The 55273-nt window shown below is 41.6% G+C and carries 56 protein-coding genes; 29 read left to right on the top strand and 27 right to left on the bottom strand.

The features are described 5' to 3' along the window. The first annotated feature begins 87 nt into the window (after nt 1–87). Both QWZ17_RS14265 and QWZ17_RS14260 read left to right on the top strand, forming a co-directional pair. Complete coding sequence (locus QWZ17_RS14265) at nt 88–666, top strand: sensor histidine kinase (RefSeq protein ID WP_290305919.1); 579 nt, start codon at nt 88–90, stop codon at nt 664–666. Continuing rightward, a complete protein-coding gene (locus tag QWZ17_RS14260; protein WP_290305918.1) occupies nt 641–1372 on the top strand; it encodes a LytR/AlgR family response regulator transcription factor in 732 nt (243 codons plus the stop codon). Before QWZ17_RS14265 ends, QWZ17_RS14260 begins: the two co-directional genes overlap by 26 nt. Before the next feature lie 111 nt (nt 1373–1483). Here the strand turns inward: QWZ17_RS14260 and QWZ17_RS14255 are convergent, their stop codons facing one another. Together QWZ17_RS14255 and QWZ17_RS14250 are read right to left on the bottom strand one after the other, a co-directional pair. After that, on the bottom strand, nt 1484–1879 hold the full coding sequence (locus tag QWZ17_RS14255; RefSeq protein ID WP_290305917.1) for an energy transducer TonB: 396 nt from the start codon (nt 1877–1879) through the stop codon (nt 1484–1486). 32 nt (nt 1880–1911) lie between these two features. After that, nucleotides 1912–2232: an NIPSNAP family protein gene (locus QWZ17_RS14250; protein WP_290305916.1), complete on the bottom strand. Its 321-nt coding sequence runs from the start codon at nt 2230–2232 to the stop codon at nt 1912–1914. A 90-nt stretch (nt 2233–2322) separates the two neighbouring features. On the opposite strand from QWZ17_RS14250, the gene QWZ17_RS14245 reads away from it, so the two are divergent. Further along, nucleotides 2323–4059: a thiamine pyrophosphate-dependent enzyme gene (locus QWZ17_RS14245; RefSeq protein ID WP_290305915.1), complete on the top strand. Its 1737-nt coding sequence runs from the start codon at nt 2323–2325 to the stop codon at nt 4057–4059. Between the two features lie 269 nt (nt 4060–4328). Here the strand turns inward: QWZ17_RS14245 and QWZ17_RS14240 are convergent, their stop codons facing one another. Beyond that, a complete protein-coding gene (locus QWZ17_RS14240) occupies nt 4329–6788 on the bottom strand; it encodes a PIG-L family deacetylase (RefSeq protein ID WP_290305914.1) in 2460 nt (819 codons plus the stop codon). A 577-nt stretch (nt 6789–7365) separates the two neighbouring features. Between QWZ17_RS14240 and QWZ17_RS14235 the strand changes: the two genes are divergently transcribed. The 4 genes from QWZ17_RS14235 to QWZ17_RS14220 are packed head-to-tail and all read left to right on the top strand — an operon-like array spanning nt 7366 to nt 12001. After that, the gene (locus tag QWZ17_RS14235) at nt 7366–8013 is read left to right on the top strand and encodes a TetR/AcrR family transcriptional regulator (RefSeq protein WP_290305913.1); all 648 of its coding nucleotides are present in this window, start codon (nt 7366–7368) and stop codon (nt 8011–8013) included. Next, nucleotides 7997–9370: a TolC family protein gene (locus tag QWZ17_RS14230; protein ID WP_290305912.1), complete on the top strand. Its 1374-nt coding sequence runs from the start codon at nt 7997–7999 to the stop codon at nt 9368–9370. The genes QWZ17_RS14235 and QWZ17_RS14230 overlap by 17 nt, the downstream gene beginning before the upstream one ends. A 20-nt stretch (nt 9371–9390) precedes the next feature. Next, on the top strand, nt 9391–10452 hold the full coding sequence (locus QWZ17_RS14225) for an HlyD family secretion protein (protein WP_290305911.1): 1062 nt from the start codon (nt 9391–9393) through the stop codon (nt 10450–10452). A gap of 4 nt (nt 10453–10456) precedes the next feature. Then, nucleotides 10457–12001 (top strand): DHA2 family efflux MFS transporter permease subunit, encoded by a 1545-nt coding sequence (locus QWZ17_RS14220; protein ID WP_290305910.1) that lies wholly within the window; start codon nt 10457–10459, stop codon nt 11999–12001. A 261-nt stretch (nt 12002–12262) separates the two neighbouring features. Here the strand turns inward: QWZ17_RS14220 and QWZ17_RS14215 are convergent, their stop codons facing one another. Together QWZ17_RS14215 and QWZ17_RS14210 are read right to left on the bottom strand one after the other, a co-directional pair. After that, a complete protein-coding gene (locus tag QWZ17_RS14215) occupies nt 12263–12847 on the bottom strand; it encodes a carboxymuconolactone decarboxylase family protein (protein WP_290305909.1) in 585 nt (194 codons plus the stop codon). A 234-nt stretch (nt 12848–13081) separates the two neighbouring features. After that, complete coding sequence (locus tag QWZ17_RS14210; protein ID WP_290305908.1) at nt 13082–13627, bottom strand: peroxiredoxin; 546 nt, start codon at nt 13625–13627, stop codon at nt 13082–13084. Nucleotides 13628–13807: 180 nt separating this feature from the next. On the opposite strand from QWZ17_RS14210, the gene QWZ17_RS14205 reads away from it, so the two are divergent. Together QWZ17_RS14205 and QWZ17_RS14200 are read left to right on the top strand one after the other, a co-directional pair. Beyond that, nucleotides 13808–15730, top strand: a complete 1923-nt coding sequence (locus QWZ17_RS14205) for a WG repeat-containing protein (RefSeq protein WP_290305907.1) — start codon at nt 13808–13810, stop codon at nt 15728–15730. Then, the gene (locus tag QWZ17_RS14200; protein ID WP_290305906.1) at nt 15727–16347 is read left to right on the top strand and encodes a DUF2306 domain-containing protein; all 621 of its coding nucleotides are present in this window, start codon (nt 15727–15729) and stop codon (nt 16345–16347) included. The genes QWZ17_RS14205 and QWZ17_RS14200 overlap by 4 nt, the downstream gene beginning before the upstream one ends. A gap of 156 nt (nt 16348–16503) precedes the next feature. Here the strand turns inward: QWZ17_RS14200 and QWZ17_RS14195 are convergent, their stop codons facing one another. The 10 genes from QWZ17_RS14195 to QWZ17_RS14150 form a co-directional block, all read right to left on the bottom strand. Continuing rightward, nucleotides 16504–18126 carry an NADP-dependent glyceraldehyde-3-phosphate dehydrogenase gene (locus tag QWZ17_RS14195; protein ID WP_290305905.1) on the bottom strand — a complete coding sequence of 541 codons (1623 nt, stop codon included), beginning with the start codon at nt 18124–18126 and terminating at the stop codon, nt 16504–16506. 95 nt (nt 18127–18221) lie between these two features. Beyond that, nucleotides 18222–18503, bottom strand: coding sequence for an Atu4866 domain-containing protein (locus QWZ17_RS14190; RefSeq protein WP_290305904.1), 282 nt, complete (start codon nt 18501–18503; stop codon nt 18222–18224). Then, on the bottom strand, nt 18470–19309 hold the full coding sequence (locus QWZ17_RS14185) for an SDR family oxidoreductase (protein WP_290305903.1): 840 nt from the start codon (nt 19307–19309) through the stop codon (nt 18470–18472). The genes QWZ17_RS14190 and QWZ17_RS14185 overlap by 34 nt, the downstream gene beginning before the upstream one ends. Before the next feature lie 62 nt (nt 19310–19371). Next, complete coding sequence (locus QWZ17_RS14180; RefSeq protein WP_290305902.1) at nt 19372–20103, bottom strand: SDR family oxidoreductase; 732 nt, start codon at nt 20101–20103, stop codon at nt 19372–19374. Between the two features lie 31 nt (nt 20104–20134). After that, nucleotides 20135–20971 carry an SDR family NAD(P)-dependent oxidoreductase gene (locus QWZ17_RS14175; RefSeq protein ID WP_290305901.1) on the bottom strand — a complete coding sequence of 279 codons (837 nt, stop codon included), beginning with the start codon at nt 20969–20971 and terminating at the stop codon, nt 20135–20137. Nucleotides 20972–21050: 79 nt separating this feature from the next. Next, nucleotides 21051–21950, bottom strand: coding sequence for a helix-turn-helix domain-containing protein (locus tag QWZ17_RS14170; RefSeq protein WP_290305900.1), 900 nt, complete (start codon nt 21948–21950; stop codon nt 21051–21053). A gap of 273 nt (nt 21951–22223) precedes the next feature. Beyond that, nucleotides 22224–22973, bottom strand: a complete 750-nt coding sequence (locus tag QWZ17_RS14165; RefSeq protein WP_290305899.1) for a carboxypeptidase-like regulatory domain-containing protein — start codon at nt 22971–22973, stop codon at nt 22224–22226. A gap of 294 nt (nt 22974–23267) precedes the next feature. Next, nucleotides 23268–23858, bottom strand: coding sequence for a hypothetical protein (locus tag QWZ17_RS14160; protein ID WP_290305898.1), 591 nt, complete (start codon nt 23856–23858; stop codon nt 23268–23270). 1019 nt (nt 23859–24877) lie between these two features. After that, on the bottom strand, nt 24878–27154 hold the full coding sequence (locus tag QWZ17_RS14155) for a DGQHR domain-containing protein (RefSeq protein WP_290305897.1): 2277 nt from the start codon (nt 27152–27154) through the stop codon (nt 24878–24880). Then, the gene (locus QWZ17_RS14150; RefSeq protein WP_290305896.1) at nt 27151–27984 is read right to left on the bottom strand and encodes a DNA adenine methylase; all 834 of its coding nucleotides are present in this window, start codon (nt 27982–27984) and stop codon (nt 27151–27153) included. Before QWZ17_RS14150 ends, QWZ17_RS14155 begins: the two co-directional genes overlap by 4 nt. 626 nt (nt 27985–28610) lie before the next feature. On the opposite strand from QWZ17_RS14150, the gene QWZ17_RS14145 reads away from it, so the two are divergent. Together QWZ17_RS14145 and QWZ17_RS14140 are read left to right on the top strand one after the other, a co-directional pair. After that, nucleotides 28611–28820: a hypothetical protein gene (locus QWZ17_RS14145; protein ID WP_290305895.1), complete on the top strand. Its 210-nt coding sequence runs from the start codon at nt 28611–28613 to the stop codon at nt 28818–28820. Between the two features lie 285 nt (nt 28821–29105). Then, entirely contained in the window at nt 29106–29300 is a 195-nt protein-coding gene (locus QWZ17_RS14140; protein ID WP_290305894.1) for a hypothetical protein, read from the top strand. Nucleotides 29301–29452: 152 nt separating this feature from the next. On the opposite strand, the gene rsmA is transcribed toward QWZ17_RS14140, so the two are convergent. After that, nucleotides 29453–30232, bottom strand: coding sequence for a 16S rRNA (adenine(1518)-N(6)/adenine(1519)-N(6))-dimethyltransferase RsmA (gene rsmA / locus QWZ17_RS14135; protein WP_290305893.1), 780 nt, complete (start codon nt 30230–30232; stop codon nt 29453–29455). A gap of 367 nt (nt 30233–30599) precedes the next feature. Here rsmA and pdxA point away from each other — a divergent pair, with 367 nt between their 5' ends. Next, a complete protein-coding gene (gene pdxA, locus QWZ17_RS14130; protein WP_290305892.1) occupies nt 30600–31655 on the top strand; it encodes a 4-hydroxythreonine-4-phosphate dehydrogenase PdxA in 1056 nt (351 codons plus the stop codon). 81 nt (nt 31656–31736) lie between these two features. Next, complete coding sequence (locus tag QWZ17_RS14125; protein WP_290305891.1) at nt 31737–32921, top strand: DUF5009 domain-containing protein; 1185 nt, start codon at nt 31737–31739, stop codon at nt 32919–32921. A 59-nt stretch (nt 32922–32980) separates the two neighbouring features. Here QWZ17_RS14125 and QWZ17_RS14120 read toward each other — a convergent pair whose 3' ends face one another. From QWZ17_RS14120 to QWZ17_RS14110, 3 genes are read right to left on the bottom strand one after another with little or no spacing between them, the layout of a single operon-like run. Beyond that, nucleotides 32981–33283, bottom strand: coding sequence for a nucleotidyl transferase AbiEii/AbiGii toxin family protein (locus QWZ17_RS14120; protein WP_290305890.1), 303 nt, complete (start codon nt 33281–33283; stop codon nt 32981–32983). Then, a complete protein-coding gene (locus tag QWZ17_RS14115) occupies nt 33267–33572 on the bottom strand; it encodes a nucleotidyl transferase AbiEii/AbiGii toxin family protein (RefSeq protein ID WP_290305889.1) in 306 nt (101 codons plus the stop codon). Before QWZ17_RS14115 ends, QWZ17_RS14120 begins: the two co-directional genes overlap by 17 nt. A 55-nt stretch (nt 33573–33627) precedes the next feature. Then, nucleotides 33628–34167 (bottom strand): helix-turn-helix transcriptional regulator, encoded by a 540-nt coding sequence (locus QWZ17_RS14110; protein WP_290305888.1) that lies wholly within the window; start codon nt 34165–34167, stop codon nt 33628–33630. A 276-nt stretch (nt 34168–34443) separates the two neighbouring features. Between QWZ17_RS14110 and QWZ17_RS14105 the strand changes: the two genes are divergently transcribed. The 10 genes from QWZ17_RS14105 to QWZ17_RS14060 all read left to right on the top strand — a co-directional run bounded on the left by QWZ17_RS14105 (nt 34444) and on the right by QWZ17_RS14060 (nt 44401). After that, on the top strand, nt 34444–34974 hold the full coding sequence (locus QWZ17_RS14105) for a YceD family protein (RefSeq protein WP_290305887.1): 531 nt from the start codon (nt 34444–34446) through the stop codon (nt 34972–34974). Between the two features lie 15 nt (nt 34975–34989). After that, the gene (gene rpmF / locus QWZ17_RS14100; protein ID WP_290305886.1) at nt 34990–35181 is read left to right on the top strand and encodes a 50S ribosomal protein L32; all 192 of its coding nucleotides are present in this window, start codon (nt 34990–34992) and stop codon (nt 35179–35181) included. Between the two features lie 16 nt (nt 35182–35197). Then, nucleotides 35198–36136: a phosphate acyltransferase PlsX gene (gene plsX / locus QWZ17_RS14095; RefSeq protein ID WP_290305885.1), complete on the top strand. Its 939-nt coding sequence runs from the start codon at nt 35198–35200 to the stop codon at nt 36134–36136. A gap of 10 nt (nt 36137–36146) precedes the next feature. After that, on the top strand, nt 36147–37136 hold the full coding sequence (locus QWZ17_RS14090) for a beta-ketoacyl-ACP synthase III (protein WP_290305884.1): 990 nt from the start codon (nt 36147–36149) through the stop codon (nt 37134–37136). A gap of 303 nt (nt 37137–37439) precedes the next feature. Continuing rightward, the gene (gene accB, locus QWZ17_RS14085) at nt 37440–37916 is read left to right on the top strand and encodes an acetyl-CoA carboxylase biotin carboxyl carrier protein (RefSeq protein WP_290305883.1); all 477 of its coding nucleotides are present in this window, start codon (nt 37440–37442) and stop codon (nt 37914–37916) included. 140 nt (nt 37917–38056) lie between these two features. Next, nucleotides 38057–39391, top strand: coding sequence for an acetyl-CoA carboxylase biotin carboxylase subunit (gene accC, locus QWZ17_RS14080; RefSeq protein ID WP_290305882.1), 1335 nt, complete (start codon nt 38057–38059; stop codon nt 39389–39391). Between the two features lie 76 nt (nt 39392–39467). Further along, the gene (gene tatC, locus QWZ17_RS14075) at nt 39468–40334 is read left to right on the top strand and encodes a twin-arginine translocase subunit TatC (RefSeq protein ID WP_290305881.1); all 867 of its coding nucleotides are present in this window, start codon (nt 39468–39470) and stop codon (nt 40332–40334) included. 319 nt (nt 40335–40653) lie between these two features. Beyond that, on the top strand, nt 40654–41934 hold the full coding sequence (locus QWZ17_RS14070; RefSeq protein ID WP_290305880.1) for a replication-associated recombination protein A: 1281 nt from the start codon (nt 40654–40656) through the stop codon (nt 41932–41934). 234 nt (nt 41935–42168) lie between these two features. Beyond that, nucleotides 42169–43644, top strand: coding sequence for a DUF5687 family protein (locus QWZ17_RS14065; protein WP_290305879.1), 1476 nt, complete (start codon nt 42169–42171; stop codon nt 43642–43644). Between the two features lies 1 nt (nt 43645). Next, nucleotides 43646–44401, top strand: a complete 756-nt coding sequence (locus QWZ17_RS14060) for an ABC transporter ATP-binding protein (RefSeq protein ID WP_290305878.1) — start codon at nt 43646–43648, stop codon at nt 44399–44401. Nucleotides 44402–44775: 374 nt separating this feature from the next. Here the strand turns inward: QWZ17_RS14060 and QWZ17_RS14055 are convergent, their stop codons facing one another. Next, nucleotides 44776–44970, bottom strand: coding sequence for a DUF433 domain-containing protein (locus QWZ17_RS14055; RefSeq protein ID WP_290305877.1), 195 nt, complete (start codon nt 44968–44970; stop codon nt 44776–44778). Between the two features lie 95 nt (nt 44971–45065). On the opposite strand from QWZ17_RS14055, the gene QWZ17_RS14050 reads away from it, so the two are divergent. Beyond that, nucleotides 45066–45524, top strand: coding sequence for a nuclear transport factor 2 family protein (locus tag QWZ17_RS14050; RefSeq protein ID WP_290305876.1), 459 nt, complete (start codon nt 45066–45068; stop codon nt 45522–45524). Here QWZ17_RS14050 and QWZ17_RS14045 read toward each other — a convergent pair whose 3' ends face one another. The 6 genes from QWZ17_RS14045 to QWZ17_RS14020 form a co-directional block, all read right to left on the bottom strand. Further along, complete coding sequence (locus tag QWZ17_RS14045) at nt 45525–46076, bottom strand: NUDIX hydrolase (protein WP_290305875.1); 552 nt, start codon at nt 46074–46076, stop codon at nt 45525–45527. Beyond that, the gene (locus tag QWZ17_RS14040) at nt 46069–46473 is read right to left on the bottom strand and encodes a hypothetical protein (protein ID WP_290305874.1); all 405 of its coding nucleotides are present in this window, start codon (nt 46471–46473) and stop codon (nt 46069–46071) included. The genes QWZ17_RS14045 and QWZ17_RS14040 overlap by 8 nt, the downstream gene beginning before the upstream one ends. Before the next feature lie 106 nt (nt 46474–46579). Next, a complete protein-coding gene (locus tag QWZ17_RS14035) occupies nt 46580–47398 on the bottom strand; it encodes a TPM domain-containing protein (RefSeq protein WP_353959493.1) in 819 nt (272 codons plus the stop codon). A gap of 4 nt (nt 47399–47402) precedes the next feature. After that, complete coding sequence (locus tag QWZ17_RS14030) at nt 47403–47837, bottom strand: TPM domain-containing protein (RefSeq protein ID WP_290305873.1); 435 nt, start codon at nt 47835–47837, stop codon at nt 47403–47405. 119 nt (nt 47838–47956) lie between these two features. After that, on the bottom strand, nt 47957–48535 hold the full coding sequence (locus tag QWZ17_RS14025; protein WP_290305872.1) for a LemA family protein: 579 nt from the start codon (nt 48533–48535) through the stop codon (nt 47957–47959). A 458-nt stretch (nt 48536–48993) separates the two neighbouring features. Beyond that, the gene (locus tag QWZ17_RS14020) at nt 48994–49560 is read right to left on the bottom strand and encodes an RNA polymerase sigma factor (protein WP_290305871.1); all 567 of its coding nucleotides are present in this window, start codon (nt 49558–49560) and stop codon (nt 48994–48996) included. A 303-nt stretch (nt 49561–49863) separates the two neighbouring features. On the opposite strand from QWZ17_RS14020, the gene QWZ17_RS14015 reads away from it, so the two are divergent. From QWZ17_RS14015 to QWZ17_RS13995, 5 genes are all read left to right on the top strand, one after another. After that, on the top strand, nt 49864–51414 hold the full coding sequence (locus QWZ17_RS14015) for an NAD(P)/FAD-dependent oxidoreductase (RefSeq protein ID WP_290305870.1): 1551 nt from the start codon (nt 49864–49866) through the stop codon (nt 51412–51414). Next, a complete protein-coding gene (locus QWZ17_RS14010; RefSeq protein WP_290305869.1) occupies nt 51411–51896 on the top strand; it encodes a DinB family protein in 486 nt (161 codons plus the stop codon). Before QWZ17_RS14015 ends, QWZ17_RS14010 begins: the two co-directional genes overlap by 4 nt. Continuing rightward, nucleotides 51889–52254 carry a CoA-binding protein gene (locus tag QWZ17_RS14005; protein ID WP_290305868.1) on the top strand — a complete coding sequence of 122 codons (366 nt, stop codon included), beginning with the start codon at nt 51889–51891 and terminating at the stop codon, nt 52252–52254. Before QWZ17_RS14010 ends, QWZ17_RS14005 begins: the two co-directional genes overlap by 8 nt. Before the next feature lies 1 nt (nt 52255). Continuing rightward, nucleotides 52256–52756: a PH domain-containing protein gene (locus QWZ17_RS14000; protein ID WP_290305867.1), complete on the top strand. Its 501-nt coding sequence runs from the start codon at nt 52256–52258 to the stop codon at nt 52754–52756. A gap of 114 nt (nt 52757–52870) precedes the next feature. After that, nucleotides 52871–53464 (top strand): hypothetical protein, encoded by a 594-nt coding sequence (locus QWZ17_RS13995; RefSeq protein WP_290305866.1) that lies wholly within the window; start codon nt 52871–52873, stop codon nt 53462–53464. A gap of 23 nt (nt 53465–53487) precedes the next feature. Here the strand turns inward: QWZ17_RS13995 and QWZ17_RS13990 are convergent, their stop codons facing one another. Further along, nucleotides 53488–54873 (bottom strand): methyltransferase RsmF C-terminal domain-like protein, encoded by a 1386-nt coding sequence (locus QWZ17_RS13990; protein ID WP_290305865.1) that lies wholly within the window; start codon nt 54871–54873, stop codon nt 53488–53490. Nucleotides 54874–55273 lie beyond the last annotated feature (400 nt).

Here is a 55273-nt window from a genome sequence, read left to right as displayed (position 1 = left end):
AATGACTCTGGAAGAAATTGTTAGATTGGCAAAATAAAATCAAACTGAGACACTACCATAAAATCAAACTGAGACACTACCAATACGTTGAATAACCTTTACGCGTTGAGTCTCAATCAATCGCAAAAATCGCCGCAACTGATCCTTAACCTCAGTAACATCCTGCGCTATATGCTTTATGAATGCGATAGCAGCGAGGTACCCCTGAGCAAGGAAGTAGTAATGCTGCAGCAATATATAAGCCTGGAAAAATTAAGGTATGACAACCGGTTGGATGTTACCTTTAACATTTATGGCGACACCGAAGGCAAACTCATTGCACCCTTACTGATGCTGCCCCTTATTGAAAACGCGTTTAAACACGGTGTAAGCGGGCAAACCGATGATGCCTGGGTTAACATTAGCCTGTATATGATGCGCGATGAGCTTAAACTAAAAATATCAAACAGTAAACCGGGATATAAGATCAACAAAACAGATAAGGCCGGAAATATTGGATTACAAAACCTAAAAAAGCGACTGGAGTTAATTTATCCCTTAACACATCAACTTAAAGTAACCGATGATAAAGAGATTTTTTTGGCCGTACTTGATCTGAAACTAAATTTTGAACCGCAACCTGCCTCTCAATTATCCCAACATGAAGCTACGTACAGTTATAGTTGATGATGAGCCCTATGCTATTGAGGTAATTGAAAATTACCTTGGCTACTTTCCTGATCTGGAACTGGTAGGTAAATGCAGCAACGCTATTCAGGCTTTCCAGTTACTGCAGCAAAAACCGGTCGACCTGATGTTTCTTGATATTCAGATGCCGGGAATTAATGGGATTGATTTTTTAAAAACACTAAAAAATCCACCCAAAACTATTTTTACTACCGCTTACGGCCAATATGCGGTTGATGGTTTCGATCTTAACGCGGTTGACTACCTGTTAAAACCCATAGCACTTGATAGATTTATGCGGGCTATTGATAAGGTTTATCAAGGCAATGCCGGTAAAACAAATATTGCTCAAATTGCAGACAAACCGGTTGGCGATACCGAAGCTTTCCTGTATCTGAAAGTTGAACGTAAAACCATTAAAATAAATGTAAAGGATATTTTATGGATTGAAAGCCTGCGCGATTATGTTAAGGTAATTACCACGGATAACGCTTACATCAGCAAACAAAAGATAAGCCTCTTAGAAGAAATGCTGCCCGAAAACAAGTTTGTACGTGCACACCGTTCCTTCATTATCGCGATAGGCCATATTAAATCATTTTACGCATACAGTGTAGAAGTTAACGGTCACGAATTGCCTATTGGCCGTAACTACAAACAGGAAATGCAACGACGACTAAAAGCCGAAAACTTTCATTTTAGTTAGGCGATAGCCGGCAATCATGCCAGTTCTGAAAAGTTGTAGATCCCAGACTTACGAAGTTTTTAAAACTTCATAAGTCTTTCCCTCTGTCATTCTCCTTTCAAAAACCTCTAACTAAAAAACAACCGCAGTGGTATAGGCAACCCGGCGAATAACACCGTTTTGCGAACCCGGTTTCCATTTAGGCGAAAGTTTTAGCACCCGGATGGCTTCATTATTAATAGCAGGAGTAGCACCTTTTATAACTTTAATGTGGTTTAGCTTTCCCGTTTTTTCAACCACAAAATATAGAATGATGCGTTTACCGGCAGCGCCTGGAATAGGGCGTAGGTTTGATTTGATAAAAGTTGTTAGCTTTTCCTGCCCGCCAGGGAACTCCGGTAATACTTCTTTAGGTTCGGCAAATACGGCGCTTTTCTTTGTGGAATCTTTTGGTGCGGATGCAAAGGAGTTTTGCGGTAGGCAGCCAAAAGCAAAAATTGCAAGGATTGGTAAAAGTTTTATTTTCATATGCACTATAAGGTTAAGAGATTGAAAAGGTTTTAATCTATCGCGTTAAATTCTGCGAACATATTCGCTGCTTCTGTCAGGCTGTTTAAGTTTACATAATCACAAACTTCAGCGTATTCGGCCCAAAGCTGATGTACTACCGGATTAGCATGTGCCTGCCGGATAGCCTCTGCCGATTGCCATTCAAAAACTTCAATGATGATCCCGTCGGCAGCTTCCATAATGGTAGGTTCTCTATCAGTCACCAAAAAACCTTCTGCTTTAAGCCTTGGGTGATGGCTTTTGGTAAGCTCTTTTAAAGCCGCGGCTTTGCCGGGTTTGGGTTTGTAGGCTACAATAACTATGCGTCCCATAAAATTGTGAGTTTGAAATGATGAAGCAATTTACAATTTTAAAAACTCTTACAGTGCTCGTGGGTTGTGATTTGACATAAGGTTAATAATATGGCAAAAAAAGTTGCAGACCAACTTGTTGAAATGCTGGTAAACGCCGGTATCAAAAGAATTTACGCCGTAACCGGCGACAGCCTTAACGAGGTAAATGATGCTGTTAGGCGTGAGGGCAGCATTCAGTGGGTGCACGTACGCCATGAAGAAGCCGGTGCCTATGCAGCCGGCGCCGAAGCTCAGCTAAACGGTTTAGCATGTTGCGCAGGTAGCAGTGGTCCGGGCCATGTACATCTTATTAATGGTTTGTATGATGCGCACCGTTCGGGCGATTCGGTTATTGCCATAGCATCAACCGTAGCCAGCTTTGAATTTGGTACCAGTTATTTTCAGGAAACCAATACCATTAAATTATTTGATGATTGCAGTTATTACAACCAGGTAGCCACCACGCCTAAACAACTGCCACGTATGTTGCAGGCCGGTATACAAAGTGCCCTGCATCAAAAAGGTGTGGCTGTAATTGGCCTCCCTGGCGATTTAAGCTCCATGGACGCTGTGGAAATAGAAACATCAACCCAAAGTTTCAATCCCGCCCCGGTTATCCGCCCTAATGATGATGAGCTAAACAGTTTAGCTGAGATGATAAACCGGTTTAGCAAGGTGACTGTTTTTTGCGGCATCGGTGCGTCAGAAGCTCATGATGAGGTAGTCGCGTTTTCGCAAAAGCTAAATGCGCCGGTCGCTTACTCGTTCAGAGCAAAAATGGATATCCAGTATAACAATCCCAATGAAATAGGCATGACGGGTTTATTAGGTCTGCCATCGGCCTATCATAGCATGCATGAAAGCGATCTGTTGATTTTGCTGGGTACCGATTTCCCTTACACGCCATTTATGCCAACCAACTGCAAAATTGTACAGGTAGATACCAAGCCTGAGCGCATTGGCCGCCGTGCCAAAATTGATGTTGGTTTATGCGGAACCATAAAAGATACCCTTACCGCCCTGCTGCCACTCATCGCCCAAAAGCCAGATGACAGCTTTTTAAAAGCACAGCTTAAAGTTTATGCAGATGTAAAAGACAAAATGCAAACTTATGTTGATGACAGTGGTACCACCGAAAAAATACATCCCGAATTTGTAGCCCATGTGCTGGATAAACTTGCCGATGATGATACCATTTTTACGGTAGATACGGGCATGTCATGTGTGTGGGGTTCGCGCTACATCAACGCTACCGGTAAACGTAAAATGATAGGTTCATTTAATCATGGTTCTATGGCCAATGCTATGCCTCAAGCCATTGGTGCTGCGTTGGCCCGTCCCGGTCAGCAAGTGATCGCGCTTTGTGGCGATGGTGGTCTGTCGATGCTACTGGGCGATCTCGCCACTATAGTACAATATAAATTGCCGGTTAAAATTATCGTTTTTAATAACCGCTCCTTAGGCATGGTAAAGCTGGAGATGGAAGTTGCCGGCCTGCCCGATTGGCAAACCGATATGTATAACCCCGATTTCGCGCTGGTTGCCCAGGCCATGGGGATGAAGGGAATAAGCGTTACCGAACCCGACCAGGTAAAGCAAGCCATAAGCGATGCCCTCACCTTTGACGGCCCCGCATTGGTCAATGTTTTCACCGATCCCAACGCCCTGGCAATGCCTCCAAAAATTGAATTAAAACAGGTAGCAGGCATGGCTGTATCCATGACCAAGCTAATGCTTAACGGCCATATGGACGAGGTGCTGGATACTGTTAAAGCTAATTATAAACACTTGAAGGATCTTTTATAGTATCAAGTAGTTAGTATCAAGTATCAAGACAGCTGCCGCGAGTGTAGCGTAGCGTAACTCGTGGCTAACATAATTTAAGTTTTCAACTTAAATTATCGAATTTGAATTTCAAGAATGTATAGTTTAAGTTGAAAACTTAAACTATACTAAACCACGAGTTACGCTGCGCTAAACTCGCGGCAGCGAAAGAGAGTAGTTAGTATCAAGTAGTAAGATCGAATACTTTAGATTTGCGAAGTTTTTAAAACTTCGCAAATCTTTAACTTTTACTAATTTCCTTTCGGCTTGCTCAATAAATTTACAAATAACCGGTATGCTCCAGGTACACCCGCAGGCAGCTCCCTGAAGAAAGCCAGTGAAGTATACACAAACCGGCCTTTGCCGTAATCGCCAACTATTAATGACCCGTTAAGCGGCGATTCGCCTTTATCGTTCATTTGGAAGATGGTTTTATATTGCGGATCAATGTTGCTTACAAAATATAGACCGCGCTCCTGAATCCAGCCTTTGAAATCTTCCTGGGTTATTTTGTTGGGATAGTTTAACGCGGGGTTTTGCTGATCCAATACCGTAACTGCAGCATCTTCATCGGTAACCCTCAGGTTCATCACTGTAAAAGGGTATGGGCCAATTTGTTTTACCACCAGGCCCGAGTTATTGTTATACTGTACTACCAGGTTGCCGCCATTTTTAACGTATTCCATCAATTTAGGTTGCTCATATACCAGGCGCTCATTTACGTTGTATGCACGTACACCGGTGATGATGGCATCATAGCCGGATAGATCGCTATTCATGATTTCGTTTTCGCTTAGCATATGCACATCATAGCCAACCTGGCGCAGGGCTTCGGGCATTAAATCGCCAGCACCGGCTATGTAGCCTAACTTTTTACCGCCGGTTTTCAGATCGAGGTTTACCAGGGTAGCTTCGGCAGGAGGGAACAGGGTAATGGCTGGTACGTGATCATAACGAATGCGTTTTAACGACATGGAATGGGGCTTGCCATTTGCTGTCGCGATGATTTGCAGCGTGCTTGTTTTGGGTTTATTATCCGATGGTGTTACGGTAAAGGCAACTGTCCATTCATCATTTTTAGCCTTGCCGGTAAAATCAATTTTATCCGGACTAATCTTCCAGCCATCAATAGGTTTTATGCTGATACTGCCGCTGCCACTGGTAAAGCTCTTCAATTTCACCTGAATAGTTTGGGACTGGTTTGAGCTGAAAATATAATCCTTGCCATCAATATTAGCGGTAACCGGCGGCGTGATCTCCAAAGGCTGATAAACCTCACCACGTACCGGATCGGTATATTTATACAATAACCTGCGTTCAAAATTTACCGGTTTGCCTTCAATAATAAATTGAAAATTAGCTTTTAGTAGATCAGGGTTTTCCGGGTTGCCGGCAAGGGTATTGTCAGGTAAATTATAAGTGCCTTGTTTATGCGGGGTTTCCAACCAATAAGGTTGGCTTATTTTATCGGCCACCGTTGCTGATTCAAAGCTTTGCAGCTGATTGGCCGGGATAATTTTAGATGCAAGATCTAACACATCGGTACCAATACTTATCTTATTGATCTTAACCTTGTCATTATAACGGTTCACCACTTGCGATCGTACCTGTATTTTATCGCCCAAGGCATAAGTTGCTTCTGTGGCATAGCTTTCAAACCATAATCCGGCGCAGGCTGCAATCAAATTGCTTAGCTCTTTTGTTTTTTGTTCGCGCCAGTAGGTATCAGATACTTTTTCAATCTTGCCTAATAAAGCCACCATGGCTGGCACCGATTTTTCCGGGCTTTCGGGAATAAAATTACGGGTGATCACACCAACAGACGCAGCTATATCGCCGCCATCTTTAACTCTTTTCCAGGATGTTTCCACGCCGTCCATCAGGTCGGTTTGCGGGGCATCGCCTAAAATGGTTTTAAAATACTCATAGGATTCACCGCGTTGTTTGGCCGCGCCAAAGCCCTGGGTTTTGTGGTTGCTGCGGCTTTCGGCGGCAATTTCGCCATAGCTTTTGCCCAAAGTTGGGTTATAAACACCCACATCTATTTTAAACTGATCGGCAGCGGTGGTATTGGTAGTGCCAAAGTTAAAGGTGTTCCACAACAACCTTTTAGCTTGCCATGGTTTCACATATTGTAACTGCTCCGGGTATTTGGTAGGGTCGGCTGCCAGCGAAAAAGCCTCCTGCGCTAAAATAGCCGACGAAGTATGATGCCCGTGGCCTCCTTCGCCAGTGGTAGGAAAACGGCATATGATCACATCGGGTCTGAATTTACGGATCACCCAAACTACATCGCCCAATACTTTTTCCCGGTCCCAAATTTTCAGGGTTTCTTCGGGTCCTTTGCTAAAGCCAAAATCATTAGCGCGGGTAAAAAACTGCTCGGCACCATCCATTCTACGGGCAGCCAAAAGCTCCTGTGTGCGGATTAAACCTAACAGTTCACTTTGCTCATTCCCTATCAAATTTTGACCACCATCGCCGCGTGTAAGGGCCAGGTAGCCGGTGCGGTAATGTTTTTCCTGGGCCAGGTAGGCCAACAGGCGGGTATTTTCATCATCGGGGTGGGCTGCTACGTATAGCACGCTACCCAAAGTGTTTAACTTTTTTAGGTTTTGCTGTATGGTACCCATGTCCGTAGGCGGCGATGTTTGGGCAATTACACAGGTATTAAATATTAAAAAGGCTATAAGGAGGTTGATCCGCTTCATAGCGACAAATATATTGAAAGATACCTATTTACAATTTTGTGTATCACAAAAGTAGCAGATGTTACAAGGAGGTGACGGGGAGGCGAGGCAAGCATGATGTAAATTAACCGAGGGACGACTCACCCCGAACATCGCTACGCTCGTTCTTCCCCTCTCTCCGGCTGCGCCGCATAGAGGGGAAGGGGAACTCCGTTTTTTTTGCCCTCTTTGCCGCTTGCGGGAGAGAGGGCAGGTCGGGCGTAGCCTCGACCGGGTGAGTCGTCTCCGCCAGACATTGCTCCAGGCAACTTACGTCCCCTCAGGGTTTCTCGATCAGAGGCCTCTGAGGATTTGTACAATGATATCGTGATGAGAGTACTTAGCAGGCGGGCTCAGGGGACCTATTTAAGGAGATCCTGAGCAAACATTATTTATCAAAACGATAACTGTTTAAACATCTAATTGCCAAAATCAAAAAAAATAAAGCGAACAAAAACAATTTTGTCATTCGATAGTAATCAATTAATCAAATGATTAACTTTTAGGGTTTATTGTTTTGACTAATCAATCGTTTGATTAATTTTGTGCCGTTAAAACAATGGACAAAGATAAAATAGATAAAAAAGACCACATCCTTGACGTAGCCGAGCGGGTATTTGCCGACTATGGATTTGATGGCGCTTCTACCCGTACAATCTCGGGCGAGGCTGGGGTTAATATGGCCATGCTAAACTATTATTTCGGTTCAAAAGAAGGGCTTTTCCTGGCAGTTTTTGAGCGTAAGATTGCTTCATTCCGCACATTATTACAAAATATTGGTAATGATGACACAATTACCACCTGGGGCAAGCTCGAAAAATGTATCGATAACTATGTAGAGCGCATAATTGTAAATAACTGTTTTCAAAAATTAATTAACCGCGAGGTTTCCATGAATAAACGCTGGACCCTTACTGACAAGATCACCGAAATATTAATGGTGAACGTGTACGAGATTAAGAAGATTATTGAAGAGGGTTTAACCAATGGCAGCTTTTACAGCGATATTGATATCCCCATGGTTATTGCCACCATTTTTGGAACCAAAAATTATATTATTAACATGCCGCAGCTATCATCCTTAATAGTAGGACATGATATTCGTGACGAGAAATTTATGGAAGAAGAGCTGAAACCCCGTGTTAAAGCATACATGAAAAGACTTTTAAAAGCTTATTTAGTTAATGAAAATGACAACTCAAAATAACAAAACCAACCACCTTAAGCTGTTGAAAAATACAGTACACGGGTTTTGGAGATATGGAGCATCACTTGCCATATCTGGTTTGCTGTTTGCAGGAACAGCCGCCGCCCAGGACCGTACCATTACTTTAGATGAGGCCGTTAAGCTGGGTCTTGATAACAGCAAAACGCTGAAGCTATCGCAATCAAAAATTGATCAGGCTGTGTCACAGTATGAGCAGGCTAAGGATGCTGCTTTGCCTACGGGTAAAGTGAGCTATGGCTACAACCATGCCGAAATTCCGGCAAATAAGCTTGCGCTTGGGCCAAGCAGTTTTGATTTACCTGCCCGTGCCGATGCTTACCTTGGTATTTTATCCTTAAATGAAGTGCTTTACGCAGGCGGTAAATACAAATTCGCTAAAGAATCAACCCAATTGCTTACACAAGTTGCCCGTTTGGATATCAATAACAATAAAGACGAGATCGCCTATGATGTAATCAGTTCTTACTACGGTCTTTACAAAGTATTGCAAAGCAAAAAAGTAGTAGCGCAAAATTTAGCTACGATTGATGGTCAGATTAAACAGGCACAACGCTTTTTTGACCAGGGCCTGGTTACCAAAAATGATGTGTTGCGTTTTCAATTGCAACGCTCAAATGTTGAGCTTAACGGCATCGACCTGGAAACTAACCGCCGCATCATCAACTATAACTTAAACGTGTTATTGGGCTTGCCAGAAGGTACCCAGTTAAACATTGAGCAGATTACTGAAGCCGACAGGCCGGTGGCTCCGCTAAGTACTTATATTGATTCGGCCTATGCAAGTCGTGTTGAATTACAACAGGCAGATTTGCGTGGTAAGGTTGCAGAAACCAGCATCAAAAACATTAAAGCCAATACCCTGCCTACATTAGCGGCATCGGGCAGTGCTTATTATGTTGATGTGAGCGCCAACCCAATTCCAAAAAGCGGTCAGTTCATTACGCCACTATCGGTAGGTTTAACCCTGTCATGGAACTTTGGTAACCTATGGACTAACAAAAACAAGATCACCGAAGCAAAAATTCAGCGTGAGCAGGTAGATATCAACAAGAACATCACTATCGATCGTATTAAAGACGAAGTGAACCAAAGCTACCAGAACTGGACCATGGCTTTAGATAAGATCAAGCTTTTGCAAACCTCTATTGATCAGGCCGGCGAAAACAACAAGATCCTCGAATCTAAATACAAAAGCAACGTAGCATCTGCAACAGATAGGGCCGATGCCGAAACTTTACTTTACCAGGCCCAGATAAACCTGGAGTTAGCCAAAGCCGATGCAGGTCTTGCTTACTATACTTTACTAAAATCAACAGGAAAAATTAACAACAAATAATACTTAAACCAGATAATACAATGGCAAAGTCACAAGAAACTCAGGAACAAGAACCAAAAAAGAAACCAAATAAAGTTATCCCTATCATATTAGGTGTATTACTTATTGGTGGCGCTATTTTCGGTATCAAAGAATATATATACTACGGCAAACACATCGATACGGATGATGCCCAGATTGATGGCGACATCAGCCCGGTAGTAGCCCGCGTTGGAGGTTATGTTGATTCTATCTTTTTTGAAGATAACATCCACGTTACAGCAGGTCAAACTTTAGTTAAAATAGATGACCGTGATTACAAAGTTAGAGTTGAGCAGGCACAAGCGGCACAGGTTGGTGCAAGTGCAGGTATCAATGTTAACCAATCACAAATTTTTGCTAACGAGGCAAATTCATCAAGCGCCCGTGCACAGGTAACATCAAACGCGGCCCGTTTAGATAAAGTACAAAAAGATTACGCGCGTTATGCCAACCTGGTAAAAGATGGATCTGTAACCCAGCAACAATTTGACCAGGCTAAAGCAGATTTGGAAGTAGCTAAAGCAAACTTAAAAGCATCACAGGATCAGTACAAAGCTGCCGTTGAGCAAATTGGTACTACCCGTAGCCAGTTAAAGGTTACCAACACTGGTGTAAGCCAAAAGCAGGTTGATATTGACTACGCTAAATTGCAATTAAGCTATACTACTATTAAAGCGCCATCAAGCGGTTTAGCGGCTAAAAAAAGCGTTCAGTTAGGTCAGTTGGTACAGGCAGGCCAAACATTGTTTAGCATTGTTAATGATAACAGCTTATACATTACCGCCAACTTTAAAGAAACCCAGCTTACCGATATGAAAAACGGTCAGAAAGTGGAGATTGAAGTTGATGCTTACCCTGATTTGAAATTAGAAGGCGAAGTATATAATTTTTCGCCGGCAACAGGTGCTAAATTCTCTTTATTGCCACCGGATAACGCTACAGGTAACTTTGTAAAAGTGGTACAACGTGTACCGGTAAAAATTAAAATAACTGCTGATAAAGCAACTATGGATAAGCTGCGCCCAGGTATGAGCGTGAACGTATCTGTAATTAAAGGATAAAACCATGGCTGAAACAGGCTTTAGAAAATGGATCATCACCATCACGGTTATCACAGCTTCGTTACTGGAGTTGATTGATACCACGATTGTGAACGTGTCCTTGCCCAAAATACAAGGTAACCTTGGCGCAACCCTTGAGGATGTGGCCTGGGTGGTTACCGGGTACGCGGTAGCAAACGTAATCATACTTCCCATGTCGGGTTGGCTGGGAAGCAGGTTCGGACGCAAAAATTATTTTATTACATCGATCATTGTCTTCACCATCGCCTCTTTTTTATGCGGTAACGCTACAAGTTTAAATGAACTGGTGATGTTCCGTATTTTACAGGGTATAGCGGGTGGTGGTTTGATATCAACATCGCAGGCCATATTGATTGAAACCTGGCCGCGTGAACAAATTGGTACCGCTACAGCGCTATTTGGTTTAGGAGCGGTAGTAGGCCCAACGGTAGGCCCTACCATTGGTGGTTATATTACAGATCACCTGAACTGGAGCTGGATATTTTATGTAAATATCCCTGTAGGTGCCCTGGCTGCTTTCTTTGCCTACACTTATGTGCGGGAGACGCCGAAGGATGCAAAAGGCAGGCCGATAGATTGGTGGGGTATTGCCCTGCTTGCAATAGCGGTAGGTAGCTTGCAAACTATCCTTGAAAAAGGCGAAACTGAAGATTGGTTTGCTACACCGTACATTACTGTACTAACCATCACCGCCATATTAGGTTTGGTGTTGTTTATATGGCGCGAAATGAGTATTGATTACCCTATTGTAAATTTTGCCATATTGCGGCACCGCAGCTTCGCGGTGGGGATGTTCACATCGTTCATCCTGGGCTTTGGTTTGTACGGATCGGTATTTGTGTTCCCGGTATTTTGTCAGAATTTATTAGGCTTTACAGCGCAGCAAACAGGCGAAATCCTGTTCCCCGGCGGTTTGTGTACCATTATGATGATGCCTTTTATTGGTAAGGCGCTTAATAAAGGTATCCCTGCCCAATTTATGGCAACCGCTGGTATGTTCCTGTTTTTTGTGTTTACTACTATGCTAAGCAATTCAACCTTAGCGGTAGGTACCAGCAATTTCTTTTTACCGCTGGTAATACGTGGTGTGGGTATGGCTTTGTTATTTGTGCCGTTAACCACGCTGGCTATTGCCGACTTAAAAGGACCGGAAGTAGGGCAGGGTACTGGCTTAAACAACATGATGCGTCAGTTGGGCGGTTCATTTGGTATAGCCACCTTAACCACTATTATTCACATACGTCAGGGTGTACACCGCAATAATTTGTTAACCAATATTACGGCTACAAACCCGGCATTGGTTGATAGGCTAAACGGCGCCATGCACAGCTTTATGGCCAAAGGTTATTCTTTATTAGATGCCACCCGCATGGCTTATGGCTCAATTGAAGGTGCCCTTACCAAACAGGTATTGTTATTAACTTATGATGATGCTTACTGGATTTCGGGCCTGGTAATGTTGTTTTCTATCCCATTGCTTTATTTGCAGCCGTTTAAGAAACTCAAGGCTGCTGCTGATGCTCATTAATACGATAAAAGCCGTTCCACTATTACCTGGAACGGCTTTCCCCAAAAAAAATTAACAATTAAAATTTAATAACTCCCCTCAGAGATACAATTGTTTTAAATAAAATAAATGTAGGATTGAGGTTTGTTTAATCTTAGGTATAAATTTAGAAGTTTTTAATTAACAATCACAAATTAATTCGCTAATAAACTCCTAATTGTGAAAAAGACATGAAATGTTAATATCTCATGTCTTTTTTTATGCAAAAAAATCAAAAAAGGGTTAAAAAATAACCTTGCCGGTGGCCGTAACCAGGGATGCAATGCGCACCGCATCAAAAATGCGCTCTTCGGTTGTGGCTAATTTAATCAATGAATCCTCGTGGGCGTTTACGCACATTTCGCAACCGTTAACGGCCGATACGGCAAGGCTCATCAATTCAAAAAACTCTTTACCGGTTACCGGTTTCATCATTAATTGCATACGGATACGGGCCGGAATTTGCGTGTATTTTTCCTTTTGGGTAAAATGCCTGAACCTATAAAATATGTTGTTTGAAGCCAGTAAAGAAGCGCAGCCTACGGCTTCGCCAATTTCGGCGGCGGTAGCTTCCTGCTCTTCTGCATATTTGGTGAAGAAGGTGGTAAGCGGTGTATTGTTGTTATTAACAGCAATGCTTAAACCCAATAGCGCGCATTCCTTAGCTGTTAAATGAGCCGAGGTAAGGGTACTGGTAAAATTCAGTTTCAGATCGCGTAAATAGCGCGATTCGCCTTTTTCTAACAGTGTAAGACTGGTGGTACGGTAATCTTTATCTAATCCAACACTTTGTAGTATTTCCTGGATTACTTCGGTGCTTTCGTTCATGGTGTTTGAGCTTAAAGCTTAAAGCAAAAGGCATAAAGCAAAAAGCTCAAGGCTTAAAGCAGAAGGCTAAATGCTTTCAGCAGAGTGTAATGATATATATATATATTCAGAAGGCTAAATGCGAAATCAATTGGGGCTGAAAAAAGGCTTTCAGCTTTACGCCTTTAGCTTTCGGCTTAAAAAAAATCCCCGCATAGTAATTAACCATACGGGGACATATGATGTAGGGGGGAATTAAACGGTAAGGGTTTCCTGGCCTTTTTCCCAGTTGCAAGGGCAAAGTTCGTCGGTTTGTAAACCATCAAGTACACGTAAAACTTCTTTAACGTTACGACCTACGCTTAAATCGTTAACAGATACCCAACGGATAATGCCGGTAGGATCAACGATGAAAGTAGCACGGTAAGCGATTTTTTCAGTTGGCTCTAAAATACCAAGGTCTTCGGCTAATGATTTTGAAGTATCGGCAAGCATCGGGAATTTCAGGTCGCGCAAATCGTCATGATCTCTTCTCCAGGCAGCATGAACAAATTCAGAATCTGTTGAAGCACCAATTAAACGGGTTTCGCGATCACGGAATTCGCCAAAGTTTTTGTTGAACTCAGCAATTTCTGTTGGGCACACAAAAGTGAAATCTTTTGGCCACCAGAACATTACTGTCCAAACGTTATCGTCATTTACAAGGTACTCAGAAGTAAGTGTTTCAAACTCTTTTCCTTTTTCGATACTAACTACGGCAGTTTTAGAAAACTGGGGGAATTTTTGTCCTATCGTTAACATAAGTGTTCTTTTTTTATTATTTATGCAAATATACTGTTTTAAAAGTCTGTACTTCATTCTAAAAATCTATACCGTATAGATTTTATTGATATTGATTCTGCTCAATATAAACAACTACTATTGACTTTCAGGGCTTTAACGAAAGTTTTTGGGTTTAATTAAAATATCTATCTTGGTATTATGAAAACCAAACCTATTTTGATCATCATCGCTGTTATTTTATTAATAGCAGGCGGCGCTTTTTTTTATCTGCGCATCAAAAACAACAAACCAGGCAAAGGCGAAGTACAGCTGTTTTTAAACGCATTTAATAAGCAAATCAAAGCTGGCAACGTTGATTCGGCGAAAGCGTATTTTGAAGATCAGCAGAAAGGGAAATTGGTTAAAGTACTGTTAAACGTACTTTGTAATAAAACCAACACCGGCGGTAAGGATAAACCCTTGTTTAAACTAAGCATGAATACCGAAGATGCTTTGATTACAGTAGTAAACTCCGAATTTGTAACCGCGAGGGTGGCTACTAAATTTACCTATGATGGTTTGCCCCAGGAGTTATCGACCATTTTATTTACCATTCACAAAATTGTAGGCGGGCAATATAAAATTACCCAGGTGGATGCGCGTGGATTTGTGAAAGATTATGTGGCTTTTCAAACAAAGGTATATAACAAAATTACCCCCGTTACAGATATTTATAGTGCCATTACCCTTGCAGCCTTTAAAGCCGCCGAAAAACTACAAACTCGATACGATAGTGTGTTGTGGTTTGATCATGTAAACAACAAAACCTTTTATTATGTAATAAAGGGGAAACTACCAGACGGATTCAATTATGCTAATAAACCATTAGAAAATGACGCCAGCGATTATAAGATGGGACTTGTAAATCCAGATTTGAAAGAAATAATCCCGGTTGAGTACGATTTGATTCATAATGTTAGTGGCGCGATTGAAGGTTTAATAGAAGTAGAGAAAGCAAAAAAGAAAGGGTTTTATAAAATCGATGGCAAGATGGCCGTGCCTGTGGAGTATGATGAGGTTTATCCTTTAAAAGCTGGTGGAAATCTTGCCGTTTTAAAAAATGGAGATGATTTCTTTTATTTAAAAGCCGACACTACGGTATCTGAAAAGATAGCTGATTTTAAGGTGGCTGACATGGTACCTCTAATAAAGACCTTTGGCGACTCTTACACACTTTCTGAGAAAAGCTCGAAAAATATCATGGAGTATAATTCAAAAGAGCGGAATGCCTCGCTGGTAATAGCTCCATCATACCTGGTAAATTTGCAATTGTTAGATAAGTTTCTTGATTTTCCAAACCCTTTGCGCAAGGTTTTAGGCGAGGAAGAAGAAGAAGGTAGCGGTTACATTGATGTTGCTTTTGATGGTGAAAAGAAAGGTGACGATGATAATTGGTTTCAAACTGCTTTTTATTCTATAGCGGACGATTACTTAGGCGGACGTGGCGGGCTTTACAAAAGTAAAAGCATATTGGTGGTTGATAAGAAACATAATCAAATTTTAGGCTTTAATGGTGATGTATACATTGGAGGGGAGGAAGGTTATGGCGAGCTTTCTGGTAGTTGCAATGAAAATTCCTTAAAGGCAATCAACGACTCATTATTTGAGTATAAAACCACCGCTCAAATTGGCTACCCGCTATTTAACCCGGAGGTAACTATAGATGAGGGGACATATTATCGATACCTGCAAGTTAAGAATGGCAAGTTTGTATTACTTCCATCTCGCAGGGTTTTTCCTACGCAATTTATAAAATTGGATGATTCATACCTCCAAGGCTGCTATGTTTTGGGTATAGGAACGTATTCGAATAGGAAAACCAAAACAATTGATCATGTTACAAAGGAAATATTGCAGTACATGAAAAATGAAATCTATGCATCTTACAAATACCGGTTTAAAGCCAAAGAGTGGAATGATGCATTTGCTTACCGTTTTAACAGCGTAGATACCACAACAAACGTAAGTGTTGATGATTCCCTTACCGTAATTGATAAATACAACATCGCCTTCATCAACAGTAAGTTAAATGGTGCCCCAATTTTAAACGTTAAAAAAGTAAATACGCTGGCTGCCCGATGAGCATTACCGGCCGTATTTTAAGGTACATTGCTTTCTTTTGGATAGCTGTTTTAAGCTTTGGTACTTTTTATGAAAGTTTTGCGCATAACCACGCTTTCTTTTTAGGCTTCAAACAGGCAGCCATTAAAACAGGCTGGTATATGCCGGCTTTTTATTGCCATATTTTTGCCAGTAGTGTGATATTGTTGGTTGGCTTTTTTCAATTTTCTGAAAAAGTGTATAACAACAAGAACCTACACCGGGCATTAGGCAAAATATATGTGTTCGGGGTATTGCTCATATCCGCACCCGGCGCTTATGTCATGACGCTATTTGTTAATCGTGGGGCAGGTGTATTTATCTCCTTTTTTATTCAAAACACGTTGTGGGTAGCATCTACACTGGCCGCGCTGTTACTAATTAAGAGAGGGAATGTAGAAGAGCACGTTAAAATGATGCACCGCAGTTATGGACTGGCCTTTGGCGCTGTAACACTTCGTTTTTACATCTGGCTGTTCCATGTGGTAGGCAACGGTGTAAATTTCGATCACAACTATATCATTATCGCCTTTTTAAGCTGGGTGCCCAATTTGATATTGGTGGAGGTAATAAATTGGAGGCGAAGCCCCAATTTATAGATGTGCAAATATGCAGATTACAGATTTGCAGATGATTTTTCAATTTGCATATCTGTAATCTGTATATCGTATTTAATTTAATGATGTGCGGATATTTTTTCATTTGCACATTTGAAATCTGGACATCTGAAATCTGCATATCTGCACATCTGAAAATTACAATATAAACTTCGTGCTCAGGAAATTACTATCGTTGTCGTTTACAATTTCGTTGAGAATCTGTTTGTTGGTTTCGTTCATTTTGGTGGCTACCAATGAGCGGATAGAGAATGACCTTAAGGCATCATGTACCGATAACGTACCTTCGGCACTATCCTTACGACCGGTGAACGGAAAAACATCCGGTCCGCGCTGGCATTGGCTATTGATGTTTACCCGGCTCACCAGGTTCACAAACGGATCTATCAGCGATGAAATTTCTTTGGCATCGTTACTAAAAATACTCACCTGCATGCCGTGGGGCGAGTCTATCTGGTATTCAATAGGTTCTTCTATCGATTCAAATGGGATCACCGGGATAACGGGACCAAATTGTTCCTCACGGTATAACCTCATTTTTTCATTAACCGGGTAAACTACCGCCGGGTAAAAGAATGACGCTACGGTTTCGCCGCCATTTTCGTTAACTACCTTTGCGCCGTTTGCAATGGCATCAGCAACAATATCGGTGAGGTATTCGGTTTTGTTTGGCTCCGGTAGTGGCGTAAGTTTTACATCCTGGTCCCACGGTAAGCCAAATTTAAGTTTGGCTACAGCTTCGCTCAGGAGTTTCAAAAACTCGTCGGCTACTTCCTTTTGCACAAATATCATTTTGATAGCCGTACAGCGCTGACCGTTAAATGATAACGCGCCCAATATACACTCGCTAACAGCTAAATTTAAGTCGGCGTTTTTGGTAACGATGGCCGCGTTTTTAGCATCCAAACTTAATACCGCCCGCAAGCGATTTATTTTAGGGTGACGTTTTTTAAGATCGTTAGCTACCTTGCTCGAACCGATAAAGGCCAGTACATTCACCTTACCTGATGCCATCAACCCCGGTGTAACTACAGAGCCGCGGCCGTAAATGGTATTTACAACCCCTTTAGGAAATGATTCCTGGAAAGCGCGCAGTAATGGATAGTGTAAGAGTGTACCGTGCTTAGGTGGTTTAAATAAAATGGTATTGCCCATTATCAGGGCGGGGATAAGGGTAGTAAATGTTTCGTTAAGCGGATAGTTAAATGGCCCCATACATAGTACCACACCCAATGGCGAGCGGCGGATCTGGGCTACCAATCCTTCGGCCATTTCAAAACGGGATGATTGACGGTCAATATCCTTAAGCGCATCAATGGTAGCATTGATGTACTCAATGGTACGGTCAAACTCTTTGGCCGAATCGCCGTAGGACTTACCTATCTCCCACATTAATAGTTTGATAACCAGGCTGCGTTGTTCGCTCATTTTAAAAATGAAACGTTCCATGCATTTAATGCGGTCGGGGATACTCATGGTAGGCCATTCGCCGCGGCCATTATCATAAGCCGCAATGGCGGCATCAAGTGCTTCAAACGCTTCCTTTTCGGTGCAAACGGGGTAAGTACCAATCAGTTTCCGTTTAAAGCCATCAGCGCCGAAGAACCCAATAGGAGAATACACTTCGCTTACCTCGCCGGTCCAGGGTTTCATTTCGCCGCCGCTCAGGTATTCGCGCTGGTGAACCTCCTCTATCTGAAAACCGTAGCCTATCAGGCTTTCATCTACAAATATTGAACTTAGCTGTTCTTTAAAACTCATATTTTTCAGGCATTAGATTTTTATAAAGATAAAAAAAGCCTGCTTTTATAAGCAAGCTTTTTGATGCCGAAGCGTACAATTAACAAATTGATAATTTAGGCGCTCTCTTTATATAAAACCATGCCGGCATGATAAAAAACACCGTCTTTAAAATCGCCAACGGCAGTAAAGCCGCTATCGTCAAGGTATTCAACGTGATTACCCAGGCGGTTGTAATAACCTGTAAAGGCACTTTTTATATCGCCGCGTGCTTCATTGTAGCGGCCGTTTGGTAAAAACTCATGGCGTACATGGCCATCTTTGGTTACCCAGACGCCTATATGCTCATTGTTTTTCATTTTTTTTAATATGCTGTTGATATGGTTAAATCTTTCCATGTTTCTAAATCGGTTTGTACCGATGCTATCTTTTGCTGGGCCACCTGGTAGGCATCAGCCCCTAAAAATAAATTCAGGGGAGCATCGGGATGGTTGGCAATGCTGATCATCGCTGCAGCAGCTTTTTCGGGATCGCCAGCCTGTTGCTGATTAAGGTCGTTCTGATGTAAACTTTGCGAGTCGCGTACATTCTGGTATGCATCTATAGTGTTTTTTGGCGTTACCAGTGATCCTTCTGAAAGGAAATTAGTACGGAAGTAGCCGGGTTCAACCACGGTTACTTTGATGCCAAATGGCTTAACCTCTGTTTGCAAGGCCTCGGTAAATCCGTTAACCGCAAATTTGGTAGCGCAATAAATGCCAAAACCTGGGTAACCACCTGCAAAACCACCTATTGACGAGATATTGATGATGTGGCCCGATTGCTGGTTTCTTAAATAAGGCAATGCCTTACGTATAACATTTAGCGAACCAAATACATTTACATCAAAATTATCGCGAGCCTCCTGGTCGGTAGTCTCTTCTAAACCACCAAGCATTCCATATCCTGCATTGTTAACTACTATATCAATTTTACCAAAAGTGCTTACTGTTTTTTCAATAGCCTCCTGTACGCTTTCTTCATTTTTGATATTTACGGCAAGGGGTAAAAAGTTGTCGTTTTGTTGGCCAACGGCGTTTTGCAGTTCGCTGATGTTTCTTGAAGTTGCGGCTACTTTATAACCTTCACTTAATAGTCTTTTTACAAGGGTAAGTCCCAGGCCTTTTGAGGCACCGGTTACAAACCATATATTATTATTGTTCATTGTTGTTTTTTGATTTAAGGTGATTTTTATGGTGTCACCGATTGTTTTTTGATTTTAGTTTTTTAACGTGTTTGGCCAAGTGGTCTTAGTACCAGATCGTTAATGGTGACATTTCCCGGCTGACTGATAGCGTATATTACAGCGTCGGCAATAGCATCTTCATCCATCTTTGGCATGTTAGTCAAATTGCCGTAGAGGGCTTTAATCCTGGGGCTGGTAATATCATGGCCTAACTCGGATTGGGTTGCTCCCGGGAAAATAGTAGTTACCTTAACGATTTGGGCTACTTCCTCGCGCAGGGTTTCCATAATGGCTTTAACCGCGAATTTTGTACCGGAGTAAACGCCAATCCCAGGGGATGTTTTGATACCTCCCACCGAAGAGGTAGCCAGGATATGCCCCTGCCCGCGGCTAAGCATATGCGGCAATACCGCATTAATCCCGTATAGAACACCTTTTATGTTGATATCGATCATCTTATCCCACTCATCAACCAGGCCTTCTTCAAAAAAGGAGATAGGCATAATACCCGCATTGTTCCATAGCACATCTACATGGCTAAATTTGGCTATGGCCTGTTGGATAAGATTATCCAGATCTGCACGTTTGCTTACATCTGTTGTTACGTAAATGGCATTATCGCCCAATTCGGCTACCAAGGCTTTAAGCTGATCTTCACGCCGGGCGGCTAAAACTACTTTAGCACCAAGCTTAGCCAGTTTGCAGGCGGTTGCCGCGCCCATGCCGCTGCTTGCGCCGGTTATTACTACAACTTTATCTTTAATGTTTTCCATTTTAGGTATCTTTGCGTAAAGGTTTTACCATTTAGTCGAAATCTGTAGCGCAGGTAATATCTTCCCACTCGTGGATCTCTTTGTACAAGCCATCCAGCTTGGTTAAAGCCCTGTTATAAGCATCGCCACCCAATAGCAAATACAGTGGTGGATTTTCTTCGTACACAACATTGATAATGCTTGTAGCAGCTTTTTCCGGGTCGCCGGCTTGCTGTCCATCCATCTTTGAGTATTTGCAGTGCGATTCACGTACATCGGCATAATCTTCAATACGATTACTGGTCATGGTTAATGAGCCTGCAGTAAGGAAACTTGTACGGAACGCGCCGGGTGCAACTATAGTAACTTTAATGCCTAAAGCTTTAACATCCATAGCCAAAACCTGGGATAGGCCAATAACGGCATGTTTAGCAGCAGCGTAAACCGCCCAGCCGGTACCGCCAACAATACCGGCGATTGATGCTATGTTGATAATATGGCCCGAGCGTTGTTTACGCAGGTAAGGCATCACAAACCTGATTACGTTGAGTGTGGCAAATACGTTTACATCAAACGCGGTGCGGGTTTCGGCATCGGTTAGTTCTTCAATGGCACCGCCTATGCCATAGCCGGCATTGTTGATCACTACGTCAATTTTGCCAAAGGTTTCATAGGTATGTTGCAGCGCCAGGGAAACACTCGCCTCGCTAATCAGGTCGACCTGAAGTGGTAAAAAATTAGTTGAGGTTGAGCCAACAGCATCGGTTAACTCTTGTTGGTTCCTGGAAGTAGCGGCAACAAGCTGACCAGCATCCAGTAATTGTTTTACTAAACTGAGCCCAAATCCCTTTGAAGCACCAGTGATAAACCATACTTTTTTGTTGTCCATAAGTTTTTGTTTGATAAAACAAAGGTACTATGGCAAACGGGGCGGGGCATTACGTTAATCAAACCAATGGTTACAAAATTCAAACATTTCTGAATGTGGATGGCGTTTGCTGGGTTTGTTTTTTGAAAAAGTTATTAAAATGGGTAGGCTCTTCAAAGCCCAGGCAGTAGCCAATTTCAGAGATGTTCCAATCGGTGTGCCTTAATAACGATTTAGCTTCGCTTAGTAAACGCTCGGCAATGTGATCGGTGGTGGTTTTTCCGGTGGTTTCGCGGATGGCGCGGTTAAGGTGGTTTACGTGTACGGATAACCTTTGCGCGAAATCATTTGCCGACCGTAAGTTGAACCTTTGCGACGGCGTTTCTATCGGGAACTGCCTCTCCAGCAGCTCGGTAAATACAGAGGTGATGCGCGATTTGGCATCAGCATGCTGGTGTACGTTTTCTGAGGGTTGGGTTTTAAGGGCGTAGTAGCACATTTCGGTAACGTAATTTTTGATTAGCTCATATTTGAAGCCGTAATCAGAATTAAGTTCCTCGGCCATTTTTACGAAGAGGCTGCTGATATATTTGTCCTGGGTTTCATCTAACGCGTAAACCGGTTTAGCGCCAATGGCAAACATGGGCAGCTCGGCCAGGCCGCCACGGAACCTATCGGCAAAAAAAGACTCTGTAAAAATGCAGAAGAAGCCCGTACGGTCGTCACTCAAATGCTCAAACGTATACGGTACATGCGGACTGAAAAACATGAGCGAAGTACCCGAAAGGTTGATACTTTTATCGGCATAATGAATAATATTATCCCCGTGCATCAGGCTTATTTTATAAAAGCTGCGGCGGCTGTACGTAACCGGCTTGGCATTGGGGCCAATGCAATCCTCAATCCTGAACACGTTAAAATGCCCTATATTTTGCTGCAGATTATCTGGCAGCCAGTCGAATTTTTGTTTGTAGAAATCTTCGAGTGTTTCAGTAGTCATATTCAAAATTACGAAATTCAAACCGTGTGTCAAGCGGGGGAATTGTTTTTACCCACAGATGATATACCTTTTTGATGCCAAAATGTTTGATTATCGCCGCTTTTAACTCCCAAACAGTCGCGTTACACTCCAATTACCACCTTTTTATGCACCATTGTGTACCCATTAAGCCCCGTTATTATCCGGTTATGCACCATTTAGCTTTTTTAGCTTCAAAAAGTGTGAAATTAATGGAAGGCTATCGTACCAAAACCAACCATCTGCGCACTGTCTTTAAAACGCCTCTGTAATCAACGCGTGGTGCACCGGCGACTTGTACTTAACCAAACTGGTTTTAATATAGGTCATGATATCGTAGTCGCTCATTTTTTTTACCTGGGTAATGGTGGGACGGTAAAGTTCAATAAACTGGTGCAGCGAATCATCGGGCAGGGCGGTAAGCTGGGCCACGCGCTCGTCGCTAAAGCGGCTGTCAATGTATTCGCCCTGCTCATAGGCAATAAGCGCTTTCTTCAATTTATAAGCGTTGCTATGTTTGTAGGTAAGCAGGGCTATTAACTGGCTCGGCACAATAACAACCCCGGCCATCGGGATGGGCCCCACACCTATCACCGGCCTTACAATATCAGTAAACTTTGGCGGGTGACTGGCAAACGTTTTGGCAAACTCCTTACGGTTACTTATCGAATCCTTCACCCTATCGCGCCGGGCGCTAATGTTAACCTGGTTAAGCTCAATAGTGCTTTGCTCAAGGGCAATAGCCACCGTGTTAATCTTGCTTACATCAACAGGTAATACATACATTTTATAGCCCTGCATTTTAACCTTAAGCGTATCCTTTAATTTAGCGGTGCTAACCGCGAATTCGCCGGTTATATTGGTAATGGCGGTGCCGCTGGCCGTGGTAATCCAGGCGCCGCTAATACGTTGCCCCGTATTTTTGTCGGTAACAATGCCGCTTAGTTTTTGACCGTAGCCCGCCAGGCAGGTACACAACAACAAAAGGAGTAATAAGTACCGCATATCAAAAGGTTGGTTTAGTGATCAGTACATTACAAATGTAATTAACAGGGATGATGAACGGAATAGGTTTAACAAGTTTTAACGTTGGTTGATTAGTTGAATTTGGCCATCAAGTTAGTCAAAAATCAGGTAATCATTAATCCTATAAATCACTGTTCAGAAAAAAAGCAAATCAAAATCGTAAACTCTATAACCAACAAAAGCCATCGATGAGATGGCTTTTGTTGGTTATAGAAAAATTAGTTCAAAAAGTCTCACTGTCCGCAAGTCTCATAGTCCCAAAGTCCAATAATCCTATTTGTCTTTAATAAACTTGGCTAAAGCTTTGCCGGCGGCGGCGTATGATTCGGCGAGGCGCGAGCCGGTGTCATAATCATAACCACCAAATGTACGACCGGGTGCTTTTTCAACCGAAATGGTAGCCAGCACTTTGTTGCGGTTAGCAGTTTCCACAATCACGGCGTCGCCACTTATTTTGGCATTTTCGCGGCTAATGTAAATATTGTAACCAGGCTCGGTAAACCAGGTGTTAAATATAATGGTGTATTTGGCCTTTTTATTTTCGCTCATATTGCTGTATTTGCTAAAAAGCTCAATAAATTTAGGTTCAAATAAACCCTGGCGATCGCTTACCCAGGCTTTTACCCAGGTATCGCCCCGACCTTCTTCCTTTTTGTTGTAATCGGTACGTTTTTTTTCCAGGTAGTCGGCCTCATCTTTGTACTTGCCCACGCCCATGTTGTTGTAGGTAAATTCAAAGTTAACCTCTGTTTCGGCTTTTAATGGACCAAAATCGCCATCTTTTAGTTTAACTTTTTGAGCCATTGATGTGGCAGATAACGATAGTAGGGCAATAAATGCAGCACCGCTAAGTAATAATTTCATTTGAGTGATTGGTTTAATTGTTGCCTAAAGCTAAGAATATTTTTTAGTAGCAAGTGGCAAGAATTGTGATTTGCTTTCATTCTTTGAACAACTCAATCCTTGTTGGTGTTCCCACGGCACGCTGTTGCGTGTTTTCACCAACGGCAGGTTCACATTGTGAAATGTAGTCGGTTTCAAGACGCATCGGAGCTTTCACCCAGTCCAATACATTAAACGGATGAAAAAAGGCTTTGGCATATCTGAAGGTTATAGCGTTTCAACTATCTTTGGTTTGGCCACTACGCCCTCAAGGACACAAAATTTAACTGAATGTGAAGGCAAGTATAATTTTTTCTAGTCTTGTTATCGTCCTGGTTGTTTGCAATAGCGCCAATAATAAATTAATTACTCACTCACACTCAATAAATCAACTTGCCGGATCAAGCAGGAAGACTCAAAAAAATGCAGGCACAACTATAATTAAATCGGATACAGAACAAAAATAACGCGGCTCGCAAACTTCTTCGAATTTGGAGAGCGAAGGGTACCGATAATACAATTTTTGAAATAAGAAAATCGACAATATTCTAACTGGAACACTTCAAATCCTATAAATATAAAATGTTAGGTGACAGTATTAAAATATACTACGATGTTTTTAGTGAAAGTTTTGGATTTAAATTTAGAAATCAGGACACCTTAATTTTGTGTGGCGAAGAAGGGGCTGATGAATATTACAGAATAAAAAAACAAGGGTGATGTGCAGCACGCAATTCCAGCAGGGAAACACCAACAAGTAACAAAACAAGGCCCGGCATTACGGGCAGGCTTCGTTTATTTTATAATATTACATCTACCGATTTCGAAACACGAGACATGCGTGCCGCCAGCAAGAGGGCTATTTTCAATTTGAACATTGCCCTCGTTGTGAAGTTTTATAGCAAATATAAGACGTTCCTCCAAAGTAAATTATAAGTCAACTTTTGATTTTAACTTATGATAAAACTTCTATGTATAAGGCATAGAGTTTTATCAATTAGTTATTTTCTTCCAAGCCAATCATATATTTCTTCAATGAAAGATAGCTCTTCGCCAGTTACGTAATAGGTGTGGGAGTTTTCATTTCTTATCCTATTAAGTTCAACCATCCATTTTGTCTTAGCTTCTTTTCCTCCTGAAATTTTTTCTTCACCCGGCTTTGTGAATTGCATTTCAAAAAGTTTTTGCCAATTTTTTAAAATGATTTCGCGGTAGTCAATAAGATGAAGCTGATCCCAGGGCTCCTTTTCGTCTTCTTCTTCGTCAATATCTCGATTTTTTTTTGCAGCCAAAGCGATAGCATCAGAATATATCTTTTCAGGAACTCCTTTCTTAAACCAAGCTTTTCCAAATTCGTCTTCCAATTTCTGCCTAACAACGCTCTTTAAATATGTGCTTTCGATTTCCCTAATGTACTTAAATGCCATTTCGTTATTTTCTTTCTCCTCTTTCTTCAAATATTCTGCGAGTCCTTCAAAGTGAATTTCTGGAAAATCCTCTCTAAGAGCAAATTGTAAAGTCCTCCAATATTTCGCATCACCAGGCATTCCGTAAGAGGACTTTAATTCATTTATTTTGATCTCATTGATTCCTCTATAAAACTTAATTATACTAGTCAGATAAGGTTTGACCTCTTCAAAAATCTCTTTTGCAGAAGTGTTTTTGTCTATCATGTCGTGATTTGTTAAATGGTTTACACAGTCATTTAATATCATTGTGATCCCATAAAAACCCTTATTTATTACAATAATGTTTCCTTCCTGTTCCCATAATTCTTCAAGTTCATATTTTAAATAGGAAAAACTTCTGATGAGAAAATCAGAGAGGGTCAGATAGGCGCGGTTCAGATTGCCAGTATAGAAGGTGCCTGATTTCTCAATTTCTTTAGCCTTCACCTTTCCTAAGAAATCGCCTCTGGAAAGAGCAATTCCGATTTGTTGAGTCGATATTGCCTTTTTGTCTTCTCCTATTGAAATTTTATTATACAGAGGCGAATTTCTATCTTCACCTAATTTTATTGCTACTCTTGATTTTAGAGCCCTGATTTGATCTACATAACTCTCAGAATCCCACAATAAATCTGCATCTAAAGTATTTCTTAAATCTTTTGAAACGGGTTTCTGGTTTTCATTTATTTGCATAAACAACCTCACCTGTTCCGAACGCTCTAAATTTATCAAAGCCACTACTGGAATGGTATTGGTATTTTTGTACTTCGAATTAGAATATCCATATAATCGGTGCTGCCCATCAATAATGTAAGATGATCGATATTTTTTTGGCAAATGAAGTATTCCGATTCTGGATATTGCCTCAGGAACTTGATTACTACTTTTTTCAAAAAATATATCTTTATTTTTATCTGAAACGATGTTAATTATTACAGAATTAGGAAAATAACCGCCTTCCTCTTCAAGAAATTTATGAATTTCTTTTATCCGAGCCTTTTTAATAAGTCTTTGATATGTTGGCATCATATTCTCATTCGCTTTATTTCGATGTAATACGTACCCTATTTTTAATAGCTTTTCAGGTTCTATTGAAAAAGAATAATAAGTATGCCCTCCCATTTTTCCTTCGATTGCAGGTATTCGGTTTTCTAAGTCGGGAATTTCCTGTCCTGCAAACAGTGCCCCTAAAAGTTGATATCTTGAAGCCGTTCCCAATTGAGAGTGCAGTGAATAGTAATAATCTATTACTTCTTCAGAAAAATGTATAGCGTCAAATTTAGCTAAAGCTGTTTCATCTTCTGTGGACATCCCTATGTTTCGAGTTGCCAAAATGAATTTGAATTTTGGTTTTGTGTTTGGAAACAGTGCATGTATAGTATTAATAATCCCAGCTTTTTTGAATTTTAGACCTTCTAGCTCATCACTAAAATCGCAAGAGATATTTTTTATTGAAGAACGACATTCAATAATTAAGACGGTTTCATCATCCTTTGCAAAAACGTCTATTCCGTGAATTAGCGATGGGTCTTTTTTGTCGTAGGGAAAACCAAAACTATCTCTGTTTAATATCTTAAAACCCAGTTGCGCAAATAATGACCATACTTTATCTTTAAAAAGTATGTCATCTTCCTTAGCCTTGGAAACCTTAGTTTTTGATTTTAAAATAACGTCTATTTCCCAACCATCATTAAGCTTTTCTTGAAGAGCAGAGGAACCGTTGTTAAAACTCTCCTTATAAGAGTCTGTTTTCTTGGTTCGTAGCAATTTATAGATGTCTTCTTCACCGATAAAATTGCCTAAAATGGTATTTCTTAAATCCTCCGTCATAACTCAATGTTTGTAAAAATATACTCTTCAGTTTGCCCCCTTGTTGCTCTATTACCTCCAATCGCGTTCCCCCTTTTTAATTCATGTCTTGTATCGCCTTTCTCGAAGATGTCTTTTATCGTTTTGTGAGCGGCGTTAGACAAAATGTAATATGCTCCAATTGCTTTTATTTCACTTATCATGTTACTAAGTCTAAATTGATCTTCTAACGAAAAAATCTTTTCATTATATTTGATGAAGCCATTGTTATTGTGTGAAACAGTATACGGAGGATCTAAGAATACCAAATCACCAGCATTTATATTTGTCATCACCGAATAAAAGTCACCCTGAAATATGGTCGTATTAATTAAAGCTAAGCTTGCCATTTTTAGAGTTTCAACGTCTACGTAATAGTCTTTTTCTCTAAAACCATAAGGCACATTGTATTTCCCCTTCAAATTGACACGATAAATACCGTTAAAAGAGGTTTGATTTAGATATATAAACTTCGCTGCGCGATCTAATTTATTTTCAAAAATAGTTTCTCGGATATCATAGTAATATTTTTCTTCGTTCTTGAAGGTTCTCAATCGTTCGATGACACCATTAACCTCATCCTTTATCGTCTGATAGGTTTCAACTAAATCTGTGTTTAAGTCCGACAAAAAAGAATGTCCGTTTGGTGATAGATAAAAATACGTTGAAGCTCCGCCGAGAAATGGCTCATGGTAATTGTTAAAGTCAAGTTTTTTGACTTTTCTCAAATGCTTGATGAGCCAAGTTTTTCCACCTGCCCACCTTAAAAAGGGGCGTGCGTATTCAATTTTGTTTAGGTTTAGGTCTTTCATTTAATTGGGAAAAATGAAAGTAATAATAAAATTAGATTATAATAATAAAAAGTTAAAATAGAGTTTCCCATTCTGCGTACAGCATATGCCACACTCGCAAAACTTGCCCCAAACAATTTCACCCAAGCCCAACCACAACGTTGGGCTTTTGCATAACCCCAATGTCGCAATAGGGATAGAAACGGATACCGGCCAATGTCATTAAGTTAAGGATTTAATGTTGATTTTAATATCGAACACTGAATGTCCAATATCGAATAATGAAGTAAAACCCTTCGGTGTTGGACATTCGAAATTCATTATTCGATATTATTTCTAATTCTGTTTTTCCTTAACTTAATGACATTGGGATACCGGCCTGTGACTAAGGCCTTGTGCAGTATGAGTGGATAGCCCGGGCCGCAGGTATTGCACTTGTTAATTCAAAAGTTAAAATTAAAAAGTCAAAAAATAACTTACGAGGAAAGATTTGCTAAGGGGGGCGTGCGCTTTATGTTTACAGTTCCATCTGTTATAATCTCTACGGCTCAGATAGTTACCCAAGCACCTCAATCTACAGCTATTTTGACAGCCACATAATGTTTCTGTGTAATAAAATTTCCCGATATGATTTATACTTTTGCGGCATGGAAGCCAGACTTGAAGCACACTATCAAAACCGCATTTATTATTTTACCGTTGTAGACAGAAAGCCTGCCGCGATCACCATTGCTATGTACACCACTATTTACACCTTTGTGCAGGTTGGCGAACGCTGGGTTAATCACGGCTCCAATAAAATGGAAATGTCGGGCGATTTGATTGCAGCCGTTTTGGTTGCAGCCGGAATAGTTTAACTGCTGCAACCTTACCAGTGTGTGCTACATGCAGATATAAGGTAAGTTTACGCTTGCGCGGCCTTTGGAAATTCAAAAGGTAAAATTCAAAAATTGCTTCGGTTAGGTATGGCAAAATTCTTCGGAAGCATGCCTGGGCTGTATAAGCAGGTATATTTTGTTGCAAATTTTATTTACATAGGGTCATAGTAACTCAAATACTATTTTTGTGCTTTATATTTAAAGCTTTTAAGTAACAAAACCTGTGGTTGTATCGTAATAAAGGCTGATTAATTATTAGTTACAATGACCCCTTTAGTTTTATTCGGTGCGATTTTGTTATCGTTAGCCATTTTTTTGATTTTAGCCATCGCGTTTTTTAGTTTACTCAAGTACATAAAAAAGCAATATTACCCCAATTGGAAGTTCCCCGATTACATTAGCGTAGGTTACGCCGAATACCTGTATCGTAAATTTATTAAAAAAGATTTGCCGAGGTGAGGAATAGAGTCAAGAATTAAGAGTCAAGAATCAAGACGGAAAGTTGTCAGCGTTGAGTTGTCATCGTGGAACTTGTTTCAGGCCGCCACAGGACAGGTTTTCTATTTGGAATACGCTAAGAGAATGGGAGCCGAAACAATTTCAGCAATACTCTATCTCGCCGCCATTACCTCATTAGTCAGCTTCACAAAGTCTTCTACACTCAGGCGTTCGGCACGGAGATCGAGCGTTGGGTTGTCGGTCATTTTTTCTTTGTTGATGAGGCTTGATATAGCATTGCGCAGGGTTTTGCGGCGCTGGTTAAAGCCGGCTTTTACAATTTGCCAAAAAAGCTTTTCGTCGCAATCCAATGTTTCGGCCTGGTTGCGGGTAAGGCGGATCACTGCCGATAACACCTTGGGCGGTGGATTAAATACCCCGGCTTTTACGGTAAATAAATACTCTACCTTATAGTAAGCCTGCAAAAATACGCTCAGGATGCCATATTCTTTACTGCCGGCTTTGGCGGCGCAGCGTTCGGCTACTTCTTTTTGAAACATGCCCACTACCTCAATTACCTGGCTGCGGTTATCTAAAACCTTAAAAAGAATCTGCGAAGAAATATTGTAGGGGAAGTTACCGATGATGGCAAAGGGCTTATCGGTAATGGTTTTAAAATCCATCTCCAGGAAGTCGGCATTCATCAAGCGGTTGCCCAGCTGGGGGTATTTCTTTTTCAGGAAATCAACAGATTCCGTATCGATATCAATTACCGAAGTTTCGTACTCGGTTTTGAGTAATAAAAGATCGGTGAGCACGCCCATACCGGGGCCAACTTCCAGCACGTTGGTAAAACGGTCGGCCGGTTTCAGGCTGTCCACAATTTTGGAAGCGATATTTTTATCGGTAAGAAAGTGTTGCCCTAAATGTTTTTTTGCCCGTACCAGCGTCATTATTAATTAAATATTTGAGCAAATTACGTGATATTTGCGCTTTAATCAGGAACAAATCTTTTATTTGCGGTGAGGGAGAGGTAAAAGGCGAAAGGTAAAGGGTAAAAGGCCAGCCTTTTGATAAAGGATTTTTGGACAAAGGAGCAAGGATTTTGACTTTGAGACTTGCGGACTATTGGACTATTTAGGAGAGAAGATTAAAAGGGAATAGATAAGATTATGGAGTTGACATTCTGAAAATTCAATAATTCGAAAAATTCCGGTTCAGATAAAAAAGAACAACCAATAATAAATTAATCATTGATAACACAGTGCAATCGCCTTAAATCGGTGCAATCACAATAATCAATGAAATCAAAATAATAACATGAGCGATAAAATAAAAATAGGTATCAGTATAGGTGATGTGAATGGCATTGGGTTAGAGATTATTATTAAAACCCTGGCCGATAGTAAAATTTATGATTACTGTACCCCTATTGTTTATGGCCATACCAAGGTGGCATCTTTTCACCGCAGGGCTACGCAGGTGAGCGAACTTAATTTCCAGGTAATTAATGATCCCGGGCAGGTTCACTACCGAAAAGCCAACATGATCAATTGCTGGGAAGAGGATGTGAAAATTGAGCCCGGGCATGTTACGGAAGCTGGCGGCAAATACGCGCTGATCTCTTTAGAACGTGCTACTTACGATTTAAAGGAAGGTTATATTGATGCCCTGGTTACAGCGCCTATCAATAAAGATAACATCCAGAGCGATAAATTTAATTTCCCCGGCCATACCGAATACCTGCAACAGCGTGATGGCGCTGCCGAATCATTAATGTTTTTGGTGAGCGATACTTTACGTGTTGGCGTGGTTACCGGTCATATCCCTATCAGCAAGGTTGCCGAAAGCATTACTACCGATAAAATTATTGCCAAGCTAAAGCTGATGAACCAGAGTTTGCAAAACGATTTTTGGATTCGCAAACCTAAAATTGCCGTGCTGGGCCTTAACCCACACGCCAGTGATAATGGTTTGATAGGCAGCGAGGAAAAGGAGATCATCATCCCGGCCATTGAAGAGGCCCGCAATAATGATGTGCTGGCTTTTGGTCCATACCCTGCTGATGGCTTTTTTGCTAATGGTACCTACCTGCAGTTTGATGCTGTACTGGCCATGTATCATGATCAGGGGCTTATTCCGTTTAAACAGATAGCTTTTGAATCGGGCGTTAACTTTACCGCCGGACTAAACTTTGTGCGCACATCGCCAGATCATGGTACAGCATATGATATTGCCGGCAAAAATATGGCGTCGGAGATATCATTCCGCGAGGCTTTATTTACAGCGATACACATTGTAAAACACCGTAAAGAAGGTAAAGAACTGGCCGAAAATCCGCTGTTATTTACCAAGCTAAGCCGCGATAGGGACTAAAAACAGGAGCGTAACCATAATGTTTTAATTTAATTACCGTTAAATTAAAACATTTGCTCAGTAATTACATTTACTCCCTTAATGAATACTTTCTCGGACCGGATACGATCCATTGATGCTTTTCGTGCTGTAACCATGCTGCTCATGATCTTTGTGAATGACCTTGATGGCATTCCGGGTACACCGCAGTGGCTTAAACACGTTGCAGCAAACGCCGATGGATTAGGTTTGGCCGATACTATTTTCCCGGCGTTTTTATTTATTGTAGGGTTATCAATTCCTTTCGCTTTTCAAAACAGGTTAAAAACAGGTAACTATAAAATGCTGGGCCGGATAGCCAGCCGGTCGCTGGCGTTGGTGTTCATCGGGTTTTACCACTCTAACATGGAAACCTATAATGAGCATACCACCGCGCTGCCCAAACCGGTATGGGAAAGCCTGGTAACGTTTAGTTTCTTTTTCATCTTTTTAGATTACAGCAAGGAAACCACCAAACTAAAAAAATACCTGTGCCAAGGCTTCGGTGTGGCACTGCTGATTGCCATGTCGGTAATATACCGCACCAGCGATCCTGGTCATACCTGGCTGCATTTTACGTGGTGGGGTATATTGGGCCTTATAGGCTGGAGCTATTTGCTTTGCGCGCTTATATACTATTACTCCAACGGCCATTTGTGGATACAGGCCACAGCGTGGATCTTTTTTATGTTTTTTAACCTCGATGTTCATTTCGGGATGCTCAACTTTTTAGCCCCCGTACAGCAATACGTATGGATAGCCGGTAACGGCGCTATGCAGGCTTTTACCATGGCGGGGGTGTTTGTATCGGTACTGTACATGCGTTTAAAGGCCAATAACGAATTAAAAATGCTTTGGGCTGCCCTTGTGCTTATGGCTATCATATTATTCAACCTGGGTTTTATAGTACGGTATTTTAGCGGGGGAATTTCCAAAATAAGAGATACTCCTTCATGGGTGCTCATTTGCACCGGCATCAGCCTGGTGGTATACGCCATGTTTATTTTTATTGTCGATTTTAAGCACAAGTACAACTGGTTTAAAGTGATTGAGCCGGCAGGCACCAACACCTTTACCTGTTACATTGTACCCTTTATATTTTACCCCTTGTATGAGCTAAGCAACATAGGCTATCCCCAATACCTAAGCGAAGGCACAGGGGGACTCATCAAATGCATTGTGTTCGCCTTTGTAATGGTTTGGTTAACGGGGTTGCTGGATAAGATTAATATCAGGTTGAAGATATAGTTTTTGAGGTGAAAGGGTAAAGGTTAAGGGTGAAAGGTAAAAGGAAGCTGCGGGCTTAGTTAAATGTCTTTTATTGCTTCTTCGATATCTTCTTTAATAAATTCCCATTGCTTGTTTTTAAGACAAATTGGATCTAAGTCGTAGTCGGCTGATGTGAAATTGATAAAATTACTTCGAATTAAATCTTCATCGTGCGTCCACTCAAATCGTTGTTGGTGAAGTGCTATCATTTTGTCAATCGGATATTGTTCAAGTAACTCATGAAGATCCCAAAAGTCTTTCTTTCTACCGCCTCTTTGTATGGTATCAACTTTCATGGCAATAATTTCTTCGATGGTAGCCATTCTAACACCTTCTTCCATATTCACTCCTTGAAAAAAAAGGGTCCATAGAATAATACAAATCTATTTTGACAAGGTCTGTAGCATCTGCCCCTATTAAATAAGATTTACCAAGCCCTGGATTGCCGCCAAAATCTCCATTAACATAGTCGAAGTTGTCTTTGAGATAATTTTCAATTGCATCAAAATTGATCGATCCGTATGGAGCATCGGTAAAGAGGTCAATATCTACAGACATTCGATGCCCTAATACGATGCTCAAAGCAGTGCCACCTACGAGCCTGAAGTTTTGTAGTTCTACGGCTTGCATTAGTTTAAAAAGGGATTTCTTTAAAAGATTGGTGACGGTATTCCAATGAAGCATCTTATTTGATTTTTAAATGGGGCATTATTGGGATATTGCTATTAATATCCTGCTCTCCTATAACAGATCGAATTTTTTCTGGCCCATAAAAATTGATGATTCCGTTTCTCTCCAGTTCGTTTCCTCGCTGAAAAACCCGCTCGATAACAGCCCTGTATTGTTGGTGCCAATCAATTTTATTGATGTCGGTGTCCCAAAACAAAGCATTTCGTAATACTGATAAATCGGGATGTATATCGGCTCTGTGTTTTTCTTTTTCTCTTTTGATCTCGTAATAAGTTTGCAAAAGTAGCATGGTGCCCTCTTCAAATCCAAGCGCTTTATCAACTTTAAGCGATAGGGCAGGGGTAAAGCCGCGCCGACCCTTGGTGATATCGTTCAGGATTTGGGGGTACTCGGATAACATACGGGCAAAAGGCCCTTTCTTAAGCTTTCTTTTAGTAAGCTCCCGATCCAGGATCAATCCAGGATGAATACCCTTGTATTTTGCCAAAGCAGATTCCACAGTCAAAAATAAACAAATTTGTTTATAATAAATCATTGTTAATGCCTGGTGTTTTATTTTATCCTCAATTGAGCATTGCCTATCTGGTAAACAAGTCTGGCGCAAGAAAAATCGGAATAGTTATGTAGCTTTGTACGTGGATAAAAATTAGAATTTGAGAACCTTTACAGCATGGGTTTCTCTAAAATCCTTTGTCTTTCGTCCCAAAGTCCTTCGTCCAAAAAGGCCTCTTCTCCCCCCAATTTGCCTTTTTCAAAAAACACTTTCCACTTATGGTATTTTTCCCTACATTTGCGGGCTAATTGTTGCTCATTGAAATCGCTTAGAACATATTCGATTCCTTTTACAGGACTTAAGCTGGGGAAACACCAGTTTGACTTTGTTGTTGACGATGCTTTTTTTGCCGAATTTGATTATTCGCTGGTTAAAAAGGCTAACTTGCAATGCGTTGTTGAGTTAGATAAACAGGAAACAATGATTATCCTTGATTTTCAAATCAAGGGTGTTGTTGAAGCCACTTGCGATAGGTGTCTGGCTCAGTACTGGCAGCCGCTGGATATTACAGAACAGCAAATTGCCAAGTTTAGCGATGAGCCGATAGATGAGGATGATGAGATCATTAACCTGGGTAAAAACGATCATGAGATCAATATTGCCGGGTTGATTTATGAATATATTAATGTTGCCATGCCATTTATATCGGTATGTGAAAATGGGGGTGAAGACTCGCATTGCGACGAAGAAATGATAACCAAGCTTAACGAGCTTGCCAGCAACGGAAACGAAGAACAAACTGAGGATACAGACCCGCGGTGGGATGTACTCAAAAAAATAAATAAATAATAAAAAAGCAGGATCATGCCACATCCAAAACGTAAAATATCCAAATCAAGAAGAGATAAACGCAGAACTCATTACAAAGCAGAAGCGCCTTCATTAACTATTTGCCAAACTACCGGCGTTGTGCATTTACCGCACAGAGCTTATACTGTTGATGGTAACGTTTACTATAACGGTAAAGTACTTATTGAGAAAGCAGCAGTAGCCTAAGTTTAATTTTCTGAAAATGAAGATTGGCTTAGATATTATGGGCGGTGATTATGCTCCCAAAGCAACTGTTTTAGGAGCAATCGAAGCTTATAAGGCTTTATCTGCCGACCAAAAACTGGTGCTTATTGGAGATAAAGAAGTAGCTGCTACTATTCTTCAGGAAAATAATGTTAGCCCCGATCATTTCGAGTTTGTGCATACAACCGAAGTGATTGGCATGGGCGAACATCCTACTAAAGCAATTGTACAAAAGCCAAATTCGAGCATCTCGGTTGGTTTTCAATTACTTAAGGAAGGAAAAATTCAGGCTTTCTCATCGGCAGGGAACACCGGTGCCATGCTGGTTGGTTCCATGTTTAGTGTTAAAACCATTCCGGGTGTTGTGCGCCCGGCTATGACTACTATTGTACCCAAACTTAAAGGCGGTTTGGGTATTTTGTTAGATGTAGGCGCCAATGCCGATTGCAAACCCGAGGTGTTATTGCAATTTGGCGTATTGGGCAGCTTGTTTGCACAATCGGTATATGATATCGATAATCCCCGTGTTGCCCTCATGAACATAGGCGAGGAAGAAGAGAAAGGTAATATCCTTTGCCAGGCCACCTATCCTTTAATGAAGGAAACTAAGCTGTTTAATTTTGTTGGTAATGTTGAAGGCCGCGACCTGTTTAGCGAAGGGGCCGATGTTTTTGTATGCGATGGTTTTACAGGTAATGTAATACTAAAGCTTGCAGAATCTTTTTACGTTATCAGCCGTAAAAAACAGTTTAAAGACGAGTTTTTTGATAGGTTTAACTATGAACAATATGGCGGCAGCCCCATCCTGGGTGTAAATGCCCCTGTTGTTGTTGGCCACGGGATATCAACCCCCGAGGCTATAAAAAATATGGTGCTGCTATCAAGAAATATGGTAGAGAGCGGTCTGGTTGAAAAAATAAAGCAAGCTTTTCAGTAAATATATAAAGATGAGTAAAATTCATGCCGCTATTACTGCTGTACATGGTTACGTGCCCGACTATGTGTTAACCAACCAGGAACTGGAAACCATGGTTGACACAAATGACGAGTGGATAACCTCACGTACAGGCATCAAAGAGCGACGCATATTAAAAGGCGAAGGCCTTGGTACTTCTGATTTAGCTGTGCCTGCTGTACAGGGTTTGCTAAAAAAACGGGGTATCAGCGCTGAAGAAATCGATCTTATCATTTTTTGTACTACCACTCCCGATATGCCTTTTCCGGCAACGGCCAATATTTTAGCTAATAAAATAGGAGCTAAAAATGCCTGGGGGTATGATCTTTCGGCAGCTTGCTCGGGCTTTATATTTGGCCTGGCTACCGGTTCGCAATTTATTGAAAGCGGCAAGCACAAAAAAGTATTGGTTGTTGGCGGCGATAAAATGTCGTCGATTGTAAACTACCAGGACCGCGCCACCTGCATTATTTTTGGTGATGGCTGCGGTGCCGTATTGCTTGAACCTAATGATGAAGGCAACGGCGTTATAGATTCTATATTAAAAAGCGATGGCTCGGGCGTAACCTACCTGCACCAGAAAGCAGGCGGATCTGTAAGACCTGCATCGCACGAAACAGTGGACAACCATGAGCATTTTGCTTACCAGGAAGGCCAGGCTGTTTTTAAATTTGCTGTTACCAATATGGCCGATGTTGCTCACGAAGTAATGGAGCGCAATAACCTAACCGGCGACGATGTTGCATGGTTGGTGCCGCACCAGGCCAATAAACGCATCATTGACGCCACCGCAAGGCGTACCGGCCTTAGCGATGATAAAGTGATCATTAACATTGAACGTTACGGTAATACCACCAATGGTACCATACCGCTATGTTTGTGGGAATGGGAAAGCAAATTTAAAAAAGGAGATACCCTTATTTTAGCAGCCTTTGGCGGCGGCTTTACCTGGGGATCTATTTACCTTAAATGGGCCTATTAATTTTTAGATGTGTAAATTTCAAATGAGCAGATTTAAGATGTGCAGATATGCAGATTTCAAATGTGCAAATGACGAAAATTAAAACATCTGAAGAACCCCGATGTTAATCATTCATTGGGTATATAAAATGTGTAAACGCGGTAGTTGTTGCACTAAGTAAAGTATAATAATTAAAAGCACTTTTGCATATCTTAGTATTGTTAATTTGCACGTGAAAAACATCTGCACATTTGCACATCTGAAATCTGCACATTTGTAATAACTTAGATAATAAAAATTGTCCCAAACCAATTAATCCCAATTATGGATATTAAACAAATTCAGGACCTTATTCGCTTTGTGTCGAAATCGGGCGTAAACGAAGTGTCAATTGAGCAAAAGGATTTTAAAATCACGATAAAAACCAACGAGACACAACCTCAGGTTATTCATGCCAGCATCCCAGCTCAAACTGCACCGGCTGCATTACCAGCTGCGCCTGTTGCTGTTGCCGCGGCACCGGTAACCCCGGCCGCGCCTGCTGCTCCGGATACATCAAAATATCTGACTATCAAATCGCCAATGATCGGTACGTTCTACCGCTCATCAAGTCCTGATAAACCATTATTTGTAAACGTTGGCGACGAGATTAAAGCCGGCAGTGTGGTTTGTATCATTGAAGCCATGAAACTTTTCAACGAAATTGAATCAGAAGTTTCTGGCCGCATAGTTAAAGTACTGGTTGATAATTCATCACCTGTAGAGTACGACCAACCTTTATTTTTAGTAGAACCAGTATAACGATGTGCAGATGTGCAGATTTCAGATGTGCAAATGATATTAATTCGTTTGCACATTTGTAGTTTACGCATCAAAACATCAATCGTTAATATTTTTCATCTGCATATTTGCACATTTGCAATCTGCACATCTAAGAAATCATGTTTAAAAAAATATTAATAGCTAACCGGGGCGAGATTGCCTTGCGAATTATCCGTACCTGTAAAGAGATGGGTATTAAAACCGTAGCTGTATATTCAACTGCCGACCGCGATAGCCTTCATGTACGTTTTGCTGATGAGGCTGTTTGTATTGGTCCGCCGCCAAGCCGCGATTCTTACTTAAATATTCCTAATATCATTTCGGCTGCCGAATTAACCAACGCCGACGCGATCCACCCGGGTTATGGCTTTTTATCAGAGAATGCTAAATTCTCTGCTATTTGTGCCGAGTACGGAATTAAATTTATTGGTGCCACTGCCGATCAGATCAACTCGATGGGGGATAAGGCATCGGCTAAAGATACCATGAAAAAGGCCGGTGTACCTATTGTGCCTGGTTCTGAAGGTTTGTTATCTGATGTAAAAAGCGGCATCGCTATCGCCAACAAAATAGGTTATCCTGTAATATTAAAAGCTACTGCCGGTGGTGGTGGCCGTGGGATGCGTATTGTTTGGAAAGACGAAGAGTTTGAAAACGCCTGGGATTCGGCCCGTGCCGAGTCTGGTGCTGCCTTTGGGAACGATGGTTTGTACCTTGAAAAATATGTTCAGGACCCACGCCACATCGAAATTCAGGTAGTAGGTGATCAGTATGGTAAAGTTTGTCACCTTTCAGAACGTGATTGCTCTATTCAACGCCGTCATCAGAAGCTGGTTGAAGAATCACCATCGCCCTTTATGACCGAAAAACTGCGTAAAAAAATGGGTGAAGCAGCTATTAAAGGAGCCAAAGCCGTTAAATACGAAGGTGCCGGTACCGTAGAGTTTTTGGTTGATAAAGACCGCAACTTCTACTTTATGGAGATGAATACCCGTATCCAGGTAGAGCACCCGGTTACCGAAGAGGTAATCAATTTTGATTTGATTAAAGAACAAATTAAAGTTGCCGCCGGTATCCCCATCTCTGGTAAAAATTACGAGCCAACCATGCATGCCATTGAGTGCCGTATCAATGCCGAAGATCCGCTTAACCAGTTCCGCCCTTCACCAGGTAAAATAACCAACTTCCACTCACCGGGTGGTCATGGTGTGCGTATTGATACCCATGTTTACACTGGCTATGTAATACCGCCAAACTACGATTCGATGATTGCCAAAGTAATTTGCGTGGCTCAAACCCGCGATGAAGCTTTAAGCACCATGGAACGCGCCCTGAGCGAGTTTGTGATTGAGGGTGTAAAAACCACTATACCATTCCACTTAAAATTGTTGAAAGATCCAAATTTCAGGGCTGGTAATTTTACCACCAAGTTTATGGATACGTTTGAAATGTAAAATAAATTCAAACTAACTTCATACAATTTAACGTACTTAGCACAATAGCGTTTATACAGCGGTATCTAAACACACAATGAGCGATAATAAATTAGTAAAAGCCATAAAAGATAAAGGTAAAACGATGGAGGCAGAAATGTCTTTCTTTGACCATCTTGAGGCCTTAAGATGGCATTTGGTAAGATCGTCGATAGCCATTGTGGTAATTACCGGCGTTGTGTTTTACTTTTACGATTGGATTTTTGATACCGTTATCATGGGCCCAAGCAAGCCAACATTCTGGACATACAGGATGCTTTGCGCCTTGGGCGACGCCTTGAAACGTCCCGGCTTTTGTATTGATAAGATCAACATCCATTTGATCAATACCGAAATGGCTGGTCAGTTTACTTTACAGATCAACTCATCGTTATTAATAGGTATCACCTTAGGTTTCCCTTATTTACTGTTTGAGCTATGGCGCTTTATTCGCCCGGCCTTGCACGAAAAGGAACGTAAAGCGGCATCAGGTTTTGTGGTGTATGCTACAGGCTTGTTCCTTTTGGGTGTATTGTTTGGCTACTATGTAATTACGCCCGAATCTGTTAATTTCTTATCAAGCTATACGGTAAGCTCATCAATCCAGAATTTATTCGATATTGATTCATACATCTCATCTGTAGCAACTTTAACCCTTGCTACCGGTGTGGTATTTGAGTTGCCGATTTTGGTTTATGTATTATCAAACCTGGGCATCCTTACCGCCAAATTTATGCGTGAAACCAGGCGTTACGCCATTGTAATTATCCTGATCATCGCCGCGGTAGTTACACCAACACCAGATATGCTTACCATGACCATTGTAAGTATCCCGCTGTTTGTTTTATATGAAGTAGGAATTGTGGTATCGGCCGTAGTTGAAAAACGAAAACTCAAACGCGCGCAGGCGGAAGGACTCGCATAGTAGATGTGCAGATGAAAAATTGAATGTGCAGATATGCAGATTTCAGATGTGCAGATGATTGAATAGGTTCAGATGATTGAATAGGTTCAGATGATTTTTTGATGATCTGAATTAATAAAAACTTTAAAGAAGCCCTGTCGTTTATAAACGGCGGGGCTTTGTTTATAATGCAGTAATTCGCACATTTGAATTTTACATCAATCGCTTTAAATTTGCATATCTGCACATTTGAAATCTGCATATTGAAAATTTGCAGCTCATCATCTGCATATCTGCACATCTGAAATCTGCACATCTATAATAATTTGCACATCTAAATATGACCAATCTCCCTCCATTAGCCGAACGGATGCGACCAAAATCGCTTGATGATTATGTGGGGCAAAAACACCTGGTTGGTCCGGGTGCCGTGCTGCGTAAGGCTATCGAATCTGGTTCGCTGCCGTCCATGTTGTTTTGGGGGCCTCCCGGTGTTGGGAAAACTACCTTGGCTTATATTATTTCGCAATCTTTATACCGTCCGTTTTTTGCGCTGAGTGCCATTAACTCTGGTGTTAAAGATGTGCGGGAGGTGATAGAAAAGGCCTCGCAGTTAAAAGAAATGGGACAGGTATTGCCGATATTATTTATTGACGAGATTCATCGTTTCTCCAAATCGCAGCAAGACTCCTTGTTGGGCGCGGTAGAGCGTGGGATAGTTACGCTGATTGGCGCTACTACCGAAAATCCATCTTTCGAAGTGATCTCGGCTTTGCTATCGCGATGCCAGGTTTATATTTTGAAATCATTAGAAGAAGCTGATCTTTTAGAATTGCTGGATAAGGCGATGAAAGAAGATGTGGTGTTGAAGGAAAAGAACATCACCATTAAAGATCATGAAGCTTTATTACGTTTATCTGGTGGCGACGCCCGCAAATTGCTCAATATATTTGAACTGCTGGTAAATGCTTTTGATAGCCCCGAAGTTGTACTAACAGACGAGGTAGTGCTGGAGCATGTGCAGCAAAACATGGCCCTGTATGATAAAACCGGTGAGCAGCATTATGATATTATTTCGGCTTTTATAAAATCGATGCGGGGGAGTGACCCAAACGGCGCGGTATATTGGCTGGCGCGGATGATAGTTGGGGGCGAAGATCCGTTGTTTATTGCCCGTCGTATGCTCATCCTGGCTTCTGAAGATATCGGGAACGCCAATCCCAACGCACTTTTACTGGCGCAAAGTTGTTTTGAAGCGGTGAATAAAATAGGCATGCCCGAATCGCAATTGATCTTGTCGCAAACAGCTATCTACCTGGCAACATCGGCCAAAAGTAATTCGGCCACTACGGCCATAAGCACCGCCATCGCCCTGGTAAAACAAACCGGCGATTTACCCGTACCCCTGCACCTGCGCAACGCGCCAACCAAATTCATGAAAAACATTGGCTATGGTAAAGATTATAAATATGCCCACAGCTACGAAGGCAACTTTGCCGACCTTGACTTTTTGCCCGACGCCATTAAAGGCGCTAAAATTTACCAACCCGGTAACAATCCCAAAGAAAACGAATCAAAAGAGAAGTTAAAGAAACTTTGGGGCGATAGGTATGGGTATTGAGGGGAAGAGTCAAGAAATTAGAGTCAAGAATCAAGAGGGGAGCGGGGAAAAAAAACAAGATATTAGAGTCAAGATAGAAGCTTTTGATTTTGGCGATTGGATAAATATTCTTGAGGTGACACGGGGATTTAGCCACTTTAAATTCTATCTTGTCTTTCGGTCGTTAATGCAACATGCAACGCGTTTAAGTTTTTGTCTTAACTCTTGATTCTTATCTCTTGATTCTATTTCGCTATGGTTTTTTCCTTTATCAGTCATGAATTAAAAGCCTTTTGGCGATCAAAAAATACAGGTAAAAGCATTGCCATACGTGTGGTGATGGGCATACTGATCCTTTATCTGCTGTTGAACGTGCTTGTCGCCGGGTTCTTTTTAGATAAAATACTGGAACACGCGTTTCCTAACGAGGAATTGATCATCCCATTTTGTGGCATAATCCTCATTTATTTTTTGTTCGATTTGCTTATGCGCCTACAGTTTCAGGAGCTCCCTACGCTTAGAGTGCAACCCTATTTGCATTTGCCTATCAAAAGAAACTTCCTGGTTAGGTACCTGGCGCTCACCGCTACTTTATCGGTATTTAACTTGTGGCCCTTTGTACTGTTTTTGCCTTTTATTTTTAAAGTATTAGCGCCAGATTCTGGTACTGTTGTAACACTTGCATTTATTATAGCCATAGCTGGGTTCACGGTATTTAATAATTACCTGGCCTTATATCTTAAAAGGCGCTCAAATATCAATGGTTGGGTGTTCCTGGTATCGGCGGCCGTTTTGATTTTGGCCATAGCCAGCGATTTTTTATGGCATATTATATCATTACAGAATATTTCATACGCTTTCTTTGGGAGGCTACTTATTATGCCTGCCCTGGCATTCCTACCGGTAATAATTGCTGTTGGAATGTATTATTTGAATTTTATCTACCTGAAACAGAACCTGTATCTTGAAGATCTTACAGCGCACAAGGCAAGTTCCTATAAAAGCAGTACTGATATCCCGTTCCTGTCCCGTTTTGGCAGCGTTGGCGATTTAGCGGCTAACGAAATTAAACTGGTGTTGCGTAACAAACGCTCCCGCAGCGCATTGGTGATGGGCCTGTTTTTTATGTTTTACGGATTGATATTTTACCCCAACCCGCATTATGGCGAAGGTTACAAGGTTTTTGTAGGCATGTTTATGACGGGTATTTTTATCATAAACTACGGGCAGTTTATGTTTGGCTGGCAGGCCACGCATTTTGATGGCTTACTGGTAAGTAAAATTAACTTCAGCGATTTTATTAAAGCCAAGTATCTGTTGTTTACCGGCATATCAACCGTGTTTTTTATCCTCACTACGCCTTATGTTTATTTTGGATGGCGGGTAGTGATGATCCATTTTGTGATGTATGTGTGGAACATCGGCGTAAACACCACCATGGTACTTTATTTTGCCAATCGTAATTTTAAAAGGCTCGATCTTTCAAAAGGGGCGGCCTTTAATTGGGAAGGTGTAGGCGCTACGCAATGGATATTATCATTGCCGTTGATCATTACGCCCTTTATTATTTATGGTCCGTTCGCGTTATTGAAACATGCCGATATTGGCCTGGCTTTGGTCGCTCTTGTTGGGATTACCGGGATTTTAACCCGTAATTACTGGATTAAAGTGTTAGAGGCCGATTATTATACCAAACGATATCAAATAGCCGAAGGCTTCAGAAATAAATAAGATGATGATAGAAATAAAAAATCTTAAAAAAATATATAGCGGCGTTACCGTAGTGAATGTACCACAGCTAAGCATATCTAAAGGCGAAAGCGTTGGCCTGGTAGGCAATAACGGCGCGGGCAAAACAACCCTGTTCCGGATGATTTTGGATTTGATTCGCCCCGACACCGGCGAGGTATTATCCAATGGCGAAGTAGCAGCCGGTAATGAAAACTGGAAAACCTACACAGCATCTTACCTGGATGAAGGCTTTTTGATTGATTACCTTACCCCCGAAGAGTACCTGTATTTTATTGGTGGTTTGCACCAGCAAAGTAAAGCCACCGTTGATGAAGCGCTGCTAAAACTGGCCGATTTTTTTAACGATGAGATCCTTAAAAAAGGAAAATACATTCGCGATCTATCCAAAGGAAACCAGTGTAAGGTAGGCGTGGCCTCCTGTATGCTGCAAAATCCGCAACTGTTGATGCTGGATGAACCTTTCGCCAATATTGACCCGAGCACACAATTCAGGTTGAAGAACATGCTGAAGGAGGCAAATAAAACCAAAGGCGTAACCACTATTGTATCCAGTCACGATCTTAACCACATCACCGATGTGTGCGACCGCATTCTGCTGATGGAAAAAGGCATGATCATTAAAGATATCGCCACCAATTCATCAACGCTAAAAGAGCTTGAAAACTATTTTGGCGTGGGGCAGGTGTTTGAAGAGCAGGTTGTGATGGATAAGGTTGACGAAGAAGAGAATCATTAAAACTAAAAAAACATCTTGAGAGGCTACTGTGTACACATTTTTTTAATAAAGAAAAATGTCATTTCGAACGAGCAAGGGTAGGGAAAAGTGGGGCGCGAGGAGAAATCTTATACGATTTGGATAGTCGAATGTCCACTTTTAGAAGATTTCTCCTCACCTCCGGCGCACGATCCCACCCTGGCTCGTTCGAAATGACAACTTTTTTTATTTATGTGTTAAAAGTAAAAGATGTGTACATACAGTAGCTTGAGAGGGCGCACGCAGGGGCTAAGTGGTGGCAGGGGTGTGTTAGCGTTTATCTTTGCTAAAATGCCTGTTTGATAAACACACCCCTCCGCCCCTCTCAAGAGGGGATTCGCACAGGGCTCTGCTTTTTAATAAGCTAAACAAGCCAATATTTGCCGATTGTTTAATTGGGGGAAATCGCTAATGATCTCTTCATGACTTAAGCCCGATGCCAGCCATTGCAAAACATCATAAACGGAGATCCGCGTACCTTTAATAACAGGTTTGCCAAATCTAACCTCCGGGTTTATCTCGATATATTCTTTATAATCAATTGGCTGCATGTACAAATTTAACTAAATTAAAGGAAAATAGATCAGATCAAATATCCGCCATTTAAAATTCGTGTAATTCGACCAAATCCGTGAAATTAGTATGTATGAAAAAGATAATCTTATTTGCCTGTATCCTGTTTGCATCATTCAAAACCTTTGCCCAGCAAACCGATAAAGATGCTGTGAAGCAAACCATCAACATCATGTTTGATGCCATGCGCAAAGGTGATAGCACCATGTTGCGATCAACCTTTCATAAAAACATTGTTTTTGAAGGAGTGGCCAACAAAAAGGATGGTACCGTAGCCTTGGATATTGATAACCCCAATGATTTTATAAAAGCCGTTGGCACCCCACACAAAGAAATGTGGGACGAGCAGATCACCTTTAACGATATCAAAATTGATGGCGACCTGGCCAGCGTATGGACTCCCTATAAATTTTATTTGGGCAAAACGTTTAGCCATTGTGGCGTAGATGTTTTTACCCTGATGCGCACCCCTGCCGGCTGGAAGATCATTTATATTGTGGATACCCGCCGCAAGGGTAATTGCCCGGAGTAATTAAAATACCCCGAGCTTCAGCATCCCATAAAATAAGCCAGAGCAATGCATGGCTTGTTTTATCTGGTTATCAAGCAATAGCTGTTTTATCTCCTCAATGCTGTATTCTTCAACAACAAGTTCCTCGTGGGCATCAAGTTCCTGGCCTTGCACTTTTTTGCCGCCTTTAGTGAAATAAGTAAATGTTTTATTATTGGCGGTTGATGGGTTGCCGTAAACAGTGCAGATCAATTCAAATTCATCAAACTGGTAGCCGGTTTCTTCTAATAGTTCGCGTCGGATAGCTTCAACTGGTTCTTCCCCGGCATCAACAACGCCGCCCGGAATTTCGAGCGAGATAATGCCGGCTGCATGGCGGTATTGTTTTACCATGAGTATTTTATTGTCTTCGGTTACAGCAACCGCATTAACCCAGTTGCCGTATTCTAATACATAATAATCGTCAACTATTCTGCCATCGGGCATTTCGCAAACGTCAACGCGCAGGGTTGCCCAGGGGCCTTTATGGATGTATGATGATGATAGTAATTTCCAGGTAAGATCTTTACTCATAGTTAGTTTGTAGAAATTGATATATGATGTTTTGCTTGCTAATGTTTTGAAATGAGGAACTATGGTGTTTTTTCTCCATCCATTCAAAAATCAGTAATATTTTTTGAAGTGTAAGCAAAGTTTCGGGTGAAGGGGTAAATGGCTCGGCGTACATGTATAGTAACTGTGCCAAAGCATCCAGTTTATCGGATTTATAGCCTCCTTCTGTTAAAAATTGCTCAAAGTCGGCAATAGATAAATCTAATAATTCGTCCAGTTTAATGTCAAACTCGTCTTGCAGCATGGTATCTGCAAGTTTTATAAACTCATCGGGCTTGGCTTCTTCTTTTAAGCCGGCTAACCGGGCCATCACGAGCGATATTTTTTCGAGTTCTCTTAAAATATAATCTTTAGCCATTAATCAAAAATAGATTTGCCGGGATTATAGCAATGTCCGGCAGTCAAATAATAAGGTGCAGCTCAAATCAATAATTCAATAATTCAGTCATTCAATAATTAAAAACCTACCAGCTGCCGCTTGAGCCGCCGCCGCCGCCATCGCCACCGCCGAAGCCGCCAAAATCGCCGCCGCCACTGCTGCCGCTATCGCTGCCTCCGCTGCCAGAGAAACCTCCCCAGTCAGATCCGCTGTTATTATTGTTGCTGAGCATACTGCCCGCCAAAAACCACCAGAATGGACTTGCACCGCCACGACGGTCAATAATCTGACCGCCACCACCGCCTCCCCGTTTACGGAAAACGATGATTAGTATAACTACGATGATTACAATAACGATAATGATAGCGCCGCCATCACTGCCGCTGTTCTGATCAGCAGGTTGTTCATCTGCTTTGAATTCGCCTTTGGTGGCTTTAATAATATCATTTGTGGCCGAATCCAAACCTGCATAATAATCGCCGGCTTTAAAATTGGGCCGCATATCGTTTTGAATTATGCGCTGGGTTAGTATATCTGGCAAAGCGCCTTCCATACCGTAACCGGTTTGGATAGCCATTTTACGATCGCTTACAGCAACAAGAACCAAAATGCCATTATTTTTTCCTTTTTGGCCAATTCCCCATTTGCGCAGCAATTGCTGCCCATAGTCGTTAATATCGTAACTCCCTATCGACTTTAATATCACTACCGCTATTTGGGTAGAGGTGGAATCATTAAAGGCAACCAGTTTGGTTTCCAGCTTTTGCTTATCGCCGGCAGATAGCGTGTTGGTATAATCGGTAACCAGCGTATTGGAACGCTCGGGGAAATCCTGCGCAAACACCATCGCGGTGCAAAGCAGCAGGCTGCAAAATATAAATAGTTTTTTTAACATCGGTTTCATAAGGTTATTCGCCATCCATAAAGGCAATATCATCTGGCAATTCGTTTACATCACCGGCATGGTGCGGAAAATATTTTTGCAGCTGCTCGCCGGCAATTTTCAGTCCGGTAACAATGCCTTCAATAATATCGCCGTATTTAAAATGCTGCAACATGTCCTCTTTGGTAGTATCCCAAAAATCGGCAGGCACAACTTTGTTAATACCGGCATCGCCAATAATGGCAAACTTCCTATCGACAGTGGCTACATAAACAAGCACCCCATGCCTCAATGCCGTTTTATGCATATTAAGCTGAAAGAAATATTTCGCAGCGCGATCAAGCACATCCTCGCTGCATTTTTTTTCAATACAAACCCGTATCTCGCCACTGCTGCGGTGTTCGGCCTCCTGTATGGCGGTGCGTATGCGCTGTTGTTCTTCTTCGTTAAATACCTTCATGTGTTTAATTAGTGAATTGTTGAATGACTGAATTATTGAATGGGTGAGTTCCGAATTTTTGCGAATCATTGTTGACCTAAAGACTAAATCAATAATTCGATAATTCAGTCATTCAATAATTAAAATTCAACCTTTGGTGCTTTATCACTTCCAGGTTCGGCGGTGAAATATCCTTTTTCGGCAAACCCAAACATTTTAGCGGTGATATTGGCCGGAAACGAGCGGATTTTGGTATTATACTCCTGTACCGCATCGTTAAAATCCTTGCGTGATACATTAATCCGATTTTCGGTACCTTCTAATTGCACAGATAGATCGCGGAAGTTTTCGTTAGCTTTTAAGTCAGGATATTTTTCTGATACAACCAGCAATCTGCCAATCGCCGAACTTAATTCGCCTTGCGATGCCTGGAAGGCTTTGATAGATTCGGGTGTAAGCTTGCTTGGGTCAACCTGCACCGATGTTGCTTTGGCGCGGGCCTCTACTACGGCAGTTAAAGTACTTTTTTCAAAATTGGCAGCACCTTTAACCGTATTTACCAGGTTTGGAACCAGGTCGCTGCGGCGCTGGTAATCACTTTGAACAGCGCCCCATTTTGATTTTACGGTTTCGTCTAACTTAACCATGCTATTGTAACTGCACGAGCTTAAACTCATGGCAGCAACCGCGATTAATATTACAGATAATAACTTTTTCATTTGGTGATAGGATGTTTTTGTTGATGTATTTTAATTAGAATGCAAAACGCATACCGTTGTTACAGGCGGCATGATTTATCGCAACATGTTAAGGTACAGTTTTTATTAGTGACCACGAAACAATTAGTAGGTATGACCCACTTTGTAGCGCTAAATTGATTCTAAACGGCCAGCATCATCGGCCTAAATGAAAGTAGAAATATTAGTATCGGGGGATACTGCAATAGGTAGGGAGATGATTTTTTAATTTGAAAACTTGAGGATTTGAAAATGAAGCTTAGAGATAAAAAAGATCCAATCAGCAATCAAAATCCTATTAATCGGATAAATCTGTTTAATCCGAGTTCAGACAAAATTCTGCCAATTCTTAAATTCTGAAAATTCTGATTCAGACAAAACCCACCCCTGCAAATCAGAACCCTCTCCTTTGGAGAGGGCAGGGTGAGGCCTAAGGCTTTTTACGCGTAGCGAAGCTCCTCGTTCCTTGTCAATTTACCAATCATTTCTTTAAGAGCGGTACGGGCACGGTGAAGGGTAGTGCGCGATAACAATTCGCTCATGCCCAATGATGAGCCTATTTCCTGGTGTGAGTAGCCTTCAATAGCATACATATTAAATACCGAACGATAGTTTTTAGGCAGCTTTTGAATCAATTTCATCAAATCTTTTGCTTCAAGGCCATTTTCGTTATAAGCTTTGCTCACCGGCATTTCGGTATCGGTCGAAAAATCTTCCACCAAAACCATTGGCTTTAATTTACGATAGCGCGAAATTGCGGCGTGAACCATAATGCGGCGTACCCAACCTTCCAGGCTGCCTTCGTTACGGTAGTTATTTATATTTCTGAATATTTTGATGAAACCTTCCTGCAATATATCCTGGGCCTCATCCTTATCTGTAGTATAGCGCATGCATACGGCAAGCATTCTTGACGCGAATAATTTATAAAATTGCTCCTGGCTTTTACGTTCGTTGCGTAAGCATCCTTCCCAAATTGTCTGTAAACGTTCGTCGGCGGTAGTCATTGTGTTGTGTATTTATTTGTTATGCCTATGCCAATACGAGTGCCATTTTATAATTAATTGATTTTTAGGTATTTATAAATTTGCTCCATTTTAAAACCGTCCGCTAACGGACGGTTGATGCGCACAAACGGACGGAAAAGCGAAGCCCCCTAACCCCCTAAAGGGGGAATATCGGTAGGATAAATGCTCCAATTATTTATCTTATTTATTAAAAGTCTCCCCCTTCAGGGGGAGATTTAGAGGGGGCTTTGGCGGTAGTTTTCTTACCTTTGCCCCATCCGGGATAAAAACCCGGCCAAAACCATGACAAAAGAAGTTGAGATAGTATGCCCTCCCGGGCAACATGAAGATGAGGCCGTAATCAAGCGCCTTGCGGCGGCAGCTTTAAATATGCAGCCTCAAAAAGTATCGGCAGTAAAAATTTTAAAGAGGTCAATTGATGCCCGCGGTCGTAAGGTGGTTTACCGCATGATGGTGCAGGTTTTTATCAGTGAAGACTACGTACCGCAATCATACACCGTAAATTACCCCAACGTACAATTTGGCCGACCGGTTATTATAGTAGGTGCCGGGCCTGCGGGAATTTTTGCTGCTTTGCAATGTATCGAGTCGGGCTTAAAACCCGTGATTTTGGAGCGTGGTAAAGATGTTAAACAGCGCCGGCGCGATTTGGCCAATATCAATAAACAGGGTTTGGTTAATCCCGAATCAAATTATTGCTTTGGCGAGGGCGGTGCAGGTACCTATTCGGATGGTAAGCTATACACCCGCTCAACCAAACGTGGCGACGTAAACCAGGTACTTAAAGCTTTTGTTGCGCACGGTGCCGATGAAGATATATTGATAGACGCCCGCCCGCATATCGGCACCAATAAATTACCGCAAATTATCACCGCCATGCGCGAAACTATACTGGATGCCGGCGGCGAATTTCTGTTTGACGCAAAAGTCACCGCCTTATTGGTGGAGTTTGGTAAGATAAAAGGCATAAAGCTGGCCAGTGGCGAAAAGATGACCGCCGATGCTGTGATCCTGGCAACGGGACACTCTGCAAGGGATGTTTTTGAAATGCTGCATCATCAAAATATATTGATTGAAGCCAAACCTTTTGCTTTAGGTGTACGGATAGAGCATCCGCAGGAAATTATTGACCAGGCCCAATACCATTGCGAAGTTCGCGACCCGGCTTTGCCGCCATCGTACTATAACCTGGTTGAACAGGTGGAAGATAGGGGCGTGTTTTCTTTTTGCATGTGCCCCGGTGGTATTATAGCCCCCTGCGCAACAGAGGCCAACGAAATTGTGGTAAACGGCTGGAGTCCTTCAAAACGGAATAATCCTTTTGCCAATTCGGGCACTGTAGTACAGATAAATATGGAAGACGTTGCCGGTAATGACAGTGATCCGTTTAAAATGTTAAATTTTCAACACGAGGTAGAGCGCGCCGCTTTTAAAGCCGGCGGCGGTAATCTTGTTGCACCCGGCCAGCGTATGGTCGATTTTGTACAAGGTCGTTTATCTAATGATCTGCCTGTAAACTCTTACCTGCCTGGTACCAAAAGTACCGAGCTTAAAGAGGTATTACCCGGTTGGATTCATAAGCGCCTGCAAAAAGCATTACCCGCTTTTGGAAAAAAAATGAAAGGCTATTATACTAACGAGGCTATTTTGGTTGGGGTGGAGTCGCGCACGTCATCACCGGTAAAAATTCCCAGGGATAAAGAAACTTTGCAGCACCCGCAGGTGAGCGGTTTATTCCCTTGTGGCGAAGGTGCCGGTTACGCGGGCGGCATTATATCTGCTGCTATAGATGGAGTTAATTGCGCGTTGGCCGCTTTAAAAATATTGAAATGAGTTTATCAGAAAAACTGAGTGCCCAATTACAAAACGTATTGGCCGGCGATCCCTGGTACGGATCATCTGTTTATGAAATTATAGAAAAGGTAAGTTTTGAGGCCGCGTTTGAAAAACCGCAAGGATCGGCACATAACATTGCCGAAATAGTTTTACATATGATAGCCTGGACAGAAGAGGTAATGGACCGTATGAACGGCATGAGCGCGGGCATCCCTACCAGCGGCGACTGGCCCGAAACCGGTGCCCCCGATGAACAAAAATGGCAAAACTATGTTGAAGATTTAAAGTTGGTGAGCGTAAATTTGATTGGCATTATTCAAAGGTTTCCGCGGGAACAATGGGATGAGCCGATAAAAGATGAGCGTAACCGCGAGCTGGGCACGGGTGTAAATCATGAGGAATTGATCAACGGGTTAATCCAACACCATATATACCACTCGGGGCAGATAGCTTTATTAAACAGGATTATCAATGGCTAACAAAAAAACATTGGTATTAGGGGCAACACCCGATACCAGCAGATACGCCAACCTGGCCGCCAACCGGCTGGTAAGCAGGGGGCACAGCATAGTAAACGTGGGCATAAAAACCGGCGAAGCCGCGGGTGTAGCCATTGAAAAGCCCGAAACCATTCATACCGATATAGATACCATTACTTTGTATATAGGGCCGCAAAATCAGCCGGCGCTATATGATTATATTTTGAATACCCATCCCAAACGTATTATCTTTAATCCCGGCACCGAAAATGCCGAACTGCAGCGCATGGCAAGCGAAAAAGGAATAGCGACTGAAAATGCCTGTACGTTGGTGCTTTTGTCTATAGGAGATTATTAACATGGAGAGAACCGAAAAAGTATCACAAACAAAAAACGCCTTTATTTCTGGCATAGTGTTCGGCGCTTTTATGGGGGTGTTTTACGCTTTTCAGGATGACGCTAAAACCGGCCTTATTTGTGGGCCGATTTCAGGTGCTGTATTTGGTGTCTTTATGTATTTTTTTACTAATTCAAAAATTGTAAAACGTCAAACTGCAATTGACGGCGATATGGATGGTGTATTATATAGCGGAGCTGCCAATCATTTTATCAATAAAGAGGCTGCAGGTGGTAAGCTGTATTTGCTAAACAATAAGTTGCATTTTAAATCTCATCGTTTCAATATTCAAAACCACCAACTCGATATAGCAATTACAGATATTGCCGAAGTTGGTTTTTACAACACGCTGGGCCTGGTGCCAAATGGGCTGCTTATTTCTACACACGATGGGCGTCAGGAAAAATTTGTAGTAAACTACAGAAAGATATGGAAACAGGAGATCTTAAAAGCAAAAATCTAATCGGCATTGCATAACTTACTGATAAGGAATTAGTCGCGCCGACTTACACCGTTTGTTTCTTAAAATTTATTTCCTTTATATTGGGGTGTGAAACATTACACCTTATCTCTACTGATGCTTGTTGCAATAATGTCAGCATGCAGCAACCCTAAACAATCATCTGCTGGTAAAACCAATAAAAGTGTTGTTTCAATATCGGCATCTAAACGCAAGCGCAATAACATTGAAACATATTCACTTCAGCATAAAAATAATATGCTTGTGTTTGCTAAAGTATCGGATAAAAAAGCGCTGGTGAAAATTGAAAACGACGAATGGCCGGACGAGACTGTTTATGCCTACAATGTTTTGAAAGATGATGCCGGGAAAATTATGATGATAGATGCCTCACCCGTGAGTGAGAGTGGCGATTGGGATGTATCGCATACTCATTATTTTGATGACAACGGCAATACATTCCTTTTTGAACGTAAAGCAAATGCCTTTAGCGATTGCCTTATTAACGATTCTGTAGCTTATCAAACTGTAAAAAAGTATTACACCACGCCGTTTCGCTTAATTAAACAGCAGGATATTTTAGTTAATAAAGATGGCAAGACGCTTGATAAAAGCAAATGTACTGTGGATTTTGCTATTGAGGATGCAATCGTTTACCCTGATGTTAATACTTGTTTAAAAGCATATGGCATTAATATAAGAGGTTACTAATACCCCAGTCAACAACTCCCCCTTCAGGGAGCCAGGGGGCTTTGGTTTGTTAGTATTCTAATCTCCTTGGGATAGTAATTATTGATCCTGTTCGGCAATAGTTTTGCCCATCCCAAAGCCTGCCCCTCAAAATTCATCAAACTCCAGCCTTTTTCGGTAGGATTTAGGTCGATGTTGTCGCGACGCAGGTATTGGATAGCTTGATCATAGGTTAATTCGGTCTGCAAAACAGCGCTCTTATTAATAATAGTGCTCAAAGCCAATTCGTGATCGGGAATCAGGTCTTTCCCCATCAGTTTGCCAACCCGAACGCCCGATTTTTTCAGATAAAGGTGCCGTTGCAAAATATTAAGGCTTTCTTTATGGGCCCGGTTAATGGCCAGCCAATCCTCCTGTACTTTAAAATAGTAATAGTTGTCGGCATCAGTGATGTAGGATTTTACCTGGTCAATTTCCTTGCTGCTTATTTTTTGCTGAATATTATTTTTAAAGGTACCTAACTCGCCGGTGTTGTTTTTCTTTTTTAAGCACGATGCAAATAAACCCTCGCCCTTAACCTGGTCGGGATAAAAACGATATCCCCATGCTTTCTGTTGGGTTGATTGGGTTTCAACAATGCCCCACTCCTTATATATAGGTATGCGGATGCTTTCGAGATCAAATTCCTGGCAAAGCCAGTCCAGGATATCTTCGTTTTCCTGACGCGAGTAGGAGCAGGTACTATATATAAGGTAACCATCCTCGTTTAGAGCCGGTAATATATCGGCCAGGATGCGCTCCTGCCGCTGGTGGCAAAGCTCCACATTGGCTTCCGACCATTCGTTCATCGCTTGGGGATCTTTACGGAACATGCCCGAACCCGAACATGGGGCGTCTACCAATATAATATCAAAAAAGCTTTTCAGCCTGCCAATATCTTTGGGGTCGTTGTTGCTTACAATAACGTTAGCCTGGCCCCAGCGACTCAGGTTATCGGTTAACACGGGTACGCGGGTTTTAATAATTTCGTTTGCCAGTAAAAGATCATCGGCATTAATGGCCGAATTAAGCAGGGTACTTTTCCCGCCGGGAGCAGCGCAAAGGTCCAAAACCTTTATGGCACCTTCTATATTGGGGCGGATGTTTTTAAAAATATGGTCAATGAACATGGATGATGCTTCCTGTACATAATAGCAACCGGCATGAAAAAGTGGATCAAAAGTAAAAGATGGACGCGTATTTAAATAAAAACCATCGGCACACCAAGGCACCTGTTCATCTTTTTTTGTTGCCGAATGCTTAAATGGGTTTAACCTTATAGCGGTTGGCGCATCAGAAACTTGATGCGTTTTTATAAAATTTTCTTCGTTGAAGCCATTTTCCGCGCTTAATGATTGCAGAAAATTATCCGGAAACAATTGCTCATTCATATACTTTGTAAATATACACATTCAATAAGTGCTATTGTAGCCGGGCTAAACGATGATAGCGAAATGAATTTAGGGTTAGTTTACAGATACTTGCCAAATTGTTTTGATTATTTGCATTTTTCTTTTGGTGCGTAAGCTGTTTTCTGTGTACATTTGTGGCCGCTCAAATAAAAAGGGCGTTGTTTTTTGAAACTTAGCGAATAAAAAAAGATTAAAATAAGTGAAATATTCACTTGCCAGATCAAATTAAAATTCGCACTTTTGCAACCCACAATCGAAAGGAAAGATTAAGTGAAAATGATCGATTAAGGGTTCCAAAATAAAACGAAAAAAAGTTTTGGAAAAGCGGAAAGGATTGCTACCTTTGCCAACCCAAACGGAAGGGTGCTTGCGAGAGCAA

This window comes from Mucilaginibacter flavus (genome assembly GCF_030409315.1).
Lineage (GTDB): Bacteria > Bacteroidota > Bacteroidia > Sphingobacteriales > Sphingobacteriaceae > Mucilaginibacter > Mucilaginibacter flavus.
This window is presented reverse-complemented; position numbering and strand designations above follow the sequence as displayed.

Excerpts from the sequence above, each read along its gene's own strand:
- QWZ17_RS14120 (WP_290305890.1), bottom strand. The coding sequence starts at position 33,283 with ATGGAAGAAGGTGTTAGAATGGCTACCATCGAAGAAATTATTGCCATG.
- QWZ17_RS14215 (WP_290305909.1), bottom strand. The coding sequence starts at position 12,847 with ATGAACGAAAGCACCGAAGTAATCCAGGAAATACTACAAAGTGTTGGA.
- QWZ17_RS14245 (WP_290305915.1), top strand. The coding sequence starts at position 2,323 with ATGGCAAAAAAAGTTGCAGACCAACTTGTTGAAATGCTGGTAAACGCC.
- accB (WP_290305883.1), top strand. The coding sequence starts at position 37,440 with ATGGATATTAAACAAATTCAGGACCTTATTCGCTTTGTGTCGAAATCG.
- accC (WP_290305882.1), top strand. The coding sequence starts at position 38,057 with ATGTTTAAAAAAATATTAATAGCTAACCGGGGCGAGATTGCCTTGCGA.
- QWZ17_RS14015 (WP_290305870.1), top strand. The coding sequence starts at position 49,864 with ATGACAAAAGAAGTTGAGATAGTATGCCCTCCCGGGCAACATGAAGAT.
- QWZ17_RS14000 (WP_290305867.1), top strand. The coding sequence starts at position 52,256 with ATGGAGAGAACCGAAAAAGTATCACAAACAAAAAACGCCTTTATTTCT.
- QWZ17_RS14170 (WP_290305900.1), bottom strand. The coding sequence starts at position 21,950 with ATGACTACTGAAACACTCGAAGATTTCTACAAACAAAAATTCGACTGG.
- QWZ17_RS14115 (WP_290305889.1), bottom strand. The coding sequence starts at position 33,572 with ATGCAAGCCGTAGAACTACAAAACTTCAGGCTCGTAGGTGGCACTGCT.
- QWZ17_RS14225 (WP_290305911.1), top strand. The coding sequence starts at position 9,391 with ATGGCAAAGTCACAAGAAACTCAGGAACAAGAACCAAAAAAGAAACCA.
- pdxA (WP_290305892.1), top strand. The coding sequence starts at position 30,600 with ATGAGCGATAAAATAAAAATAGGTATCAGTATAGGTGATGTGAATGGC.
- QWZ17_RS14040 (WP_290305874.1), bottom strand. The coding sequence starts at position 46,473 with ATGGCTAAAGATTATATTTTAAGAGAACTCGAAAAAATATCGCTCGTG.
- QWZ17_RS14140 (WP_290305894.1), top strand. The coding sequence starts at position 29,106 with ATGACCCCTTTAGTTTTATTCGGTGCGATTTTGTTATCGTTAGCCATT.
- QWZ17_RS14235 (WP_290305913.1), top strand. The coding sequence starts at position 7,366 with ATGGACAAAGATAAAATAGATAAAAAAGACCACATCCTTGACGTAGCC.
- QWZ17_RS14165 (WP_290305899.1), bottom strand. The coding sequence starts at position 22,973 with ATGCGGTACTTATTACTCCTTTTGTTGTTGTGTACCTGCCTGGCGGGC.
- QWZ17_RS14240 (WP_290305914.1), bottom strand. The coding sequence starts at position 6,788 with ATGAAGCGGATCAACCTCCTTATAGCCTTTTTAATATTTAATACCTGT.
- QWZ17_RS14055 (WP_290305877.1), bottom strand. The coding sequence starts at position 44,970 with ATGCAGCCAATTGATTATAAAGAATATATCGAGATAAACCCGGAGGTT.
- QWZ17_RS14175 (WP_290305901.1), bottom strand. The coding sequence starts at position 20,971 with ATGGACAACAAAAAAGTATGGTTTATCACTGGTGCTTCAAAGGGATTT.
- QWZ17_RS14035 (WP_353959493.1), bottom strand. The coding sequence starts at position 47,398 with ATGAAACCGATGTTAAAAAAACTATTTATATTTTGCAGCCTGCTGCTT.
- QWZ17_RS14160 (WP_290305898.1), bottom strand. The coding sequence starts at position 23,858 with ATGAAATTATTACTTAGCGGTGCTGCATTTATTGCCCTACTATCGTTA.
- QWZ17_RS14070 (WP_290305880.1), top strand. The coding sequence starts at position 40,654 with ATGACCAATCTCCCTCCATTAGCCGAACGGATGCGACCAAAATCGCTT.
- QWZ17_RS14030 (WP_290305873.1), bottom strand. The coding sequence starts at position 47,837 with ATGAAGGTATTTAACGAAGAAGAACAACAGCGCATACGCACCGCCATA.
- QWZ17_RS14020 (WP_290305871.1), bottom strand. The coding sequence starts at position 49,560 with ATGACTACCGCCGACGAACGTTTACAGACAATTTGGGAAGGATGCTTA.
- plsX (WP_290305885.1), top strand. The coding sequence starts at position 35,198 with ATGAAGATTGGCTTAGATATTATGGGCGGTGATTATGCTCCCAAAGCA.
- QWZ17_RS14220 (WP_290305910.1), top strand. The coding sequence starts at position 10,457 with ATGGCTGAAACAGGCTTTAGAAAATGGATCATCACCATCACGGTTATC.
- QWZ17_RS14045 (WP_290305875.1), bottom strand. The coding sequence starts at position 46,076 with ATGAGTAAAGATCTTACCTGGAAATTACTATCATCATCATACATCCAT.
- QWZ17_RS14005 (WP_290305868.1), top strand. The coding sequence starts at position 51,889 with ATGGCTAACAAAAAAACATTGGTATTAGGGGCAACACCCGATACCAGC.
- QWZ17_RS14255 (WP_290305917.1), bottom strand. The coding sequence starts at position 1,879 with ATGAAAATAAAACTTTTACCAATCCTTGCAATTTTTGCTTTTGGCTGC.
- QWZ17_RS14090 (WP_290305884.1), top strand. The coding sequence starts at position 36,147 with ATGAGTAAAATTCATGCCGCTATTACTGCTGTACATGGTTACGTGCCC.
- QWZ17_RS14185 (WP_290305903.1), bottom strand. The coding sequence starts at position 19,309 with ATGAACAATAATAATATATGGTTTGTAACCGGTGCCTCAAAAGGCCTG.
- QWZ17_RS14200 (WP_290305906.1), top strand. The coding sequence starts at position 15,727 with ATGAGCATTACCGGCCGTATTTTAAGGTACATTGCTTTCTTTTGGATA.
- QWZ17_RS14205 (WP_290305907.1), top strand. The coding sequence starts at position 13,808 with ATGAAAACCAAACCTATTTTGATCATCATCGCTGTTATTTTATTAATA.
- QWZ17_RS14195 (WP_290305905.1), bottom strand. The coding sequence starts at position 18,126 with ATGAGTTTTAAAGAACAGCTAAGTTCAATATTTGTAGATGAAAGCCTG.
- QWZ17_RS14150 (WP_290305896.1), bottom strand. The coding sequence starts at position 27,984 with ATGAAAGACCTAAACCTAAACAAAATTGAATACGCACGCCCCTTTTTA.
- QWZ17_RS14025 (WP_290305872.1), bottom strand. The coding sequence starts at position 48,535 with ATGAAAAAGTTATTATCTGTAATATTAATCGCGGTTGCTGCCATGAGT.
- QWZ17_RS14250 (WP_290305916.1), bottom strand. The coding sequence starts at position 2,232 with ATGGGACGCATAGTTATTGTAGCCTACAAACCCAAACCCGGCAAAGCC.
- QWZ17_RS13995 (WP_290305866.1), top strand. The coding sequence starts at position 52,871 with ATGCTTGTTGCAATAATGTCAGCATGCAGCAACCCTAAACAATCATCT.
- QWZ17_RS14155 (WP_290305897.1), bottom strand. The coding sequence starts at position 27,154 with ATGACGGAGGATTTAAGAAATACCATTTTAGGCAATTTTATCGGTGAA.
- QWZ17_RS14060 (WP_290305878.1), top strand. The coding sequence starts at position 43,646 with ATGATGATAGAAATAAAAAATCTTAAAAAAATATATAGCGGCGTTACC.
- QWZ17_RS13990 (WP_290305865.1), bottom strand. The coding sequence starts at position 54,873 with ATGAATGAGCAATTGTTTCCGGATAATTTTCTGCAATCATTAAGCGCG.
- QWZ17_RS14190 (WP_290305904.1), bottom strand. The coding sequence starts at position 18,503 with ATGGAAAGATTTAACCATATCAACAGCATATTAAAAAAAATGAAAAAC.
- QWZ17_RS14110 (WP_290305888.1), bottom strand. The coding sequence starts at position 34,167 with ATGATTTATTATAAACAAATTTGTTTATTTTTGACTGTGGAATCTGCT.
- QWZ17_RS14260 (WP_290305918.1), top strand. The coding sequence starts at position 641 with ATGAAGCTACGTACAGTTATAGTTGATGATGAGCCCTATGCTATTGAG.
- rpmF (WP_290305886.1), top strand. The coding sequence starts at position 34,990 with ATGCCACATCCAAAACGTAAAATATCCAAATCAAGAAGAGATAAACGC.
- rsmA (WP_290305893.1), bottom strand. The coding sequence starts at position 30,232 with ATGACGCTGGTACGGGCAAAAAAACATTTAGGGCAACACTTTCTTACC.
- QWZ17_RS14050 (WP_290305876.1), top strand. The coding sequence starts at position 45,066 with ATGAAAAAGATAATCTTATTTGCCTGTATCCTGTTTGCATCATTCAAA.
- QWZ17_RS14210 (WP_290305908.1), bottom strand. The coding sequence starts at position 13,627 with ATGTTAACGATAGGACAAAAATTCCCCCAGTTTTCTAAAACTGCCGTA.
- QWZ17_RS14065 (WP_290305879.1), top strand. The coding sequence starts at position 42,169 with ATGGTTTTTTCCTTTATCAGTCATGAATTAAAAGCCTTTTGGCGATCA.
- QWZ17_RS14010 (WP_290305869.1), top strand. The coding sequence starts at position 51,411 with ATGAGTTTATCAGAAAAACTGAGTGCCCAATTACAAAACGTATTGGCC.
- QWZ17_RS14180 (WP_290305902.1), bottom strand. The coding sequence starts at position 20,103 with ATGGAAAACATTAAAGATAAAGTTGTAGTAATAACCGGCGCAAGCAGC.
- QWZ17_RS14230 (WP_290305912.1), top strand. The coding sequence starts at position 7,997 with ATGACAACTCAAAATAACAAAACCAACCACCTTAAGCTGTTGAAAAAT.
- QWZ17_RS14125 (WP_290305891.1), top strand. The coding sequence starts at position 31,737 with ATGAATACTTTCTCGGACCGGATACGATCCATTGATGCTTTTCGTGCT.
- tatC (WP_290305881.1), top strand. The coding sequence starts at position 39,468 with ATGAGCGATAATAAATTAGTAAAAGCCATAAAAGATAAAGGTAAAACG.
- QWZ17_RS14145 (WP_290305895.1), top strand. The coding sequence starts at position 28,611 with ATGGAAGCCAGACTTGAAGCACACTATCAAAACCGCATTTATTATTTT.